54 protein-coding genes and 1 tRNA gene (1 of these 55 cut by a window edge) are annotated in these 57,671 nt (G+C 40.5%); 48 read left to right on the forward strand and 7 right to left on the reverse strand.

Annotation, left to right across the window (positions count from 1 at the left end):
• Positions 1-109: 109 nt before the first annotated feature.
• Positions 110-182: transfer RNA gene (locus IV67_RS02785), tRNA-Lys, on the reverse strand.
• 242 nt (positions 183-424) lie between these two features.
• Between IV67_RS02785 and yycF the strand changes: the two genes are divergently transcribed.
• The 6 genes from yycF (at position 425) to IV67_RS02815 (ending at position 7,310) form a co-directional block, all read left to right on the forward strand.
• Complete coding sequence (gene yycF, locus IV67_RS02790; RefSeq protein ID WP_057786893.1) at positions 425-1,135, forward strand: response regulator YycF; 711 nt, start codon at positions 425-427, stop codon at positions 1,133-1,135.
• Between the two features lie 85 nt (positions 1,136-1,220).
• Complete coding sequence (gene walK / locus IV67_RS02795; RefSeq protein ID WP_057786895.1) at positions 1,221-3,095, forward strand: cell wall metabolism sensor histidine kinase WalK; 1,875 nt, start codon at positions 1,221-1,223, stop codon at positions 3,093-3,095.
• Positions 3,088-4,416: a two-component system activity regulator YycH gene (gene yycH / locus IV67_RS02800; RefSeq protein ID WP_057786896.1), complete on the forward strand. Its 1,329-nt coding sequence runs from the start codon at positions 3,088-3,090 to the stop codon at positions 4,414-4,416. The genes walK and yycH overlap by 8 nt, the downstream gene beginning before the upstream one ends.
• A complete protein-coding gene (gene yycI, locus IV67_RS02805) occupies positions 4,413-5,240 on the forward strand; it encodes a two-component system regulatory protein YycI (RefSeq protein WP_057786898.1) in 828 nt (275 codons plus the stop codon). Before yycH ends, yycI begins: the two co-directional genes overlap by 4 nt.
• A 14-nt stretch (positions 5,241-5,254) precedes the next feature.
• Complete coding sequence (locus IV67_RS02810; protein WP_057786900.1) at positions 5,255-6,055, forward strand: MBL fold metallo-hydrolase; 801 nt, start codon at positions 5,255-5,257, stop codon at positions 6,053-6,055.
• Positions 6,056-6,113: 58 nt separating this feature from the next.
• The gene (locus tag IV67_RS02815; protein ID WP_057786902.1) at positions 6,114-7,310 is read left to right on the forward strand and encodes a S1C family serine protease; all 1,197 of its coding nucleotides are present in this window, start codon (positions 6,114-6,116) and stop codon (positions 7,308-7,310) included.
• Positions 7,311-7,618: 308 nt separating this feature from the next.
• Here the strand turns inward: IV67_RS02815 and IV67_RS02820 are convergent, their stop codons facing one another.
• Positions 7,619-8,074 carry a YwiB family protein gene (locus IV67_RS02820; protein ID WP_057786904.1) on the reverse strand — a complete coding sequence of 152 codons (456 nt, stop codon included), beginning with the start codon at positions 8,072-8,074 and terminating at the stop codon, positions 7,619-7,621.
• 92 nt (positions 8,075-8,166) lie between these two features.
• Between IV67_RS02820 and IV67_RS02825 the strand changes: the two genes are divergently transcribed.
• From IV67_RS02825 to IV67_RS02935, 23 genes are all read left to right on the forward strand, one after another.
• Positions 8,167-9,525, forward strand: a complete 1,359-nt coding sequence (locus IV67_RS02825; RefSeq protein WP_057786909.1) for an HD domain-containing protein — start codon at positions 8,167-8,169, stop codon at positions 9,523-9,525.
• A gap of 40 nt (positions 9,526-9,565) precedes the next feature.
• Positions 9,566-10,387: a Cof-type HAD-IIB family hydrolase gene (locus IV67_RS02830; protein WP_057786911.1), complete on the forward strand. Its 822-nt coding sequence runs from the start codon at positions 9,566-9,568 to the stop codon at positions 10,385-10,387.
• Between the two features lie 89 nt (positions 10,388-10,476).
• On the forward strand, positions 10,477-11,049 hold the full coding sequence (rpoE, locus tag IV67_RS02835; protein ID WP_057787034.1) for a DNA-directed RNA polymerase subunit delta: 573 nt from the start codon (positions 10,477-10,479) through the stop codon (positions 11,047-11,049).
• Between the two features lie 149 nt (positions 11,050-11,198).
• Positions 11,199-12,812 (forward strand): CTP synthase, encoded by a 1,614-nt coding sequence (locus tag IV67_RS02840; protein WP_057786913.1) that lies wholly within the window; start codon positions 11,199-11,201, stop codon positions 12,810-12,812.
• Between the two features lie 326 nt (positions 12,813-13,138).
• Complete coding sequence (locus tag IV67_RS02845; RefSeq protein ID WP_057786915.1) at positions 13,139-14,404, forward strand: UDP-N-acetylglucosamine 1-carboxyvinyltransferase; 1,266 nt, start codon at positions 13,139-13,141, stop codon at positions 14,402-14,404.
• A gap of 233 nt (positions 14,405-14,637) precedes the next feature.
• Positions 14,638-16,209 (forward strand): degradosome RNA helicase CshA, encoded by a 1,572-nt coding sequence (gene cshA / locus IV67_RS02850; RefSeq protein ID WP_057786917.1) that lies wholly within the window; start codon positions 14,638-14,640, stop codon positions 16,207-16,209.
• Between the two features lie 110 nt (positions 16,210-16,319).
• Positions 16,320-17,813: an alanine racemase gene (alr, locus tag IV67_RS02855; protein WP_057786919.1), complete on the forward strand. Its 1,494-nt coding sequence runs from the start codon at positions 16,320-16,322 to the stop codon at positions 17,811-17,813.
• 9 nt (positions 17,814-17,822) lie between these two features.
• Entirely contained in the window at positions 17,823-18,185 is a 363-nt protein-coding gene (locus IV67_RS02860; protein WP_057786921.1) for a type II toxin-antitoxin system PemK/MazF family toxin, read from the forward strand.
• 66 nt (positions 18,186-18,251) lie between these two features.
• Entirely contained in the window at positions 18,252-20,555 is a 2,304-nt protein-coding gene (gene helD / locus IV67_RS02865; RefSeq protein ID WP_057786923.1) for an RNA polymerase recycling motor HelD, read from the forward strand.
• 76 nt (positions 20,556-20,631) lie between these two features.
• Complete coding sequence (gene trpS / locus IV67_RS02870; protein WP_057786925.1) at positions 20,632-21,651, forward strand: tryptophan--tRNA ligase; 1,020 nt, start codon at positions 20,632-20,634, stop codon at positions 21,649-21,651.
• 19 nt (positions 21,652-21,670) lie between these two features.
• On the forward strand, positions 21,671-22,615 hold the full coding sequence (locus IV67_RS02875) for a Ppx/GppA phosphatase family protein (RefSeq protein ID WP_057786927.1): 945 nt from the start codon (positions 21,671-21,673) through the stop codon (positions 22,613-22,615).
• A gap of 116 nt (positions 22,616-22,731) precedes the next feature.
• On the forward strand, positions 22,732-23,580 hold the full coding sequence (locus IV67_RS02880; protein ID WP_057786929.1) for an NAD(P)H-hydrate dehydratase: 849 nt from the start codon (positions 22,732-22,734) through the stop codon (positions 23,578-23,580).
• 108 nt (positions 23,581-23,688) lie between these two features.
• A complete protein-coding gene (gene pepV / locus IV67_RS02885) occupies positions 23,689-25,110 on the forward strand; it encodes a dipeptidase PepV (protein ID WP_057786931.1) in 1,422 nt (473 codons plus the stop codon).
• Between the two features lie 219 nt (positions 25,111-25,329).
• Positions 25,330-26,322, forward strand: a complete 993-nt coding sequence (locus tag IV67_RS02890; RefSeq protein ID WP_057786933.1) for a DUF1002 domain-containing protein — start codon at positions 25,330-25,332, stop codon at positions 26,320-26,322.
• 36 nt (positions 26,323-26,358) lie between these two features.
• Positions 26,359-27,132 carry a biotin--[acetyl-CoA-carboxylase] ligase gene (locus IV67_RS02895; RefSeq protein WP_057786935.1) on the forward strand — a complete coding sequence of 258 codons (774 nt, stop codon included), beginning with the start codon at positions 26,359-26,361 and terminating at the stop codon, positions 27,130-27,132.
• 10 nt (positions 27,133-27,142) lie between these two features.
• Positions 27,143-27,670: a biotin transporter BioY gene (locus tag IV67_RS02900; protein ID WP_236698239.1), complete on the forward strand. Its 528-nt coding sequence runs from the start codon at positions 27,143-27,145 to the stop codon at positions 27,668-27,670.
• A 26-nt stretch (positions 27,671-27,696) separates the two neighbouring features.
• A complete protein-coding gene (locus tag IV67_RS02905; RefSeq protein ID WP_236698242.1) occupies positions 27,697-28,272 on the forward strand; it encodes a guanylate kinase in 576 nt (191 codons plus the stop codon).
• A gap of 17 nt (positions 28,273-28,289) precedes the next feature.
• Positions 28,290-28,727, forward strand: a complete 438-nt coding sequence (locus IV67_RS02910) for a hypothetical protein (protein ID WP_057786940.1) — start codon at positions 28,290-28,292, stop codon at positions 28,725-28,727.
• A 2-nt stretch (positions 28,728-28,729) separates the two neighbouring features.
• Positions 28,730-29,530 carry a DUF6681 family protein gene (locus IV67_RS02915; RefSeq protein WP_057786941.1) on the forward strand — a complete coding sequence of 267 codons (801 nt, stop codon included), beginning with the start codon at positions 28,730-28,732 and terminating at the stop codon, positions 29,528-29,530.
• Between the two features lie 220 nt (positions 29,531-29,750).
• On the forward strand, positions 29,751-30,485 hold the full coding sequence (locus tag IV67_RS02920) for an amino acid ABC transporter ATP-binding protein (protein WP_057786942.1): 735 nt from the start codon (positions 29,751-29,753) through the stop codon (positions 30,483-30,485).
• A gap of 19 nt (positions 30,486-30,504) precedes the next feature.
• Positions 30,505-31,341 (forward strand): transporter substrate-binding domain-containing protein, encoded by an 837-nt coding sequence (locus tag IV67_RS02925; RefSeq protein WP_057787040.1) that lies wholly within the window; start codon positions 30,505-30,507, stop codon positions 31,339-31,341.
• On the forward strand, positions 31,341-31,979 hold the full coding sequence (locus tag IV67_RS02930; RefSeq protein WP_057786943.1) for an amino acid ABC transporter permease: 639 nt from the start codon (positions 31,341-31,343) through the stop codon (positions 31,977-31,979). The genes IV67_RS02925 and IV67_RS02930 overlap by 1 nt, the downstream gene beginning before the upstream one ends.
• Positions 31,980-31,993: 14 nt before the next feature.
• Positions 31,994-32,650, forward strand: coding sequence for an amino acid ABC transporter permease (locus tag IV67_RS02935; RefSeq protein WP_057786945.1), 657 nt, complete (start codon positions 31,994-31,996; stop codon positions 32,648-32,650).
• Between the two features lie 85 nt (positions 32,651-32,735).
• On the opposite strand, the gene IV67_RS02940 is transcribed toward IV67_RS02935, so the two are convergent.
• Positions 32,736-33,764 (reverse strand): lactonase family protein, encoded by a 1,029-nt coding sequence (locus IV67_RS02940; protein WP_057786947.1) that lies wholly within the window; start codon positions 33,762-33,764, stop codon positions 32,736-32,738.
• A gap of 107 nt (positions 33,765-33,871) precedes the next feature.
• Positions 33,872-34,492 carry a YczE/YyaS/YitT family protein gene (locus IV67_RS02945; RefSeq protein ID WP_057786949.1) on the reverse strand — a complete coding sequence of 207 codons (621 nt, stop codon included), beginning with the start codon at positions 34,490-34,492 and terminating at the stop codon, positions 33,872-33,874.
• A gap of 331 nt (positions 34,493-34,823) precedes the next feature.
• Between IV67_RS02945 and IV67_RS02950 the strand changes: the two genes are divergently transcribed.
• The 13 genes from IV67_RS02950 (at position 34,824) to IV67_RS03010 (ending at position 49,829) form a co-directional block, all read left to right on the forward strand.
• Positions 34,824-36,464 carry a peptide ABC transporter substrate-binding protein gene (locus IV67_RS02950; protein WP_057786953.1) on the forward strand — a complete coding sequence of 547 codons (1,641 nt, stop codon included), beginning with the start codon at positions 34,824-34,826 and terminating at the stop codon, positions 36,462-36,464.
• 46 nt (positions 36,465-36,510) lie between these two features.
• Positions 36,511-37,440: an ABC transporter permease gene (locus IV67_RS02955; RefSeq protein WP_057786955.1), complete on the forward strand. Its 930-nt coding sequence runs from the start codon at positions 36,511-36,513 to the stop codon at positions 37,438-37,440.
• 14 nt (positions 37,441-37,454) lie between these two features.
• Positions 37,455-38,477 carry an ABC transporter permease gene (locus IV67_RS02960; protein WP_057786957.1) on the forward strand — a complete coding sequence of 341 codons (1,023 nt, stop codon included), beginning with the start codon at positions 37,455-37,457 and terminating at the stop codon, positions 38,475-38,477.
• Positions 38,478-38,493: 16 nt separating this feature from the next.
• The gene (locus IV67_RS02965) at positions 38,494-39,585 is read left to right on the forward strand and encodes an ABC transporter ATP-binding protein (protein WP_057786959.1); all 1,092 of its coding nucleotides are present in this window, start codon (positions 38,494-38,496) and stop codon (positions 39,583-39,585) included.
• A gap of 12 nt (positions 39,586-39,597) precedes the next feature.
• Positions 39,598-40,548, forward strand: a complete 951-nt coding sequence (locus IV67_RS02970) for an ABC transporter ATP-binding protein (RefSeq protein ID WP_057786961.1) — start codon at positions 39,598-39,600, stop codon at positions 40,546-40,548.
• Between the two features lie 156 nt (positions 40,549-40,704).
• Positions 40,705-41,214: a transcription repressor NadR gene (locus IV67_RS02975; protein ID WP_057786963.1), complete on the forward strand. Its 510-nt coding sequence runs from the start codon at positions 40,705-40,707 to the stop codon at positions 41,212-41,214.
• Between the two features lie 98 nt (positions 41,215-41,312).
• Entirely contained in the window at positions 41,313-42,509 is a 1,197-nt protein-coding gene (locus tag IV67_RS02980) for an MFS transporter (protein ID WP_057786965.1), read from the forward strand.
• Between the two features lie 238 nt (positions 42,510-42,747).
• Positions 42,748-44,766, forward strand: coding sequence for a DHH family phosphoesterase (locus IV67_RS02985; protein WP_057787042.1), 2,019 nt, complete (start codon positions 42,748-42,750; stop codon positions 44,764-44,766).
• Positions 44,767-44,779: 13 nt separating this feature from the next.
• Entirely contained in the window at positions 44,780-45,232 is a 453-nt protein-coding gene (gene rplI, locus IV67_RS02990; protein WP_057786967.1) for a 50S ribosomal protein L9, read from the forward strand.
• A gap of 222 nt (positions 45,233-45,454) precedes the next feature.
• Positions 45,455-46,864, forward strand: coding sequence for a replicative DNA helicase (gene dnaB, locus IV67_RS02995; RefSeq protein WP_057786969.1), 1,410 nt, complete (start codon positions 45,455-45,457; stop codon positions 46,862-46,864).
• A 67-nt stretch (positions 46,865-46,931) separates the two neighbouring features.
• On the forward strand, positions 46,932-48,131 hold the full coding sequence (locus tag IV67_RS03000; RefSeq protein ID WP_057786971.1) for an MDR family MFS transporter: 1,200 nt from the start codon (positions 46,932-46,934) through the stop codon (positions 48,129-48,131).
• A gap of 5 nt (positions 48,132-48,136) precedes the next feature.
• Positions 48,137-48,694: an FUSC family protein gene (locus IV67_RS03005; RefSeq protein ID WP_057786973.1), complete on the forward strand. Its 558-nt coding sequence runs from the start codon at positions 48,137-48,139 to the stop codon at positions 48,692-48,694.
• A gap of 175 nt (positions 48,695-48,869) precedes the next feature.
• Positions 48,870-49,829, forward strand: a complete 960-nt coding sequence (locus IV67_RS03010; protein WP_057786975.1) for a quinone oxidoreductase family protein — start codon at positions 48,870-48,872, stop codon at positions 49,827-49,829.
• Between the two features lie 39 nt (positions 49,830-49,868).
• Here the strand turns inward: IV67_RS03010 and IV67_RS03015 are convergent, their stop codons facing one another.
• Complete coding sequence (locus tag IV67_RS03015; protein ID WP_057786977.1) at positions 49,869-50,309, reverse strand: YbaN family protein; 441 nt, start codon at positions 50,307-50,309, stop codon at positions 49,869-49,871.
• A 141-nt stretch (positions 50,310-50,450) separates the two neighbouring features.
• On the opposite strand from IV67_RS03015, the gene ispE reads away from it, so the two are divergent.
• The 5 genes from ispE to IV67_RS03040 all read left to right on the forward strand — a co-directional run bounded on the left by ispE (position 50,451) and on the right by IV67_RS03040 (position 54,826).
• Positions 50,451-51,308, forward strand: a complete 858-nt coding sequence (gene ispE, locus IV67_RS03020; RefSeq protein WP_057786979.1) for a 4-(cytidine 5'-diphospho)-2-C-methyl-D-erythritol kinase — start codon at positions 50,451-50,453, stop codon at positions 51,306-51,308.
• Between the two features lie 32 nt (positions 51,309-51,340).
• Positions 51,341-52,120, forward strand: coding sequence for an SseB family protein (locus IV67_RS03025; protein ID WP_057786981.1), 780 nt, complete (start codon positions 51,341-51,343; stop codon positions 52,118-52,120).
• Positions 52,121-52,170: 50 nt separating this feature from the next.
• A complete protein-coding gene (locus tag IV67_RS03030) occupies positions 52,171-53,178 on the forward strand; it encodes an NAD(P)/FAD-dependent oxidoreductase (protein ID WP_057786983.1) in 1,008 nt (335 codons plus the stop codon).
• An 85-nt stretch (positions 53,179-53,263) separates the two neighbouring features.
• Positions 53,264-53,977, forward strand: coding sequence for a 2,3-diphosphoglycerate-dependent phosphoglycerate mutase (gene gpmA / locus IV67_RS03035; RefSeq protein WP_057786985.1), 714 nt, complete (start codon positions 53,264-53,266; stop codon positions 53,975-53,977).
• A 216-nt stretch (positions 53,978-54,193) separates the two neighbouring features.
• Positions 54,194-54,826 carry a DedA family protein gene (locus IV67_RS03040; RefSeq protein ID WP_057786987.1) on the forward strand — a complete coding sequence of 211 codons (633 nt, stop codon included), beginning with the start codon at positions 54,194-54,196 and terminating at the stop codon, positions 54,824-54,826.
• 36 nt (positions 54,827-54,862) lie between these two features.
• Here the strand turns inward: IV67_RS03040 and IV67_RS03045 are convergent, their stop codons facing one another.
• Together IV67_RS03045 and IV67_RS03050 are read right to left on the reverse strand one after the other, a co-directional pair.
• Complete coding sequence (locus tag IV67_RS03045; RefSeq protein ID WP_057786989.1) at positions 54,863-55,465, reverse strand: HdeD family acid-resistance protein; 603 nt, start codon at positions 55,463-55,465, stop codon at positions 54,863-54,865.
• A 115-nt stretch (positions 55,466-55,580) separates the two neighbouring features.
• Positions 55,581-56,948, reverse strand: a complete 1,368-nt coding sequence (locus IV67_RS03050) for a UDP-N-acetylmuramoyl-tripeptide--D-alanyl-D-alanine ligase (RefSeq protein ID WP_057786991.1) — start codon at positions 56,946-56,948, stop codon at positions 55,581-55,583.
• Between the two features lie 149 nt (positions 56,949-57,097).
• On the opposite strand from IV67_RS03050, the gene mreB reads away from it, so the two are divergent.
• Positions 57,098-57,671 carry the 5' portion of a rod shape-determining protein gene (gene mreB / locus IV67_RS03055; protein ID WP_057786993.1) on the forward strand. 410 nt of this gene lie beyond the right edge of the window, so only the first 574 of its 984 coding nucleotides appear in the window; it begins with the start codon at positions 57,098-57,100; the stop codon falls past the right edge of the window.

Here is a 57,671-nt window from a genome sequence, read left to right on the forward strand (position 1 = left end):
TTAACTCAACAACAGATATAAATATACCATCTATTTTGAATGTGTGCAAGCTTTTTTTTGAAAAAAGTATACAAAAAAACCTGACTCGTAAAAGTCAGGTTATAAGAAGTGGACAGACAGGGGCTCGAACCCTGGACCCACGGATTAAGAGTCCGTTGCTCTACCAACTGAGCTATCTGTCCATTAGGTTTGTTGCTATCTCAACAACAGATATAAATATACCACCATTATAAAAACAGTGCAAGCTTTTTTTTCAAAAAAATGGATACTTGAAAATGAGGCTGTTCTGATGGGTTATATTACGAGGTTTATACGACAATATAGTCAAAAGGCGTTGGGTTTGGTAGAATGAAAACAAGAAACCACTCGGTGTTCGGCGTGTTATAATATTAAAGAATGAAAAACCCATAAAGGGGGAAGTAAAATGACTAAAGTATTAGTAGTAGATGATGAAAAGCCAATTTCAGATATTATCAAATTTAATTTGACGAAAGAAGGCTATGATGTTGTGACGGCCATGGATGGGCAAGAAGCAATTGATTTGTTTGATGAAGAGAATCCAGATTTAGTGTTGCTAGATCAAATGTTGCCTGAAATTGAAGGGACAGAAGTTCTCCGCCAAATTCGTACTAAGTCACAAACACCAGTGATCATGGTGACGGCTAAAGATTCAGAAATTGATAAAGTGTTAGGATTAGAGATGGGTGCGGACGACTATGTGACAAAGCCATTTTCAAATCGAGAATTATTAGCGCGCGTGAAGGCTAATTTGCGTCGCCAAACACCAACGACACCAAATGTCGCTGAAGATGAAAGTGGTGACATTAAAATCGGACCATTAGTGATTCATCCGGATGCTTATATGGTTTCCAAAGATGGTAATGATATTGAATTAACACATCGTGAATTTGAATTATTACATCATTTGGCAAAACATATTGGACAAGTGATGACTCGTGATGATTTATTACAAACAGTATGGGGTTATGATTATTTTGGTGATGTGCGTACGGTTGACGTTACGGTTCGTCGTATTCGTGAAAAAATCGAAGAAACGCCAAGTCATCCACAAATTTTGATGACGCGTCGCGGCGTGGGGTATTATTTAAAACCAGCTGATGAAGCACAATCATAATGATTAGATAATGAGTAGCGAGTGCTTTGTATGATAGACAAGGTGCTCGCTTATTTTATGCCAAAAAAGGAAGAAGTACGGATGAATGAGACATAAAAGGAAGTACAATTGGCGTAGTTTTTTCTCATCAATTCATTTTAAAGTGGCGCTAGTTTTCACACTGACTTTGTTAGTTACTTTGGAAGTTGTTGGGGCTTTTTTTGTGAAGCAGTTAGAACGGCAAAGTTTGGATACGGTTAAGTCACAAATTGCTTTGAAACCATACGCAACTGATACACTGACTGCAGAATTGGTGAAGTCTGATGATTATGACAAAATCAATGAAGAGATTTATAAAACATTAAATTCAATTAATAATCCGACAATTAGTGAGATATCGGTGGTTGATGCAAATGGTGTGATTCGTGGAACGAGTGATGTAAATGCTCAGGAAACGATTAATCGTAAAACGACTGATTCAAATATTAAAGCTGCGCTATCGGGAAATAAATATAATAAGAGCCCAATTGAAGAATCAAATGACAAACGTTATCAAGTGGTGGTAAAACCATTGGTCAATGCACAATCAACGGATAACCGGATTGTTGGTGTGGTGGTTGTGCGTGCGAATTTAGAACCGACCTATAAGAGTTTAAATAATATTGCACTTATTTTCTTCTCTGCTGCATTTTTGGCAGTGTTGTTGGGTGTGATTATGTCCATTATTATTTCTCAAAGTTTGGCGCAACCGATTACGGAAATTAATGATCGAACTTTGCGTATTGCACAAGGGGATTATACTGGAGAAATTCAGGTTCGTTCGAATGATGAAATTGGCCAATTAGCTGAAAACGTTAATATACTGGCGTTACGAATTGAAGAAACGACTAATTCAATTGACTTTGAACGTCGACGGTTGGATTCAGTGCTTGAATATATGACAGATGGTGTCATTGCGACTGATCGTCGTGGAAATATTAATATGATTAACACTACAGCTGTCCATGACTTGAACTTGAAAGATGGTAATAGTGCAATTGGTGAGTCTATTTTGGATGTCTTGCATATTGAAGAAAATCAAACTTTGCGTGATCTATTGGAAGGCTCACAAGAATTATTCTTAGATTTCAGTACGAATGGGCGTGATATGTATTTGCAAGCCTACTTTAGTTTGATTCAACGTTCATCAGGCTTTGTGTCTGGAATTGTTATTGTTTTGCATGACGTAACAGAACAATACCGTGTCGATGAAGAACGTCGACAATTCGTTTCAAACGTCTCGCATGAATTACGAACACCATTAACTTCTGTTAATTCGTATGTGGATGCTTTGCAAGATGGTGCTATTGATGATCCAGAATTGGCTCGTAATTTCTTGGGCGTGCTTCAAGATGAAACATCACGTATGATTCGGATGATTAATGACTTGCTTGAATTATCACGTATGGACTCGGGAACAATGGCTGTCGATAATGAATTTGTGAACATATCTGAATTGTTCAATTATATTTTGAATCGTTTTGATATGATTATTGCGAATGATGACGCACCCGAAAAAACATACAGTATCCATCGTGAAATTCCGAAAAGTGGCATTTGGGTTGAATTAGATCCATCAAAGTTTACGCAAGTTATTGATAACTTGATGAATAACGCGATTAAGTATTCACCGGATGGCGGTGTCATTACAACGCGTTTGGTTGATAAACAAAAAGAGGTTATTTTGAGTATTACCGACCAAGGTCTAGGAATACCGGCCAAGGATGTGGATCATGTGTTTGATCGATTCTTCCGAGTTGATAAGGCGCGTTCACGTGCCCAGGGTGGAACTGGACTTGGTTTGGCCATTTCAAAGGAAATTGTGGAACGTTTTGGTGGCCGTATTTGGGTTGAATCTATCGAAGGCAAAGGCTCAACCTTCTATATTGCCTTACCATATGAACCTTATGAATTAGAAGATGAGGATGACTGGAATGATTAGAAAGCAATGGTTTAAATGCAAACTTTTCGTTAGTCGGTATGGATTAGGTTTAGTTGTAACTTTATTGATTGTCATTAGTATCGCCCTATCTTTTAGTCTCTGGTATAGTGTCAGCAATCCGGGTAACCTAACCGAACGTCGTAATAAACAAGAAGCAGCCAAAAAAATTGTTGCCAGCAAGCCGATTCAAGCGGTATATGATACTGACCGCATCATTATCAATCAAAATAATGAACAGAAAGTGGCGGTTGATTATCATGGGTCTACGAATGAAGTGACTGAAAAAATTTATGATTGGCCTTTATATAAAGCACGTCGTAAGCGTTACTCGAAGTCAGACTACCTTGAGCAATTGAAACGGAATGATTATGCTGTTTTGTTTTACCCAGACACGGTCACGGGTGATATTGTGAGTCATGATTTTAAAAGTGATATTGGGCTAAAAAGTTCAAATCACATTGATCGGATTATGGTGCCCTTAAATGGAAAAGGTAGTGTCTTCTTTGGTGATGATAAAAATCATCAATTCTATGAAGCAACGTTATCGGATGGGGCCAAGCCTTTAAATGTTGACTGGGGCCAACATCGTGTTAAAGCAAAGGTCTTCTGGAAAAATGATCAAGTGCAATTGGAGTTGGAAGAAAGCATCACACTACCGGAACGAAACTATTTGCTAGATGAAAATAAAGTGACTGACATTTCTAAAAATGTCTTTACGCAAACCGGAGATGCACCTAAAGCGGTGACACGCGGGGATGAGACGATTTATAGCGATACGTCGTCCCGGCAGTTGATTGCAAATAATAAAACTGGTCGTATGACATTGGAAGCTTATGATGATAATCGAAATGACGATACATTGTCGGATCGATTTAATGCTGGGTATCATTGGCTGTCATCACGTACGAATTTACCTGAAAACTTGTATTACTTTGAACAAAGTAAGAATGGTAATCAAGTGCAATATCGATACTATTCAGATGGATTACCAATCTTTAATGTTGATCAATCGGGACTGGTGCAAATCAATTTTAAGGCCGATGATCAAGTTAAAATTGATTTTTCAAAATATGTGTTACAGGTGCCGTTACCAAAGCATAAAGATAGTGAAGTTACATTACCTGATGAAAAAACAGTCCGACAAAATATAGCGAGTCAAGACTTAGGTGATGTCCAAGATTTGCGGGTTGGTTATGAATGGGTTGATTCGGGTGATTCTGAGTTTATAACCTTAGTGCCAAAGTGGTTTGCTAAAATTAAGGATGAGTGGCACCCAGTGAATGATGATTTTACGGTTAGTCAGGCAGGTGATATAGAATGAATTTAAAGAGAATTTTATGGGCCTTTCTATATACGTTTTTGATTTTAGATGCGGTGTTGATTTATCAATGGGTAAATGTGAACCAACCGTTAAGTGATCCTGGGTCAACTCAGAGTGTTAAAAAAGAAATGCAAATGGACGGTATTAATTACGGCCAATTGAAGAATCAACCGATTTCAGGTGCCTATGTGGCTGGTGACCAAGACAGTCAGTTAAAGGACAAACGGAAACAATTATCCAATGATTGGCGGACAACTGAGTCAGAAAACTCTATCGTTGCGACGCCTAAGCAGCAAATGCATCTGGGAAATAATCAAAAAGAAGCGGTAGAGAACCTTGAAAAAATGATTAAGGATTCGTCACAAGTGATTGATGGTAGAGAATATCGATATGATGATTTCTTGACCAATTTTGGCCAAGAGGCTGTTACCAAAAATGCTGATGGTTATACGATTATTTTCAGTCAAATTGCTGAATCTGCAAATAACCAGCGTGTTTTTACATCGCAACGTGGCCGAATTCAGTTTAATTTGGATGAAGGCTTCAATTTGAAGAATTATACGCAAAATCATATTTCAAATGTAGAAAGTTTGCGAAGTATTTCGGCATTAATTACGGAAGAGGATGCTTTAATCAACGCCTATCAATATAATGAAATTCCAAACAATAGTATTGTGCAAGCAAGTCGGTTAAGCTATTCAACATTGACGGTTGTTCGAGGTGACGTGATTTTCATTCCAATTTGGTCTTTTGTGGTGAAAGATAGCGCCAATGATGTGACAATTGTCCGGATTAATGCCTTAAATGGAACATTGGCAAGATAGAGAAAAGAGATAACATGGCAAGTGATTTTAAAGTTTCGATGCTCGCGTCAAGTAGTTCGGGAAATGTGACTTATTTAGAAACGCCAGAACACAAAATTCTCGTAGATGCAGGTTTATCAGGAAAGAAGATAGCAGATCGAATGGCGCAAATTGATCGATCGTTAAATGATGTTGATGCTATTTTTGTAACACATGAACATGCAGATCATATTGCGGGTGTGGGTGTATTAGCTCGTAAATATGGATTAGATGTCTATGCGAATGAGCAAACATGGGTCGCGATGGCACCAAAAATCGGTAAGGTGAATCCTGAGCAAGTTCATGTCTTTGAACCGAATCAAACGAAGCTAATGGGCGATTTGGATGTGGAAAGCTTTAGCGTATCGCACGATGCAGCGGACCCGCAATTTTATGCATTTCATCATGATAATAAAACATTTGCAATGTTAACGGATACGGGTTACATGAATGACCGCAGTCGCAGCATGTTAAAAAACGCGAATACCATTTTGATGGAAGCAAATCATGATTATGAAATGTTGCGAATGGGAAGTTATGCCTGGCCCCTTAAACAACGTATTCTAGGAGACAAAGGGCATTTGTCTAATGAGGATGGTGCTTTGGCACTTGCAGATGTGTTGGGAAATCAAACAAAACAAGTGTTTCTGGGCCATTTAAGTCCTGAGAACAATGAGAAAACATTGGCACATTTAACAGTGAGTGATGTTTTGACGCGTAAAGATTTAGGGGTTGACCATGACTTTTTCTTGCATGATACGAGTGCAAGTGAACCAACCCGTTTGCAAGGAATTTAAGTTTTTTATAGGATGATTTGCTATGCTGTCAATATGAAAAATATAAAGGAGAATCGCGATGTCTCAGAAACGAAGTTCAAACAATGGTAAAAAAGTACTGATGGTTGGATTAGTCGCTGGATTAGTTGGTGGTGGAATTTCAGCTGGTACGGTGACTTACTTGGCGAATAATCAACCAACAATCCAATCATCGTCTAAACGTGGTGATGTTAAAGTTGAAGATTCTAAAGTGAAGGGTGAAGCAACGGCCACACAAGCTTTTAATAAAGTTTCAGGTGCTGTTGTTTCTGTGATTAATATTCAAGACACAAATACCTTATCAAATAGCCGTTTGTTTAGTGATTCTGATGATGATTCTGATTCGAAATCAGCAACTGCATCTGAAGGTTCAGGGGTTATCTACAAAAAATCAGGTAATGATGCCTATATCGTGACAAATAATCACGTGGTTTCTGACGCTAAGGAACTACAAATTTTAATGAGTGATGGCACTAAAGTAAAAGCTTCACTCGTTGGTACTGATGAAATGACTGATTTGGCTGTGCTAAAGATTGATGCAAAACATGTAAAAGATGTTGCCAGTTTTGCTGATTCATCTAAGCTGCAACCGGGTGAAAGTGCCTTAGCAATCGGCTCTCCTTTGGGTTCTGAATATGCAACTTCAGTTACGGAAGGAATTATTTCTGCACCGCAGCGAGAGATTGATGCACAAAATGAAAAGGGACAATCACTTGGTAAAGCGACGGTTATCCAAACTGATGCGGCCATTAACCCTGGAAATTCTGGTGGACCACTAGTTAACCTGGCTGGTCAAGTTGTTGGAATCAATTCAATGAAGTTGGCGGGTTCAAGTGATGGTACTGCTGTTGAAGGAATGGGCTTTGCCATTCCTGCTAATACCGTGACTAAGATTATTTCTGAGCTAGAATCAAAGGGTCATGTTAAGCGTCCAAGTCTTGGTGTAAGTTTGGTGGATTTGAGCGCGATTTCATCAAGTGATCAACAAGATAAGTTGAAATTGCCAAATAACGCCAGTGGTGTTGTCGTGATGAAGGTTGCGAATGGTTCAGCCGCTAAAGCAGCCGGTATTAAGCAATATGATGTGATTACCAAGTTAGGTAAAACAGATGTGAAAGATACCAGCTCTTTGCGTGAAGCGCTCTATCAACAACAGGTTGGTGATAAGGTTGACGTCACTTATTATCGTGATGGAAAAGAAGCAACAACCACCGTTCATTTAACTGAAGGTGAGTAAAACGATTTAAATGCATTGATTTTACAAATTTATGGGAACATCTATAAAATGTAATTTTTTTGTAATGATATTACTGAAAGTTCAAGGTATACTTGTTTTACCTGCTGTTCGCAGTGGGTCTCATTACTCCCCATAGTAATAAGGGGTATCATACAGCCCCCCATTGTATGATACCGATATAGATGAAAGTTATTTCATAACTGACGTCGCCACTACTGTATTTCCCCCTCTTACAGTAGTGGTTTTTTTATGAAAAAAAGCGTGTTCGCAAGATGATTAATCTTGTGAGCACGCTTTTCTTTTTGCATTTAAGCTTTTTGATAATTAACGGCAATTTGATAGTGACCAAGTTCGCTATCATTTTCAATTAAGTCATAACCAATTAAGACATCGCCGACCGTTTTATCAGTATTTTGCTGAATTTTCAAAGTGGTTGTTTTAACCGTTAAAACAATATTACCCGCGGGTGTGCGGTAGTTGGTTGTTGTTTCGTGGCCAAGGTCAAAATGTAATTGGGTATTTAAAATCCCAGTACGTCGCATTTTGACTGTACCATCAGCTTGGAGTTTAAGCATGACTTTGGCTTTTGCATCAGGCATTTGCGCGTTTTCCGGTGCGTGTTCGATGTACCGAATATAATCGCCATTATCTGTGATGGTCAGGGTGGCTGGTTCATTTAAATCGTAGCTTTCAAATTCATCAAGGCATTTGATTTCACTACGAAGCGTCAAATTAATGTCAATATTTTCGAGATTGTTAGGCATGAGACAATTTTTGCTCCAATTTTTAGGTTTACACCTATTATACAAGTTTTCTGGGGTATAATAAGGGGAAACTGCAATTTTGGAGTGTTGATATGATTAAAGAAAAAATTTTGCGAGACCCGGTGTTAAATGAAATCCATGTCTATGATCAAGTTATTTTGGATTTAATTGGCACTCCGGAGTTTCAGCGGTTACGACGCATTAAACAACTAGGCGTGACGAGTGAGGTTTTTCATGGTGCAGAACATTCACGTTTTGCACATTCGTTGGGCGTGTATGAAATTGCGCGTCGGATTGAAATGCATTTATCACTCTTTTATCCAAGTCAAACAGCTGGTGACGGTTTGTGGGATAAAGAAGAACGGCTTGTATTGTTGGCAGCAGCCCTTTTACATGATTTAGGGCATGGTGCTTATTCACATACTTTCGAACATATTTTTAAGACCGACCATGAGTCCTACACGCAAAAAATTATTCTATCACCAGATACACAAATTCATGCGGTATTGGAGCAGGTGGCACCTGATTTTCCAGAAAAGGTCGCGCAAGTCATCGCGAAAACTTATCCTAATCCGCAAGTTGTCCAATTAATTTCCAGTCAAATCGATGCAGATCGGATGGATTATTTACTGCGGGATGCCTATTTTACAGGTGCTTCATACGGTCATTTTGATTTAGCACGTATTATTCAAATGATCCATCCATATGAAGGTGGCATTGCTTTTGATGATAAAGGGATGTATGCAATCGAAGATTATGTGGTGTCACGTTACCAAATGTATGTTCAGGTTTATTTTCACCCCGTTTCACGTGCGATGGAAGTGTTATTACAGCATTTGCTGGAACGTGTGATGTATTTGTATCAGCAAAATAAGGAAAACGGTTTGCAAAATAATTTTGTTTCACCGCTCTTACAGCCGCTATTTAGAGGTGAGGTAAATCTGCAGGAGTACTTAATGGTCGATGATGCCGTTTTGCTAGCTAATATTAGTGAATGGCGGCTGAATGAGGACAGTGTGTTGGCTGATTTAGCACATCGCTTCTTGGATCGCGTGCCACTAAAGTCGATGACCATTTCAAAACAAACCCGAGGGTTGTTACCAGAAATGCGCGCGTTAGTTGAGGCTGTGGGCTATGATCCGAACTATTACACAGCTGAAAATGATAGTTTTGATTTGCCTTATGATGATTTTGATCCAGAAGCCTTTAAGCAACGGACACAAATTGAATTACGTCAGCAAAATGGTGATTTAGTCGAATTATCACAGCGTAGTACTTTGGTTGAAGCGTTGATGGGGCGAGAATTTGGGGATGCGCGCTTATTCTTCCCACGTGAAATGTTGCAAGAACATCCAGTTGAAGATGTGATGGCACCAATCTATGCTGATTTTCAACGTTATATTGAAAATGGGCAATTGATTGAACCCAAACCAACTGATAGTGTAAAATAGCTATAGAAACAAGCCAAAAGAAATGGCGCAAGGAGGCAATATGATTAAGCTCGTCGCAATTGATATTGATGATACTTTAGTAAATACCAGCAAGGAAATTACCGACCAAGTGAAAGACTCACTGCACAAAGCTACTGAAGCTGGTGTAAAAATTGTGCTAACAACTGGTCGACCTGTCAAAGGAGTTCAAGCTTATTTGAAGACCCTGGGCTTAGCTGATTTAGACGACCAATATGTCATTACGTATAACGGAAGCGTTGTTGAGACGACATCTGGTCAAGTCATTGCATCACAGGAAGTTGGCTACCCAGCTTATGAAAGCATGACTCATTTTGGTCAAGAAAACTGGGGCGAAGAAGTCTTGGTACAAGCCGAAATGTTGGAAGATATTTACACAACCAATCGTGTCATCAATCCGATGGCTAGTCGTGAAAGCTACTTTATGAGTATGCCTATTCATGTGCTTGATCTTGCCGACATGCCGGCCGAAGGTAACTATGTGAAGGTTATGTTGATTGCTGAAGTTGCTAAAATTGATGAAATTCAACAAAAATTACCAAAAGAAATTGTTGATAATTATACAATTGTTCGCTCAGACCAGTATTTCTTGGAAATTTTGAACAAGGAAGCTAGTAAGGGGAATGGTTTGCGTGCGCTAGCGGATCATCTTGGCATTGATATGTCAGAGACGATGGCAATTGGGGACCAACAAAATGATATGTCGATGTTAGAAGCGGCTGGGTTCGGGGTTGCGATGGGTAATGCAATTCCTGAATTGAAAGAAATTGCCGATGCTGTGACAACCACACAAGATGAACACGGTGTTGGGGTTGCAATCGACAAGTATGTGTTAGATAATTAATTAGTTAGACTAGTTTATAGATGGTATACATTCGCTTTGAACTATTGTATGATTAAAAACGAATAAAAATGCGAAAGGACGTGCGTGATTTGGCAATAACACAATTTGACGGTCAAAACCGTGCTGAGCTCTCAATGATTGAAGTTGCTCGTGCGATTTTGTCTGACCGTCATGAGACCATGGCGTTTTCTGATTTATTGAATGAGGTTCAAACGTTTACTGGCAAGGCGGACGAAGAAATTCGTGCCCGTTTGGCTCAGTTCTATGCGGATTTGAACATTGACGGTTCATTTATTTCTTTGGGTGATAACATGTGGGGACTCCGTTCATGGTATCCAATTGACTCAATTGACGAAGCCGTTCATTTGGATCTAGAAGAAGAAAAAGAGAATAAACCTAAGAAGAAGAAGCGTAAGAAGATTAACGCCTTCTTGGCTGATGTAGATGATGACGATGACGTTATTGACTACAATGATGATGATCCTGAAGATGATGACTTTGGTAACGCGGAAACAGAAGATGCTGACGCCGAAGATGATGATTCTGAAGATACAGATGATGAAGAAGCAAAGGATCTTAATGAAGTATCAAGTGGAATCGGTGATGAAATTGGTGGGATTAAGCCCGTTGATGATGATTACGGTTCAGGAGATACTGAATAATTAAGATTGACACTTTTGGTTTAATTCTGTATTATTAAGTTCCGGGCTCTTGTATTTCAAATACAAGACTGAATGAACGACTATTGACAGCTCCCAAGGCTATTTAGCATTGGGAGTTTTTTATTTTTTACGACCTGGAGGATAGTATTATGGCAACGAAATATATTTTTGTTACTGGTGGTGTGGTTTCATCATTAGGTAAGGGAATTGTCGCAGCTTCATTGGGGCGCTTATTGAAGAATCGTGGATTTAAGATTGCGGTTCAAAAGTTTGATCCTTATATCAATATTGATCCGGGAACAATGTCACCTTACCAACACGGTGAAACATTTGTGACCGATGATGGACTTGAAACTGATTTGGACTTGGGTCATTATGAACGTTTTATTGACATCAATCTCAACAAATATTCAAACATTACATCAGGTCGTATCTATTCAGAAGTGTTGGCTAAAGAACGTCGTGGAGACTACGATGGTGCCACAGTTCAAGTCATTCCACATATCACAAATATGTTGAAAGAAAAGATGATGCGTGCTGGTGAAACTACTGATGCAGACATCGTGATCACTGAAGTTGGTGGAACGGTTGGTGATATTGAATCATTGCCATTCATTGAAGCTTTGCGTCAAATGAAGGCGCAAGTAGGGGCTGAAAATGTCTTTTACATTCACACATCATTGATTCCATTCTTGCGTGCTGCTGGAGAAATGAAGACCAAGCCAACGCAACATTCAGTTTCTGAATTGCGTTCATTGGGTATTCAACCAGATATGTTAGTTGTTCGTACAGAACAACCAATTACGGATGATATGCGTGATAAGTTGGCGCTCTTTACTGATGTGCCATCAACAGCTGTGATTGAATCACTTGACGTTGATGTGTTATATGAAGTTGCATTGAACATGCAAGCGCAAGGTATGGATGACGTTGTCTTGGAAAAACTAGGATTAGAAGCACCTAAGGCTGATATGACTGGTTGGATTGACATGATTGAAGGCATTAAGCACTTATCAAAGCAAGTAAAAATTGCTTTGGTGGGTAAGTATGCTGATTTGCAAGATGCTTATATTTCGGTTAATGAAGCTTTGCGTGCTGGTGGTTATGCAGTGGATGCTGAAGTTGAGATTACACCAATTAATTCAGAAACAATCACAGATGAAAATGTTGAAGAACTTTTGGGTTATGCCGATGGTGTCATGGTACCAGGTGGCTTTGGTCAACGTGGAACTGAAGGTAAGATTGCTGCGATTAAATATGCCCGTGAGAACAATGTACCGTTCTTAGGTGTATGTTTGGGAATGCAAATGGCCAGTGTTGAATTTGCACGGAATGTCCTAGGGCATGCTGATGCTAACTCAATTGAATTAGACCCAGAAACAAGCACACCTGTGATTGCCTTGATGGATGATCAACAAGAAGTGACTGAAGTTGGTGGTACATTACGTTTGGGCTTGTATACAAATGAGCTTAAGCCTGGAACTAAGGCGCACGAATTGTATGGTCAAGATGAAATTGAACAACGTCATCGTCATCGTTATGAATTTAACACGACGTACCGTCAAGAATTCGAAGATGCTGGAATGGTCTTTTCTGGTGTATCACCTGATGGCAGCTTAATGGAAATTATTGAATTGCCTGAAAATGATTTCTTTATGGCTGATCAAGCACATCCAGAATTCCAATCACGACCTAATCATGCGGAACCACTTTACCAAGGATTTATCAGTGCAGCTTTGAAGCGCCACGAAGCAAACAACTAAAATTGACATAGTTTTGAAACAATTGTTATAATAAAGAAATGATAAAAAGTCGACCTCTTTTAATCAGGCCGACTTTTTACTATACATAGTTTAGAAATCCGTGATTGTTTACGAGAAGTTTAAGCATTTTAAAATGACTGTAAATTATGCGGTCATATGCGGTAAACTATAATAAGTAAAATTTAGTTATGAAGTGTAACTAATTAAACGCATGTGTATCGACCCTAATACAGGTGTGAACGTGCTTTGGCGTTAGTCAAAGCCAGGGGAATAATGATAATAAACTTTAGTAGAGGTCTGAGATACTCTAGTCAAGGAGAAATATTATGAAGAAATTAGTCATTCATGGTGGACGTCGCCTTAGCGGTGAGGTCACAATTGGTGGTGCCAAAAATTCGACAGTGGCGTTGATTCCAGCTGCCATTTTATCTGAAGATCCAGTCCACTTTGATGGAATGCCTGACATTTTAGATGTGTATAACTTGCAATTAATTTTGGAATCGATGAATGTTTCATCAACTTTCCAAGATGGTCAGTTAATGATTGACCCAACGCAAATCGTTGAAGCAGAATTACCATCAACAGCCATTAAGAGTTTACGTGCTTCGTATTACTTCATGGGTTCATTGTTAGGACGTTTTGGACGTGCAACAGTGACTTTCCCAGGTGGTGATAACATTGGACCGCGCCCAATCGATCAACACATTAAAGGTTTTGAAGCATTAGGTGCAACTGTGACGGAAGCTAATGATACAATTCATATCGTTGCTGAAAATGGGCTAAAGGGTGCGCATATCTTCTTAGATATGGTATCAGTTGGTGCAACAATGAACATTATTTTAGCGGCCGTTCATGCTGAAGGTGTGACTGTGATTGAAAATGCAGCCAAAGAGCCTGAAATTATTGATTTGGCAACTTTCTTGAACAATATGGGTGCTAAAATCCGTGGCGTTGGAACGGATACAATCCGTATTACAGGTGTTGAACACTTAGGTTCTGAAACAACCCATACTACGATTCCAGACCGTATTGAAGCTGGAACTTATTTGTCTTTGGCAGCAGCTCAAGGTGATGGCGTTTTGGTGAAGAATGTTATTCCAGAACACTTAGAAGCATTTATTTCAAAGATGATTGAAATGGGTGTTGAGTTAGATGTGCGTGAAGACAGTATTTATGTACCAAAATCAGATAAGTTGAAGCCAATCACAATTAAGACGGCACCTTATCCTAGTTTTGCGACTGATTTGCAACAACCAATCACGCCGCTTTTGGGAACAATTCCTGGAACAAGTGCTATTCATGAAACGATTTATCCTGAGCGTACACGTCATGTGCCTGAGCTTAATAAGCTTGGAATGGATATTTCGACTGAGGAAGAAGGCATTATCGAAATCAACCCTAGTCATGAATTGCATGGAACTGAAGTTGCCGCGGAAGAAATTCGAGCAGGTGCTTCACTTGTGATTGCTGGATTGATGGCTGATGGTGTGACTGAAGTGACCAATGCTGAACACGTTTTGCGTGGTTATGATCGACTAATTCATAAATTGACGATGTTGAATGCTGATATTCAAATTGAAGACGACTTCTAAATTTATACAAAATAACCGATAAACCGTTTGGTTTACCGGTTATTTTTAATTTAAAAGCGAATTCCCTTGATAAATTAGCGGTAACAAGATAGAATAGACAAGTTACATTTAGAACAGTTAACTGCCAAGGGTCGGCGCAGTACGGACACCGGATTGTGTTTAGCATGATACTTGATCAGTTAGCTACGAGACAAAAAGATGATGATAGAGACTATCATCCTGGAGGATATATTTTGAAGTTTGCAGAATTAGGTCTATCAGAAGACCTCTTAACAGCCATTACAAAGCAAGGCTACGAAGAAGCTACACCAATCCAAGAAAAGACAATTCCATTGATTTTAGATGGAAAAGACGTGATTGGACAAGCTCAAACAGGAACTGGTAAAACCGCAGCATTTGGTTTGCCAATTTTACAAATGCTTGATGAGAATATCTCAAAGCCTCAAGCACTTGTTGTTTCACCAACTCGTGAGTTGGCGATTCAAACCCAAGACGAAATTTTCAAATTAGGACGCGACAAGCATGTACGTGTGCAAGCTGTCTTTGGTGGTGCTGATATTCGCCGTCAAATCAACGGTTTGAAGCATGGTGCACAAGTTGTTGTTGGAACACCAGGACGTCTACTTGACCACATCAACCGTGGAACAGTAGATTTGTCACATGTCCAAACACTTGTTTTGGATGAAGCTGACGAAATGTTGAACATGGGATTCTTGGATGATATTGAATCAATCCTAAAGGCAGTGCCAGACAAGCGTCAAACATTGCTATTCTCAGCAACAATGCCAGCTGCGATTAAGCGTATTGGGGTCCAATTCATGAAGGATCCAGTTCACGTACAAATTGAAGCTAAGGAATTGACAACTGATTTAGTTGACCAATACTACGTAAAGGTTCGTGAAAACGAAAAGTTTGATACCCTTACACGTATTTTGGACGTACAAAACCCACAATTGGCCATCATGTTTGGACGTACAAAGCGTCGTGTTGATGAATTAACGCGTGGACTTGAGTTGCGTGGTTACAATGCTGCCGGAATTCACGGTGACTTAACCCAACAAAAGCGTTCACAAGTTTTGAAGCAATTCAAGAATGGTGAAATTAACATTTTGGTTGCAACTGATGTTGCGGCCCGTGGTTTGGACGTTTCAGGTGTTGATTACGTTTATAACTTTGATATTCCACAAGATTCAGAATCATATGTTCACCGTATCGGCCGTACTGGTCGTGCCGGACACAATGGTACTTCAGTAACCTTTGTGACAAATGCAGAGATGGACTACTTGAAGGACATTGAAAAGTTAACTAAGAAGCGTATGCAAACTTTGAAGCCTGCTACTAAGGAAGAAGCTGTTGCTGGTCGTCTTTCACAAGCTGGTGATAAGGTTGAAAAGTTAATCAAGCAAGCTGATCCAGATTTGGCTGAAGATGAAGTAAATGCTTTGGTTGAAAAGTATGATGCGCAAACATTGGCAGCTGCATTGCTAGGATCTGTCGCTGATATTAACGAAATGGATACACCATTCTCACTATCACGCGAACGTCCACTTCCACGTAAGCGTTACGGAAATGGTGGTAACGGTGGTGGAAACCGTCGTCGCAATGGTAACGGTGGTGGATATCGTGGTGGAAACCGTAATGGTGGTGGATACCGCGGTGGAAATCGTAATGGTGGTAACGGTGGCGGACGCCGCTCAAACGATCGTGATGGACGTCGTTCATCAAACAACGGTGATCGTCGTAATGGTAACGGTGGTGGACAATCACGCCGTTCACGTGATTTCGTGATCAAAAACAAAGATTAATTGAAAAGGCATAACCAAATTTATTTTTGGTTATGCTTTTTTTAAACCCAAAATTTATTGCAAGATTTAATTCTAAATAGCGTATAATAGATAAAAATAAGGAGGCGTTTATGATTATTGGTATTGGTACAGATGTACAAACCATTAGTGCCATGGCACAAACTGCTAGTCGAACGCCACGGACCATTGATGCGATTCTAACTGAAAAAGAACGCCAAATTTTTGATCAACGTAAAGGTAAACATCAAATTGAATTTTTGGCAGGTCGTTTTTCCATTAAAGAAGCATTTAGCAAGGCTTTGGGAACAGGCATTAGTCGTGGTGTTGGCTTTTTAGATATCGAAGTATTAGTAGGGGCAAATGGTGAGCCCATTTTAACAAAGGCGCCGTTGAACGAGGGGGTTCAGGCACACCTTTCAATTTCACATACAGGGGATTTAGTACATAGTTTAGTTGTATTGGAGCAAGACATGACAAGTAATCACATGAATCAGCCGATTGCAAAACATCGGCCAGCATGGATTGAGGTTTCAGCTGAAGCACTCAAGCATAATATTGCGTATATTAAAGCGTTAACGCAAACAAAAAAGGTTTGCGCTGTTGTTAAAGCCAATGCTTATGGGCATGGGTTAGAAGTGGTTGTACCTGTGTTACAGGCGCAAGGCGTGGATGCATTTGCTGTTGCAACCATGGATGAAGGGATTTGGTTGCGCGACTTTGGTGTGACCCAACCCATTTTAATTTTAGGAGTAACACCAGCACATTATATTGATACGGTGGCAGAATATGACCTAACACCAGTGGTGCCAAGTTTAGAGTGGTTAGAAAGTGCACTAAATGTATTACCACATGGTGATACATTAAAGCTGTCAGTTGCGGTTGATTCTGGTATGGGACGCATTGGTATTCGCGATCACGCAGAATTAGCAGCGGTGGTGGCATTGATTGCAAGTCGTTCAGATTTGACTTTCGAATCAATTTGGACCCATTTTGCAACAGCGGATACAACAAATGTCGATTATTTTGAACAGCAGCTTCAAAATTGGCATGATTTGGTTGATGATCAGGCGATTCCAGAAAGTACATGGCGCCATTTAGCTAATTCAGGAACGTCATTGTGGCATGAATTACCTAGTCATGATATGATTCGTTTGGGTGCAGGTATGTATGGATTTGATCCATCACAAGGTGACTTGCCAAATCGTGATTTAATGCCTGTGATGTCGGTGAAAGCTGAACTCGTACATGTTAAAGAAGTACCAGCTGGTAGTTCGATTTCATATGGGGCAACCTATACCACGACAGAAAAGGAATGGATTGGGACTTTGCCGATTGGGTATGCAGATGGTTATCCACGCGCAATGCAAGGTATGACTGGATTGTTACCAGATGGACGCCGGGTTGAAGTTATTGGTCGGATTGCGATGGATCAGTGCATGGTGCGTTTGCCAGAAGCGTTACCAGTTGGGACGGTTGTCACATTGCTGGGACAAGTTCAAGATGAAAAAATTACATTAAATGATATGGCGACACAAGCTGGCACAATTCCATATGAAATGGCAACCAGTATGGCGCAACGTTTACCACGCCAATTAGTTGATTAGGAGTTTTAGATGGGAAAACATGTCGAGATAAAACGTGGTGATATTTTCTTTGCAGAATTATCACCTTTTGTCGGATCTGAGCAAGGGGGACAACGACCTGTCGTGATTGTGCAAAATGATGTTGGAAATCATCATGCACCAACCGTAATCGTGGTACCCATTACTGCTCAAATTGACAAACCAAAGTTACCAACACATGTCGGATTGCCTGCGACGATTGAAAATACAGGTATTAATAAGGATTCTGTTTTGTTGGGGGAACAGGTTCGTACGATTGATAAACGCCGTTTACAAGATAAAATCGGTGAAATTCCGCAAGCAATCATGACGGATGTTAATCAAGCATTAGTGATTAGTTTAGGTTTAGCATAAATAAAAAGGCATTGGGGCGGTTAACCAATGCCTTTTCATATTTTAAAGTAAGAAAAGGAGTAACCAATGGTTGAAACGAATGAATGGCAACAAGAACAAGCGCGTTTAAATCAAGTTTCTGATGAAATTGAAGCGCAGTTGGTTACGGCAAACAAAGATTTTGAACAAGCCCATGCTGAAACCTATGCGGTTGAAACAAATTATGGGGCCAACACATCAATCAATACATTTGAAGAAGATGATGCGATGGAGACCAACGCCGAAATTCAGCAACAACGAAATATTGTGGCACGTGTAACTGAAACTGAACAAATTATGGCCAAGATGGTCACAACCTTGCACAGTTTACAAGCAAGTCCCTATTTTGGACGTGTCGATATTCTTGAAGACGGCGATCCAGATACACTGTACATTGGTTTAGCATCATTGCAGGATGATCAGGGCGATTTTTTGATTAACGATTGGCGGGCGCCAATTAGCGGAATTTATTATAATGGGGCGCTAGGACCAGTCAGTTATCCGACACCAATGGGTGACCAAAAGGCTGATTTAAAAAAGAAACGTCAATATACGATTGAAGGACGGCATATCATTAATATGTTCGATACTGATGTCACAATTGGTGACGAAATGTTGCAATATGCTTTAGGGCAGCAAAATGATGCCACCATGCATAATATTGTTGCGACGATTCAGCAAGAACAAAATCAAATTATTCGTGATACAACCAGTGATTTAATGGTGGTCCAAGGGGTAGCCGGTTCTGGAAAGACATCAGCGATTCTCCAACGCATTGCCTTTTTACTGTTTCATGCGCGTGAAAATTTGAATTCAGATCAAATTGTCTTGTTCTCACCCAATCGTTTATTCTCAAGTTATATCGCAGATGTTTTGCCATCGCTTGGTGAGCGAAACATGCGACAAGTGACGATGAGTGAGTTTTTGAGTGCGCGTTTGCAAGGATTAACGGTGCAAACGTTGTTTAATCAATATGAACAAGATCAAGAACGGCCGCAAGCAATTCGACAACAACTACAACAAGCACTTGAATCTGCTGATTTAGCAGATGCGTTAGCAAATTATTTAACACAATTAGCAGCACCAGAGATTGCCTTTGTGGATGTGTATTTCCAAGGTGAAGTTTGGTTTAGTAAAGATGATTTTGTAACGTATTTTAAAACATTGCCAACGGCTTATGCCATGATGGATCGTATTATTCAAACGAAACAGCATTTCTTAGAAGTTTTACAAACACAAATATTAGATTTACGTCAAGCTGATTGGGTCCTTGATGCATTAAATCAACTCGATGATGCAGAATATCATCGTTTGTTGGATGAAGATATTGATGCTTTGGTACAAGCGGATGTGAATATGGATGAGACCGTAGACCAGGTTGCGACTGCTTATTTGAAAGAGGTCTTCCAGCCCTTGGATGATGCGATTTATAATTCACAATTTATTGATATTTATCAACAGTTCTCTGACTTTTTGCAGTATTTGGCTCGCACTGAGTATGCTGGTATTGAACAAAAATGGTGGATGACGAAAGAGCAACGTTTTGCACACCAATTAGAACAGCATGCTATTGATTATGAAGATGTCGTGCCAGTTCTCTACCTGCGTGATTTGATGACTGGTAGTGGGACGAATCAGTTTATGCAATATGTCTTCGTGGATGAGATGCAAGATTATGCGATGTTGCAAATGTTGTATTTGAAACACGCCTTTCCATATGCTAAGTTCACGTTACTGGGGGATGCTGAACAAGCCCTATTTAGAGCTGTTCAAACGCCTGAAAGTTTAATGCAGGCCTATCAAGATGCTTTCCAAGTTAAAAAGCATCGCTTAATTAAGCTCAATAAATCTTATCGTTCAACACAACAAATTATGAATTTTGCTAAAGCGTTGTTACCAGATGGTGCTGACATTCAAACTTTCCAACGGCCAGGGACCAAGCCACAAATTCGTCAGGTTGAAGCATCACAGGTTGCAACTACTTTGGCAGACATGGTCCATCAATTACAAACAACGCAAAAGACCATTGCGATTTTGACGAAAACACAGACACAAGCAGAAACAGTCAGTGTTGACTTAACAGACCAAGGCATTGACCATCAGCTCTTAGATGCAGATGATCGTAGTCGCCAAGCCGATATTTTGGTGATGCCAATTTATTTGGCAAAGGGCTTAGAATTTGATGCCGTAATTGGTTATGATGTCTCACAGATGAATTATCCAGATACGGATTCAACCGGTTTGTTATATACATTAGCTTCGCGTGCGATGCATGAGTTAATGATGATTAGTATTGGACCAGTGACGCAATTGATTAATGCCGTTGCGGACACCGTCGACATTATTGATTAGCGGTTGTTATCCTTTATAAAAAACTCTACAATGATAGAGATATAGCATTTATTAATAAAATGAGGAAATATAGATAATGGCAGAAAAAAAAGTACTTCTAACAGGTGATCGACCAACTGGAAAATTGCATATTGGGCACTATGTCGGCTCATTAAAGACCCGTGTGGAAATGCAAAATTCTGGTGATTACGATCCTTATATTATGATTGCGGACAAGCAAGCATTTACTGATAATGCGCGTAATCCAGAAAAAATTAAAAATTCATTGACTGAAGTGGCTTTGGATTATTTAGCAGTTGGACTTGATCCTAAGAAATCAACGATTTTTGTGCAAACAGCTGTGCCACAATTATCAGAATTAACAGAATACTTCATGAATTTGGTTTCAGTGGCGCGTTTGCAACGTAACCCAACGGTGAAGGCTGAAATTCAACAAAAAGGATTTGGAGAAAGTATTCCGGCTGGATTCTTTAACTACCCTGTTTCACAAGCAGCCGATATTGCGATGTTCAAGGGGCAAGTGGTTCCGGTTGGGGATGATCAAGAACCCATGTTGGAGCAAACCCGTGAACTGGTTCGTGCCTTTAACCATTATTATGGCGAAGGTATTTTGGTAGAACCTGAAGGTATTTTCCCACCTAAGGGGCAAGGCCGTTTACCTGGTTTGGATGGTAACGCTAAGATGTCAAAGTCATTGGGCAACTGCATTTATTTGAGTGACAGTGCTGATGAGCTTTGGAATCGTGTCCGTTCAATGTATACGGATCCAGAACACGTCCAAGTGAGCGATCCAGGACACGTTGAAGGTAATATGGTCTTTACTTACTTGGATGTCTTTGATTCTGATAAGGCTCAAGTTGAAACGCTTAAAGATCAGTATCGTGCTGGTGGTTTAGGTGATATGAAGATTAAGAAATATTTGTTTGAAGTTCTAGATGCTGAATTAGCACCAATTCGTGAGCGTCGTGAGACTTTTGCAGAAGATCGTCCTGCCGTTTTGAAGATGTTGGCAGAAGGTTCAGAACAAGCTCGTCAAACAGCAGATGAAACGATGCGCGAAGTGCGAGCAGCAATGGGCATTAATTACTGGGGTTAGGTGATAAAAGAGGTACCGTATGAATTATTTAGCAGTGATTGATTTGGGATCAAATTCAACGCGCATGGTAATTGAAGAACTTGATGAGAGCGGCCAATTTACCGAGATTAAGCATCGTAAAATTGATACGCGAATGGCACAAGGAATGGATCAAAATGGTGGTAATTTAACATCAGATGCGATGAAGCGAGTGCTAGAGGCTTTGGTTATTTTTCAAAAGGAATATGAAGCATATCCTGAAATTGAGATTGAAGGCATTGCCACAGCAGCGGTACGTGAAGCAAATAATCAAGCCGATTTTTTGGCGCAAGTTTATGACACAATTGGTGTTGATATTCGTGTACTGACTGGTGATCAAGAAGCTTATTATGACTATCTGGGTGCCATGTGCGCATTAGATGTTGATAATGCTTGGCTGTTAGATACTGGTGGTGCCAGTGTTGAATTAGTTGGGATTGAAGACCGGATGGCGGCTAATTTTATTAGTTTGCCTTTTGGCGCTGTGAATTTATCGGAAAAGTTTCAATTAAATGAAGACACGATTGATGCTGATAAATTAGAAGCCGCAACGGATTATGTAGAGACGCAATACGAGCGTTTGCCATGGATTAACGAAGCCCAAGAAGCAGAAGCTTTGCCAATTATTTTATTAGGTGGTGCCAATCGTTCATTAGCGCGTTTAGATCGTTTACGCCAAGGCTATGATATGTCACAAGATTTTCACGGATATACCATGTCAGCTGATGCGGTTTTAAAAACTTTTCATGAGATGACCAATGCCTCACGCCAAGAACGTGAAGCTGTCTTGGGCGAAGAAGCTAATCGTGCTGATATTATTGTGAGTGGTTTACTACCATTGATGGCATTGATTCAAGCAACGAATGCAAAAGAAGTTATTTTTTCGGCATCGGGTGTGCGTGAAGGACTATTGCAAGAATATCGCATGTCTTTGGATTCAGAATAAAGAAAAGTACCATCATGTTGATGGTACTTTTTTTCTAATTTGATTAACGCTAGTATTCGATATTAAAATGCTATAATATAAAGGGTATATATTATGAAGATTTTGGAGATGACATCATGGTCAAACAACTAAATGAAGGTATTTTGAAAGAAGTCATTGTTAAGCGACCAGCTGATAGTTACAAGGGTGACTATGGGCATGTATTGCTCATTGGTGGTGACAAGCAATATGGGGGTGCCATTACGATGGCCGCACAAGCCGCTGTTTCATCAGGGGCTGGGTTAGTAACGGTTGCTTCAGATAGTGTTAATCGAAGTGCACTTCACAGTCGCGTCCCAGAGGCAATGTTTGTCGATTGGTCTGACTTGGAAGTCTTAATGGAACAAATTGACCGCAGCGATGTTGTGTTGCTCGGGTCAGGAATGGGTTTGAGTGAATACGCTGTTTCTTTGGTGAAGCGCGTCTTAATGCAAGTGAGTTCAAAACAAGTTTTGGTTGTAGATGGCTCAGCTTTAACGATTGTAGCTCAAGAAAACTTGATGTTTCCACGTGAGACGTTCACGATTGCGACACCGCATCAGGTTGAATGGGAACGTTTGAGTAAGATTCAACTAAATTATCAACATGAAATTCAAATGAATGATGTGCAGCGTCAAATGTTGAATATTGATATTTTGGTCTTAAAGCAGCATCATACAGTTATTTACAGTAGTGATGGTCAGACTGAATTAGAGCAAGGTGGCCCTTACCAAGCTGTGGGTGGCATGGGAGATGTCTTGGCCGGTATTATTGCGGCCTTTGTGGGACAGTTTAAATTTAATATGACGCAAACGGTTGAAGCTGCAGTTTATGCGCATACTGCATTAGCTGATCAGATGGCAGCCTATAATTATATTGTTCGACCATCATTGTTAGCAGATGGAATGGCGAACTTTATGGCGCGTTATCAGAGTAATTTTGATTAATTAAAGGAGCAGTCACGAATAGTGGCTGTTTTTTTTGGAATGCGTTAGGCGAAAAACCGAAAATAGCGTATAATGATTAGCAAATAGACATTGGAGGATCACTGATTTATGGTTAAAGCAACAGAATGGTTGGCTAAGTCACTAACTTATGAAGATGACTTGCTTGCTGATTTAGAAGAAATGATTTCAATTAAGTCTGTCCGTGACGATGCGGCAGCAACTGAAGATGCCCCATTGGGACCTGGACCTAAAGCTGCTTTGGACAAGTTTTTAGAAATTGCAGAACGCGATGGTTTCCGTACTGGTAATTATAAGAATTTGGTCGCCTATGCTGAATTGGGACCAGAAGATGCTGAAGAATCAGTGGCCATTATCGGACATTTAGATGTTATGCCAGCTGGTGACGGTTGGACTAAAGACCCTTGGACACCTGTTATCGAAGATGGTCGTCTTTATGGTCGTGGATCTTCTGACGATAAGGGACCTACATTTGCGGGTTACTATGCAATGAAGATGCTTAAGGATATGGAAGTGCCATTGACCCGTAAGTTGGTCTTCATGGTTGGAATTGATGAAGAATCTGACTGGACTGGTATGGATGATTTCTTGGCTGAATATGGTGAACCAACCATGGGATTCTCACCTGATGCTGAATTCCCAATTATCAATGGTGAAAAGGGAAATAATTCAGTTGTCGCTCGTTTTGCTGGCACAAATGAAGGATCAACCCGTTTGATTTCATTTACTGCTGGTGAACGTCCAAACATGGTTCCTGGAACAGCTAAGGCCGTTGTTGAAACGGAAGATGCTGAAGCCTTGGTTGAGAAAATGAATGCTTATCTAGCTGAAGAATCACGTGTTAAGGGTGAAGCTGAAATTTCAGGTAACCAAATTGACTTTACATTCTTTGGTCGCCAAGTTCACGGTGCCATGCCTGAAACAGGTGAAAATGCTGGAACTTACTTAGCTAACTTCTTGAAGGAAGCTGATTTTGGTGGCAACGCGCAAGGCTTCTTAGACTTCTTGGGTGGTGCTTTGCATGATGACACACAAGCTAATAAGATTGGTGCTGCTAAGCATGATGATTTGATGGGTGATTTGTCAATGAACGTTGGAATCCAACGTTTCACTGATGGTGAAGATGGGTTCATTAACATGAACTTCCGTTACCCACAGAATACAGATGCTGAAACAATTGCTGCGGCAGTTAGTGCAGCGCTTCCTGAAACATTTGATGCGACGGCTGAAAATGAAGGTCATGCAATGGTTCCTCATTATGTGCCAGGGGATGACCCAATTGTTGCCACATTGTTAGATGTTTACCGTGATCACACAGGTATGCCTGCTGGTGAAAACGTCATTGGTGGTGGAACATTTGGTCGTTTGTTGAAGCGTGGTGTTGCCTTTGGTGCCATGTTTGAAGGTGTACCAGATACAATGCATCAAGCTGATGAATTCTTCCCTGTTGTTGATTTGACACGTGCTATGGCTATTTTTGCTCATGCAATGAATGATTTAGCAACTGACTAATTTATGAAAAAGTAAAGACACGCTCATCATGAGCGTGTCTTTTTTTATAGATTTCTTTAGGATTAAAGAGAATTAGGTGATTGTTAATTATTAATGATAGAATAAAGAATACCGTGATGGAGCGAGAAAATTGGATAAGACCAACGTGTTTTATGAGTTTTTTAAGCAACCTCGCGGTAAAATTAAGATAATAAATTTACACAGTAAAGGGGAATTGACATGAAAATGACGCAAAAGCTTGCTGGTTTATTAGTTGTCGCAACCTTATTAGGTGGTGTTGCGCAGGTAACGACCACACAGACCAATGCCTTTGCCTCAGAATCAGTAGAAGGCGTTCAAACGCGAGCACTTTCTAAGCCATATGTTGTGTATGGGGCTGGTACACGTCAAAAGACACAAACTGCACAAACATTAGGGATTAGCAATAATTATCAAAAGCTCACGACGACTGGAGCTGATGCCAAATACATTGGCTTAACTGGCATCAGTAATGAGGCAATGATTAGTTCCGTTTCGCTTGCACCAGCTGAGCCTAAAACCGGAACTTTAGTGAATATTGAACCGTTTGAAGGAAAAAATAACATCACTAAAGTGACGGCACAGCAATATGCGATGGCAGCCACAATGGCGGGCGTCGACGATGTTATTATTACGGTGACTGCCGATAAGCCAGTGTCAGGTGAAGCGGCTTTGGCAGGTGTGTATAAAGCTTTGGATACAGATGGGATTGCATTGAATCAACAAAATACGAATGCAGCCAACAATGTGCTGGAAGCGACAACACAAGTGTTAGACACACAAGGCGAAAAGAGTGATTCGAAATATGCTGGTAAATTAACGGCGGCCGTGACTAATACGGCGAGTGAACTTGCTGACCGCAAACAACAAGGTGATAACATTGACATTAATGTCATTATTAATCAATTAACGGTTAATTTGGAACAAAATGATTTGGGGGACAAAGTGTCTGATGAGCAAGTTAATCAAATTGCCACAGCCCTACAATCAGTGAATGAGGCGCCTATTTCAAATTCGAGTGATTTCGTGAAGAGTTCGGCTAAGTTGTCAGATAAACTTACCAAATCAACTGGGGATGTTATGGCTAAAGCGCATGATTTTGCCAATTCAAAAGATGCGCATAATGCATCGAATTGGTTTGTGACGCATATTTGGGAACCTGTCTTTAACTTCTTTTCATCGCTTTTTAACTAGTTTTTGTACATACCAAAAACTTACAGGAGAGTATTTGTGGCATTCGATACAAAGAGATTACAAAACTGCCTACCTGATGTAAAATTGTATGCATTTGATGAAATTGATTCGACAAGTTTATTTGCGAAACGTTTGCTGAACGAAACGAACCAACCAATGTCAAAAATACCGGCGTTAATTCTAGCGAATCGACAGACCAATGGGTATGGCCGTCGAGATCGGCAATTTTACTCACCAGCAGATGTGGGTGTGTATATGACAATGTTAGTGCCGATGACTGAAAATCAATTACATGAGCCAGGAACCATGACGCTCAACCTAGCAGTTGCAGTTCAGCAAGTTGTGCAAAAACAATTAGGCGTTAATTTAGCAATTAAATGGGTAAATGATTTATATCAAGGACAACGCAAAGTAACAGGTATTTTGGTTGAAATGCTCCAAATGCCAACGCAGCAAATGCAAGGGATTGCAGCGATTGGGATTGGGATGAATTTAAATCCAACGGTTTTTCCAAATGAATTACAAGCAAAAGCTGGTGCAATTACATCAGCACATGTGGATCGTGAAGGATTGGTTGCAGGGCTATTTGAAGCTTGTTTACAAAATCTAACGCTGCCTTTTAGTGCAGTGCGGGATTATTATTTAGATCATAGTTTGGTTTTGAATCAAACGGTTGAATTGGTTAGGGGGAAGCAAACAATTCAAGGTCGGGTTGTTGATATTGATACAGAGGGGCGGCTTATTTTAATATCACAGCAACAACGCTATCAGTTTTCTGCTGGCGAAATTACAAAAGTCAATTTAACATAATGGGGTATGAATGATGAAGTTAAGAACGCTAACATTAGCGGCAATGTTTGCTGCAATTATTAGTATTATTGCGCCGTTTGCCATTCCAATGGGGTTAGTACCATTAAGCTTGCAGACGTTAATTGTGCCATTAGTGGCAAGTCTGACGACGCCACGAATTGCTTTGCTAGCCGTACTCGGTTACTTAGCAGTCGGCTTGGCAGGATTGCCTGTATTTGCAGGCTTTCAAGGTGGCTTGGGCGCATTTGTGGGGCCAACTGGCGGTTATTTGTTAGCCATGTTGGTTTTTCCATTAATTATTAGTCCGTTGATGCAGCGTGTTAATCAACCATGGATGTTAGTGCTCAGCACGGGCATCGCAGCGGTTGTGCAACTGGCATTAGGAACAGTCTGGTTAGCCCTTGCAGCTAATTTATCGCTGGAAGTAGCCATGTCGACTGGATTTATCGCTTTCTTAGCGCCATTATTTATTAAATGGATGTTAGTTGTCTTAATTAACTTAGGAATTAAACGGTCAATTCACTTACCAATTGCGTAAGGATGATGCATTGGCCTAGGAGACTTATTTTGGAACGAAAAGTGTTTGTCGTCACGGGAAATACCGGAACTGGTAAAACGTCAGTGACGAAATATCTAAATGATTTTTTTGAAATGCCCAAGGTGATTACGCATACAACGCGTAAGCCACGTGAAGGCGAAATGGACCAAGTTGATTATTACTTTGAATCAGCTGATTCATTTAAACAAAATCATTTCTTAGAACAAGTAGATTACAATGGCAATCAATATGGTTCATCAAAGGAAGGCTTGGAGCGTGCGTTTGAAAAGAACCCTTTGATTACCATTGTTTTAGATACAAAAGGGGCAGCGACTTACTTGGAAGCTTTGCCTGAAGATGAAGTCGTTGTGATGTATCTAACGGTATCAAAGGAACGGGATCTCTATCAACGTTTGGTAAAACGTGGAGATGACGTTCAATCAATTAACAGTCGCTTAAGTAGTGAGGAATTTGTGCGCGATGCACAACTACCCGCTGCGTTAGCGGCCAAGGCCCATGTTGTCGTGAATGATGATTGGGAAGAAACAAAAAGAAAAGTGGATGCGATTGTTAAGCAAGCCATCCAACCAAAAGTAGATTAAGATAAGGAGGTCCTTTTATGGAGAAACGGACACCCCCATTCATTACGCCAGTTGCGTTAGTATCAATGATTTTAGCGTTGAGTGCTGGAAATGCAGTTGTGAATGTGACCACCAATACCCGAAATGGTGGGCCAACTAGAGCCCAGGTTTCATCTCAAAAAAAGGCAGAATCTGAAAGTGTATCGCGGCGTGAAGCCAGTGAATCTGAATCAAAAGCTTCTGAGTCTTCTAATGTTGATGAAGAAGTTTCAAGTCAAAGTAGTTCGGAACCAGTATCAAGTAGTTCAGAAGCATCTGAAAATTCACAAAGCTCAGAATCAGATCGTTCATCAAGTAGCTCAGATGGTTCATCTGAAGCAAGTTCGTCGAGTGATGATGCACAAAGCAGTAGCCAATCTACGCCAGCTTCAAGTAGTAGTAATGTAGATGGTAATAACCAAGGAGGTGATCGTTAATTATGTTATCAGCACTTGATTTAATTAATCACTACCTCGGTTATTTAAATGTGAATCCTAAATTGAAAGGGCGCATTTATACCGTATTAGCAGCAGTCGGAAGTAGTTATATTCTGTATTTGGCGTATTCATATCTCAGTAATAAGGCGTATGTTCGTGGCAGTCTCATTTTATTAGCGTTCCTTGGGATTCTGTATTTTACAGCGGTAAATTTCTTTTATTATTTCACGGATAAGGCACCAAAATGGGATGTATCGCCAAAGATTGCCAAAGTATTAGGAACACCGCAAGAAGCAGCTGATGAAGCTATACCAGCTGGTGGCGTGCAGTTCGTGCCATCAAATGGCTTGTATGCTAGTAATGAAGTATTGCCGGCGACTTTGAAGCTTGACGCTGGGATGGAAGCAGAGTTAGCAACGATTGCTTCGCAAATCACACAAAGTCATTTGGCAGATGATAATTATGATGGTTTATCAGAGAATCAACAAATGAATCTCTTGTCACAAGGGCAAACGAAGGTCTATGCAACGGGGGACGGGGCACCATTACCTTATTACCGTTTAGAGCAAGATGCCGATGGATTGGCCATTTATGGTGGGATCAATGAAATGTCAGCTAAACGTTTAGGTTTGGTGACTGAAGTTGGACTCCAACCAATAGCGGAAGCTGCCAAAAAATACAACTTGTATGTTGCGACTGCTGTAATTAAGGGTGGTTTAGCGCACGTGAAAGGTCGAGCTGGTCTGACTGAAATTCAAGACCCGTACGAATTACACGTAGAATTAGCATACAAACCTAAATAGTAAAACGTTTTTAACGGATATACTTAAAAAAGTATGAGAAATTGGTCGGGTTTTGATTAATTTTTGTTTGACAAAAAGTAACCTTAGAGATTAAGATAAATTTAGTACAACAATTAGATGTAAGTACGTTTCCCGGTGCGGCTGACTAGCTGTATCGGGTTACTTTGTAATTATTTGGCAAATCTTGGCTAGATAATATTATTTTTAGGAGGATACCCTGATGTCAATGATCGAGTTTAAAGATGTCGAAAAGTATTATGGAGATTTCCATGCTTTACATGATATCAATTTAGAAGTTGAAGCAGGTGAAACTGTGGTGTTACTTGGACCTTCTGGTTCCGGAAAATCGACCTTAATTCGAACAATTAATGGTTTGGAGTCGATTGAAGGCGGACAATTAATTGTTAATAATCAAGATTTGGCCAATCCGAAAACGGATTTGAATCGTTTGCGTAAAGACGTTGGAATGGTGTTCCAACACTTTAATCTTTATGACAATAAAACGATTTTGGAAAATATTATGATTGCTCCCCGCTTGGTACTTAAGCGTGATGAAGCCGAAAATAAAGAAACAGCTATGGGCTTGTTGGAACGTGTTGGTTTGACTGATCAAGCCAATAAGTATCCTTCACAATTGTCAGGTGGACAAAAGCAACGTGTTGCGATTGCACGTTCACTTGCGATGAAGCCAAAGGCGCTTTTGTTTGACGAACCAACTTCAGCCTTGGACCCAGAAATGGTTAATGGTGTTTTGAAGATTATGCGTGAAATTGCGCAAGATTCATCAATGACAATGCTTGTTGTGACCCACGAAATGGGATTCGCCAAGCAAGTTGCAGACCGTGTTATCTTTATGGCTGATGGTAAGATCTTAGAAGATGCACCAACAGCTAAGTTCTTTGAACATCCAGAAGAAGAACGTGCACGTCAATTCTTGTCACAAATTGTGCATTAAGGAGGGCTTGGCAATGCAGATGAAGCAAGTAGCAGGAGCAGCGTTTAGCTTTTTTGCCGCGGGCTTGCTTATGAGTGGGGTTACACAAACAACCGTTCATGCTGCAAGTTCTGACAAAAATGAAACATACGAACGTATCCAAAAGACACACAAGATGAACTGGGGTGTTAAAGGGGATACTAAGTTGATGGGCTTGATGAATATCGAATCTGGTAAGCTAGAAGGATTTGATATTGATATGGCCAAAGAAATTACGAAGCGTGTTGATCCAAAGGCGAAGGTTGAATTAACGCAAATCACCTCTGGAACACGTGTACCAATGCTATTGAATGGTAATATTGATTCAATTATTGCCACAATGACTATTACACCTGAACGTGAAAAGGTTGTTGATTTCTCAGAACCATACTTCAATGCGGGTCAATCATTATTGGTTAAAAATAGTAGTGATGTTAAAAACATTAAGGATTTGGACCGTAAAGGCGCTCGTATTTTAGGGGTGCAAGGTTCAAATTCAATTGAAAATGTTAAAAAATTCGCACCAAAAGCACGGATTGTTGCTTTGCCTGATTATGCAACGGCTTTGACGGCTTTGCAGTCAGGACAAGGTGATGCGTTGACAACTGACAATGGTATTCTTTATGGAATGGCCGTTGATAACAAGGGTGTTAAGGTTGTTGGTGGTACCTTTACAACTGAACCATATGGAATTGCCGTTGATAAAGACAATCCTAAGTTGGTGAAGGCCATTAACGATGCCGTGGATGATATGAAGTCAGATGGAACATACGATAAGCTTGCTAAGAAGTGGTTTAATGATGTTCCTGGTATGGATTGGAAGGAGGTCGCTAAGTAATGTGGTCATTATTTACGAGTCACGCTAGCGAATTCCTAACTGGTTTTGGTTGGACGATTCTATCAAGTGTGATTGCTTTGATTGGTTCAACAATCCTAGGGTTAGGGTTTGCGCTCCTTCAAATCGTGCCAAATCGTTGGGCGAACTTAGTTGGAAAGATTTATATTGAAATTGTTCGTAATATTCCACTTTTGGTTATTACAATGTTCTTTTACGTCGTTGTGGCGAACATCTTCAAGTTGAATGGATTTATTTCAGGAACAATTGGGCTAACGCTCTATACGTCAGCCTTTATTGCCGAGACAATTCGTGCCGGAATTAACGCCGTTGATTCTGGACAATATGAAGGTGGTCGTGCCAATGGAATGTCTTGGTGGGAAACAATGCGTTACATCGTATTGCCACAAGCGATTCATTTGGTGATTCCACCTCTTGGAAATCAATTTGTGAATTTGATTAAGAATTCATCTGTCTTGGCTTTCGTGGCCGGACTTGATTTGATGTACCAAGCCAATATGATTTCACAATTGACTTTTGATACATTTAATCCATATATCATTGTTGCGATTTTCTACTTAATGCTAACGATGCCTTTGAGCTACTACATGCGTTACTTAGAAGAAAAGAATGCACATTAAGGAGGGGTTGAACGATGCAAGACTTTTTACAAGCATATTCATGGGTTAACATGCGTTTCCTCCTTAATGGATTGTGGATAACAATTGTCGTATCTGTGGTTTCAATTGCGTTTAGTTTCGTGATTGGCTCAATTTTGGGAACGATTCGCTACATGAAGATTAAGTATGTCTCAGAAATTGTTGGTTTCATTATCGATTTGATTCGAAACCTACCATTATTGTTGATCATTTTCTTCACGTATTTTGCCTTACCAAAGGTCGGAATTCACTTCAACGTTATGATTTCAACAATTGTCGCGATGACAATTTTCGAATCAGCGATGTTGGCTGAAATCGTCCGTTCTGGAATTAAGGCCGTTCCAACTGGTCAATTAGAAGGGGCCCGTGCGAATGGTTTGAGCTTCTACCAAGCTTTGTGGTACATCTTACTACCACAAGCTTATAAGAAGATGATTCCACCAATCGTGTCACAATTCGTTTCATTGATTAAGGATACGTCTTTGGCAACCATTATTATGTTGCCTGAAGTAACATTCCGTGCACAAACAATTTATGCACAAAAACCTGCACAGATCATTCCAATGTTCTTGATGCTTGCGATTTTGTACTTTATCTTGAACTTTACAATTTCACGAGTTGGAACATATATCGATCGCCGTATGGCTTCTTAATATAAACAAGTAAGACTAGACGTCAGTTTAGTCTTTTTTTGTGCCAAAAAAAAACAGGCCTAGCTAGACCTGTTTTGCTTTTTCATTATTCAAAATAAACACAAACCGTTTCAGGACCGTAGAAAGTATCATCAAGTAACGAAAGTGTGCCATCTTCAGCGTTAATCTCAAAGAGGGATAGTGTGTCTGAGAATTGATGTCCGACGACAATAAATTGACCAGAAGGATCAATATTAAAGTCACGTGGGAAATCCCCTGAAGTACTAATGCGTTGAATTAAGTCTAATGTGCGACCATCGTCAGTGACCTTATAAACTAACAAGGTGTTTGTGCCACGATTTGAAACATACAAGGTATTTGTTTTTTCATTAAAGCGAATCGCCGCACCGCTATTGAACTCAGTCCAATCTTCAGGTGTTGTAAAGTACTTTTCGACAAAGACTAAGTCACCTGAGTCCTTATATTCAAGGACTGAGACGCTACAATCTAATTCGCCAACTAAGTAGACGTATTGACCATTTGGATTGAAAATCAAGTGACGAGGACCTGTTCCCGGTTGGGCCTTGTAGATTGAACGTGTTGAAATTAAACCACTGTCTTCTACATCATAGAGATAAACTTGATCAGTTCCCAAATCACACACAATGAGACGACCGTCAGGGGTTAAGTCTGTGTAATGGATGTGTGGGGCATCTTGGTTTTCATGGGGACCTACTGGGTCACGATGATAGAAAGAAGTTGCTGGACCAACACCATGGTCTTCATTTAAAGCATAGACGTTCAACTCACCCTTGTGGTAGTTGGCACCATAAACTAATTGACGGTCTTCATCGAAGGCCACATAACAGACCGGTGCACCGGTCTCAAGGACCTTGTTAATGACCTGATAGTCACCGTTCTCATCGGCAGCATAAGCAGCAATACCACCCATACGTTCTTGATCATAGACAGCATAAATCGTGCCATCTTGCGCAGTTGTCAGATAAGTTGGATTGCTTTCTTTAGCTAACAATTGTAGATTTTGAAGTTGCTTCTTTTCAGTATCTAACTCAACGCGATAAATACCTTCACTATTCTTCTTCGTATATGTTCCAAGTAAAAATGTCTCAATCATCATTAAGCTCCTTTATATTGAAAGAAAAACCACCTAGCCAAGTTATCTTAGCTGGGTGGTTTTACTAAATGCCAAGATAAATCTGAAATGAATTATGTTGGTTGTGATTAATTGAAGAAACTGTCGTTTTCAAACTTTGGAATGATTTTTGTCCACATGGCAATTAATGAACCACAACCAAAGGCAGCAACAATCGTTCCAATTCCGACATTGGCCATACCTGATAGAACAAATGCCAAGATGACGAAAGCAATGTCTTGCCAACTACGAATCACATTGTATTCACCATGTAGTTGCTTTGTCAAAATAGGGGCAATTGAATCATAAGGCGCAGCACCCATGTTACCGGCCATATAAATAGCAGCTCCCAATGTGAAGAAAACAATTCCAACAACTAGGATAAGCAACTTACCGATGAATCCAGTATTTGCAATGCCCATGTGTTGCAAGATTGGTGTGAAGAATTGAATCAAAGCACCAACCAAAGTCATGTTAAGGATTGTTCCCCAACCAATGCTCGTTTTGTCATTAAGGAAAACGTATGCAAACAAAATTAAGTTTGTACCTAATTGCGTGACCCCCAAAGATAAATTCAATTTACCAGCCAAACCAATATTAAAAGCAGTAAATGGATCAACACCTAGACCACCAACACGTAATGTTGAGGCTCCAATACCGATGATCGCCAAACCAAGCAAAATATATGCAATCTGCACAAACTTTTTCATAAAAGTCCCTCCTATTTAATTACTAATGATTATAAAACAATAGATTTGCATAATCAATAAGACGCATGTGAAATAGATATTTAAAATTGATATAAAGTATCAAGAGGTGGCTTAAGGAAGGGGCTAAAATGGCTTGATATCGCGTAAAATTAGGTGAAATAGTGCACAGCAATTAAGCTTAAAATGAGAGCAGTAAGTATTGAAAACGTGTTTACATAGCCGTTAAGCGCTTCTTATATGAGAAAGTTATCATTGACAATTCACATTGTTAACGATATTATTGTCAAATAGCGAAAAGAACTCTCATAAAAATATGGTTGGGGGAAGGATAATGAAAAAAAGCATAGGAAAGCCGCTTGCCTTAGCAGCAGGATTCATGTTGGCTGGGACCGTATTGGCCCAGGCAACGGCAAGCGCAGATGAAGAAGAAGGTAAGTACAAGCCAATTACGTGGGCTGAAAATGCACCATTGAGCTCAATGGACCCATCTAAGGTTACGGCAGCGATTGACTTTGACGGATTGACAGCTACAAATGATGGTTTGTTCCGTGCCGATAAGAACAACAAGCCACAACCGGCCTTAGCAGAATCATATGAAGTTAGTGATGATGGTTTGCATTATACATTTAAGCTCCGTAAGGGAGCTGAATGGTCAAATGGGACACCAATTACAGCGAATGACTTTGTCTATGGATGGCAACGTACGAATGATCCAAAGACGGCATCACAATATGCATACCTATTCTCAGGAATTAAGAATGCTGATGCGATTCAAAATGGTAAAGAAAAAGACCTTTCAAAGTTAGGGGTTAAAGCTGAAGATGATCATACCTTGAAGGTTGATTTGGAAAAGCCTTTACCACAATTGATTTCAATGCTACCAATGGCACCATTTTTCCCACAAAACGAAGCGTTTGTGAAAGAAGTGGGTGCTAAGTATGGTACGCAGTCAAAGTATATCTTGTCATCTGGTCCATATGTCCAACAAGATTGGAATGGATCAAACGATACCGTCACTTATAAGAAAAATGAAAAGTACTACGATAAGGATGCAGTTAAGACTAAGAAGCTCACAATCAAGACAATTGCAGACCAAAACACAGGTTACAACCTATATAAGTCAGATACACTTGATTTCACAACTTTGTCACCACAACAAGTGACGGCTTCAAAGAATGATAAGGCCTTTACAACTATTCCTTCAGCGACTGCTTCATATATGCAATTAAATGAAAAGCAAGTACCTGAATTTAAGAATACTAATATTCGTCGTGCTATTTCTTATGCGATTGATCGTAAAATCTTAGCTGATAAGATTTTGACAGGAAGTGCAACTCCAGCAACCACATTCTCAGCTACAAAGTTAGTTGAAAATCCAAATGATGGTGAAGACTTCTCTAAGTCAGTTACAGTTGACGGTGCGGTAACACATGATTTGGATAAGGCCCAAGAATTATTTGATAAGGGTCTTAAAGAGACTGGATCAAAGGATTTGGAAATCGAATTGCTAGCTGATGATAGTGATGGAGCCAAGCGTTCGGCTGAATTCTTACAAAGTCAATTACAACAAATTGATGGTTTGAAGGTTAAGATTAAGATGGTACCATTTAAGCAACGTATTAGCCTATCAGCAGACAAGAAGTTTGATATGGTTATCTCATTGTGGGGTGCTGATTATGCTGACCCATCAACATTCTTGGATTTGTATAAGTCAGATTCACCATTTAACGAAGGTTCATGGCATAATGATGAATATGATGCTTTGATTGACCGCGCGAATGGTGAGCACGTGAACGACCCTAAGAAGCGTTTTGCAGACTACAAGGAAGCAGAACAATTGATGAGTAAGGAAATGGGTGTCGTGCCATTGTACTACCGCTCACAAGCAGCTTTTGTCCGTCCAAGCGTGAAGGGCATGGTTTACCAACCGGCTGGAGCACCATATGACTTTAAGTGGGCTTATAAGGAGTAATGCATACGTGCATTAGGAGTTAGTTATAAAGAAAGGTTTGTCAAATATGTCCGGAATGTTTAAGTATATTTTGAAAAGAATCGGCATTATCTTCTTGACGTTGATCATTGTTATCTCTGCAACGTTCTTCTTGATGAAATTGATGCCTGGTTCACCCTTGGCGAACGCGGCGCGTTTGTCAGGTGAGCAACGTCAATTAATTGAATCACAATATGGATTGAATGATCCATTAATGGTTCAATATTGGCATTACTTGGTGAATGCCCTCCAATTTAATTTTGGACATTCATTCCAATTCCAAGATCAACCCGTTTCACGTTTGATTGCGCAACGTATCGGACCTTCAATCCAATTGGGATTGCAGGCTTTGGTCTTTGGTGTTATTTCAGGAATCGGGTTAGGAGCAGCCGCAGCTGTTCGTCGTAACACGAAGACTGATACAACATTGTCAATCTTGGCTGTTTTGGGTGTATCAATTCCCTCATTCGTTTTCGCCGCTTTGGCCCAATACTTCGTTGGACTTAAGTTAGGTTGGTTGCCAATTGCTGGTTGGGAAGGTTTCAAGTTTACAATCTTACCAACAATCGCATTAGGAATGGCACCATTAGCCACAGCTGCTCGTTTCATCCGTACTGAAATGGTGGATGTTATGGGATCAGATTACATTGAATTGGCACGTGCCAAAGGACTTTCACAAAATGAAATCGTCTGGAAGCACACTTTGCGTAATTCATTAATCCCATTGGTTACATTGATTGGACCAATGGCGGTTAACTTGATGACTGGATCAGTTGTTATTGAAAAGATTTTCGCGATTCCTGGAATCGGGGGACAATTCGTTTCATCAATCTTGACGAACGATTACCCTGTGATCATGGGAACAACGATTGTTTACTCAATGATGTTGATGGTTGTCTTGTTAGTAACTGATATTTTGTATGGATTAATCGATCCACGAATTCGTTTGGCAAATTAGGGGAGGAACGAAAAATGGCTGAATTAAATCAAGTGTCAGCAGCTGATTTTGAGTTGCTACCAAATGACCGTAAACGAAACAATGAAACAATTGAAAAGCCATCATTGAGCTTTGCGCAAGATGCTTGGCGTCGTTTGAAGAAAAATAAGGGTGCTTTCATCTCACTATGGGTGATTGTTGTGATTGTTGCAGCAGCCTTTATTTCAATTCCGTATGCAAATACAACGACAACTGCAGAACAAAACGTGATGCAACAAAACTTGCCACCTAAGGCACCCGGTAATCTACCAGGTTTCAATGGAAAGCAAAAAGTTGATGGGGAACGTTTTGATGCTTATAAGCGTGCCGATGTGAAGAAGGGTGAATACCACATCTTTGGAACTGATCAATTCGGACGTGACATCTTTAAGCGTGTGCTTTATGGAACACGTGTGTCATTACAAGTGGCCTTAATTGCCGCCTTGATGGACTTGGTCTTTGGGGTGACATATGGAATGATTTCAGGATGGAAGGGTGGCCGTGTTGATATGGTCATGCAACGTATTGTTGAAATCATCTCATCAGTGCCTAACTTAGTGGTCTTCGTGTTATTGATTTTGATCATGAAGCCAGGTCTATTCTCAATCGCGTTAGGAATCGCTTTGACGTCATGGACGTCGATGTCCCGATTGATACGTGCTGAAGTGCTTTCATTGAAGGAACAGGACTTTATCTCAGCTGCTAAGACTTTGGGAACATCGCCTTGGAAGATTGGACTACGTCACTTAGTACCAAATGTGTCTTCAACAATTATTGTGCAATTGATGTTTACAATTCCATCAGCAATCTTCTTTGAAGCTTTGCTATCATTTATTGGAATTGGTATTCCAGTGCCAATGGCATCACTTGGAACTTTGTTGAATGATGGACAAACAGCATTCCAGTTCTATCCATATCAATTGGTATTCCCAGCCTTAATTTTGTCAGCATTGATGATTGCATTTAACTTGCTAGCTGACGGGTTGCGTGATGCCTTTGACCCACGAACACGTGATTAAGGAGCAGTGAGAGGAAATGACAGAAAAAATCCTTGAAGTAAATGATTTAAAAATCAATTTTAATACCGACAGTGGTACTGTTCAGGCTATCCGTGATGTTTATTTTGATTTAAAGCCAGGTGAAACACTAGCCTTAGTGGGTGAATCTGGATCAGGTAAGTCAGTAACAACACGTGCTTTGATGGGACTACTTGCAAAGAATGCGCGCATTGAGCGTGGATCAGTTCAATTTAAGGGTAAGGAATTGATTGATTTACCTGAAGACGAATATCGTGATATTCGTGGTTCAGAAATTGCCATGATTTTCCAAGATCCAATGACATCATTGGACCCAACGATGAAGATTGGTCAACAAATTGCCGAACCTTTGATTAAACATCAAAAAATGGGTAAGAAAGAAGCCTGGGATAAGGCGTTAGATATGATGAATTTGGTGGGTATTCCAAATGCTGAAGCACATATTAACGATTATCCCCATCAATTCTCTGGTGGGATGCGTCAACGTATCGTGATTGCGATTGCATTGATTGATAACCCTGAAGTGTTGATTGCCGACGAACCAACGACTGCTTTGGACGTTACCATCCAAGCCCAAATTTTGGACTTGATGAAGAAAATCCAAAAGGAATTTGGTACATCAATCATTTTCATTACCCACGACCTTGGTGTGGTGGCTGGAATGGCTGATCGTGTGGCAGTTATGTATGCTGGACAAATTGTTGAAATTGGAACGATTGATGAAATCTATGGTTTCCCACAACATCCATATACATGGGGCTTGTTGAATTCAATGCCAACAACACAAACAGATCGTGGTAGCTTGGAAGCAATTCCTGGAACACCACCTGATTTGTTGAACCCACCCGTTGGAGATGCGTTTGCTGCTCGTAATCAATATGCTTTGGCAATTGATGAAAAGCAACAACCACCATATTTCCAACTATCACCAACTCATTTTGCGGCAACTTGGTTGTTGGATGAACAGGCACCTGAGGTGGTTCCACCTTTGACGGTGCGTCAACGTTGGGCAAAGTATCAACAAGCTCATCCAGATGCAAGTAATAAACATGCCAAGCCAGTTGAGGCTTCCGCAATTTTGGCAAGATAGGAGTTTGATGTAATGGTAGAAAATCGTAAAAAAATGGTCGAAGTTAAACATCTCGACATTACCTTTAATAAAGGCCGTCGTAATCAAACTCTCGCTGTTCAAAATACTTCTTTTGATATCTTTGAAGGAGAAACTTTCGGACTTGTTGGTGAATCAGGTTCAGGTAAGACGACAATTGGGCGTACAATTATGAAATTGTATGAACCAAGTGCTGGTGAAGTCTTGTATGATGGTACGAATGTACATGATATCAAGAAGAAGGCTGACTTGAAGCAATTCCATCAAGATGTTCAAATGATTTTCCAAGACCCACAAGCATCTTTGGATCTTCGTATGAAGGTTAAGGACATTGTGGCGGAAGGGTTAGATGCGAACGGATTGGTAAGTGGTAAGGATGAACGTGACCGCATTGTTGAAGAAATGCTTGAAACGGTTGGTTTGAAGAAAGAACATGCGAACCGTTATCCGCACGAATTCTCAGGTGGACAACGTCAACGTATCGGAATTGCCCGTGCGTTAGCGATGAATCCTAAGTTTATTATTGCCGACGAACCTATTTCAGCCTTGGACGTATCAATCCAAGCACAAGTCGTGAACTTGATGCAAAAGTTACAAGAAGAACGTAACTTAACGTATCTCTTCATTGCCCACGACTTGTCAATGGTGAAGTATATTTCTGATCGTATCGGTGTTTTGCACTGGGGGAAGATGGTCGAGATTGGAACTTCTGATGAAGTGTATAATCATCCTTTGCATGACTATACGCGTTCATTGTTGAGTTCAATTCCTGAACCAGATCCAGAAATTGAAAAAGCGCGTGAGCCAATTATTTATGACCCAACGCGTGAAATGGACGGAAAAGAGCGTCACATGATTGAAGTCGCACCAGAACATTTTGTTTGGGCAACCGAAGAAGAAGTTCCAATGTATCAAGAACGTGCCCGTGAATTTGGTCTCATTTAACGATAAATAAACCTACGGCTTCGAAGTCATTCGATAGCGTAGGTTTTTTATTTGCTCAAAAATGTATTAGGTAATGTCGCCCAAATCCTTTAAACTAAAGGTATAAAGGAGCGGAATGATAATGTTTCGTTACGTGTGAAAAGTGAGGGAAAATAGATGCAAGGAATTGAACGGCAACAAATCATTAAAGAAAAACTCTTAAATGCAGAAACGACCATTAGTGCGAATCAATTTGCAAAGTTATTTGAAGTATCACGTCAAACAATTGTTGGAGATATTGCACTTTTACGTGCGACTGGTGAAAAAATTGATTCAACCCCACAAGGGTATCGTTATCAACAAACGCGTGCGTTAAGTCAAATTGTCGTCGTACAACATACGGCTGACCAGATGGCCCTTGAACTCAATACATTGATTGATGTAGGGGTTTCAATCGAAGATGTGCAAGTTGAACATCCAATTTACGGTTTACTTAAAGGCGCTTTGAGTTTGCATACCAAATCGGATGTACAACATTTCATTGATAAATATCATGAGATACAAAGTGAATTACTATCAAGTTTGACCAATGGTTTACATATGCATCTATTGACGTACGATGAACCAGACCAATTAGAAATGGCCCGCCAAAAACTTGATGAACTGGGGATGCTCTACCACAATTAGGTTGACAAGACACCCCTAAGATTGCTAAGCTTATTTTTGTTGTTTCAGGGTGTAAAGACACCTTGTGTACGAATAAAATAGGGTTGTAGGGAGCAGAGATGTCAAAGGATATTAGGAAGTTACTTTCAGTAACGGGTTGTGCATGGTTATTTGATGCAATGGACGTTGGATTGTTATCATTTATTTTAGTTGCGTTGCAACAAGATTGGAATTTATCACAAGTCCAAGTTGGTTGGATTGGTTCAGTTAATTCAATCGGATTAGCAGTTGGTGCGGTTGCTTTTGGGGCTTTGGCTGATGCAAAAGGGCGTAAGCTCATGTTAATGGTGACACTATTAACTTTTTCAATTGCCACTGGTTTGTCAGCTTTGGCCACGGGTTACGCCATGTTTATGGTATTCCGTTTCTTCGTTGGTTTAGGTTTGGGTGGTGAACTACCTGTTGCGTCAACCTTGGTTGCTGAACGTGTGCCCCAGACAATTCGTGGGCGTGTGATTGTCTTACTTGAAAGTTTTTGGGCAGTTGGTTGGCTGGTATCTAGTTTGTTAGCCTACTTTGTGATTCCCAACTATGGTTGGCGGATTACGCTAATCATTTCATCGTTAACTGCCTTTTACGTGCTCGTTTTGCGACGTCATTTGCCAGATGATGAAGCAAGCGTCCAAACGGTGACACATGCAGATAATGTGACGATTGGACAACGCTTTGCTAAGTTATTTCAAGGTAAGTACACACGTTCAACGATCATGCTTTGGATTGTTTGGTTCATGATTATGTTCTCTTACTATGGTATTTTCTTATGGCTACCAAATGTCTTGATTGGTAAAGGCTTCAGCATGGTTAATAGCTTCGGTTATGTGGTGATTATGACTTTGGCCCAACTACCAGGTTACTTCACAGCCGCATGGTTAGTTGAGAAATGGGGACGTAAGTCAGTCCTAGCTGTTTTCCTAACGGGGACTGCGATTAGTGCCTTTGCTTTTGGTTTTGCGACGACGCTACCAATGGTCTTGATGTCGGGGATGCTATTGTCATTCTTTAACTTGGGGGCTTGGGGTGTGCTTTATGCATACACACCTGAATTATATCCAGCATCAATTCGTGCCACAGCCAACGGTGCTGCGGAAGGATTTGGTCGTCTAGGGGGAATTTTGGGACCACTCGCAATTGGTGTCTTCTTAAGCCATCAAGTGTCATTCGTCGGTATCTTTAGCGTCTTTAGTTTAGCCATTGTGATTGCGGTCATTGCAATTTTGGTGCTTGGAAAAGAAACGCGTGGAATCGAATTAGATTAAAACTGTGAACAAATAAGTTAAACCATCTGCACGGCAGAAGAGATGGTAAAAATTGAAGCGTTTCATTATCTGTGATGGGCAGTTAATGAAACGTTTTTTGTTGTGCTAACCTGTTGTCAAATGTGGATGCAGGTTAAAATATTTTAATTTAAGCTTTAAACATGCTATAATGTCTATTAATATTAAAGATTTTATTAAGGAGAACCAATTAGTGAAACAAGAGCAGAAAAAATTAAGCATGCCAAAGCTGTTTCAAACCCGCGGCATTGGTTGGATTGCAATCCTCGTTTCGCTGATCGCTCTATTGGGAACAATTTTGGCGTTTAATATGAGTTGGTTAATTGGTGTCATCTGGCTAGTTTTGGTCTTCATTGCCTTGATGTTTATTTTCAAAACCTTACGTGAAATGAGTGAGGATACCGCCCATTATTTAACGAATTTATCATATCGCATTAAACGTAGTGGTGAAGAATCAGCCCTACAAATGCCGGTTGCTTTGATTTTGTATAATGAAAATCATGCCATCAATTGGGTCAATCCCTATATGCAGTCATTGTTAGGTGATGAAATTATTATTGGTCAAAATTTAGCCGATGTCTGTGAAGCTATGGAGCAAGCTGTTGAAACAGCGATAGAGTCAGCCGAAACGAATGAAGGTGAAGATGAGGTAACAACGCATAAGACGCGTTTAGCTTTTAAGGATCGCTATTTTGAAGTGACCGTCCAAACTGATATTCAAGTCATTTATTTGTATGATGTTACTGAGAATGAAGCCATTAAGCAGAATTACGAAGATCATCGTTTGTTTATTGGTTTGGTATCAGTCGATAACTATGATGAAGTAACGGAAAGTATGAGCGATGCGAATGCTTCGACTTTGCGTACATTTTTGACGCGTTCATTTACCAATTGGATGGACGCCCATCAAATCTATACACGTCGAACGGCCGTCGATCGTTTCATGATTATTGGTTATGATGAAGGTTTGAAGCAAGCCGAAAGTGATAAATTCAGTATTTTGGATGACATTCGTGAAGCAACTTCAGCCCAAAATATGCCATTGACGCTAAGTATTGGAATTGCTTATCACGAATTATCAATTAATCGTCTCGCTGAAAATGCCCAATCTAATCTGGACTTGGCTTTGGGCCGTGGTGGTGATCAGGTTGTTGTGAAGGCTGAAGATGGGGAAGCCCGTTTCTATGGTGGTAATACTAATCCGATGGTTAAGCGTACGCGTGTGCGTGCCCGTGTGATTTCACAAGCCTTAAGTGATTTGATTTCACAAGCTGATCAAGTCTTTATCATGGGACATTCAAAACCTGATATGGACTCATTTGGAGCCGCACTTGGGGTGCGACGCATTGCCCAAATGCATGACAAGCCATCATGGGTCGTGTATGACACCACGCAACCTGCGCATTCAGATATCAAGAAATTGTTAGTTGAGCTGTCAGGTGAATCCCGTAATGAAAATGCCGTGATTATGCCCGATGAAGTTTTGAATCAAGCGACTGAACATAGTCTATTGATTATGGTTGACCATTCAAAGCCATCAATTACGGAATCAGAGCCAGTCTATCAACGTTTACGTGAACGTGTGATTGTGATTGATCATCACCGTCGTGGTGAAGAATTCCCTGAAGAGCCACAATTGGTGTATGTTGAATCATATGCCTCTTCAAGTTCTGAATTGGTTTCTGAATTATTTGAATATCAACCGAATAATCGTGCCCGTGGTTTGACCCGTGTCGAAGCGACAGCAATGTTGGCTGGAATTCAAGTTGATACTAAGTCATTTACATTGCGGACAGGAACGCGTACCTTTGATGCGGCGAGTTATCTACGTTCAGTGGGTGCCGATGGGACTTTGATTCAAGATTTGATGAAGGAATCTGTGGAAGCGACCCGTGACCGTTCACGCTTGATTGAACAGGTTAAGGTGAATAATGGGGTGGCCATTGTTGTCGGCGAAGATACAATGACTTATGATCCCGTTGTGGCCGCACAAGCAGCCGATAGTTTGTTACAATTAATAGATGTAAAGCGTTCATTTGTCATTACACGTCGTGATGAAGAAACAATTGCGATTTCTGCCCGTTCTGATGGAACGGAAAATGTGCAGATTGTGATGGAACAAATGGGTGGTGGTGGCCATTTGAGTAATGCGGCAACGCAATTGAAGGAAATCACGACTGACCAAGCGCATGCACAACTGCAAGCCATTTTAGATGAGCAAGCGGAGACTGAAGAATAAAGGAGCACACAACATGAAAGTTATTTTTTTGGAAGATGTTAAGGGCCGTGGTAAGAAGGGCGACATTAAGGATGTTCCTGATGGATACGCAAACAACTTTTTGATTAAGAATCATAAAGCAGAGCCTGCAACTAAAAAGAATGTTGCCGTAAGCAATGCCAAGAAGAAGGCTGAAGCGCGTGATGCTGCAGAAGAAAAAGCTGCTGCAGAAGATTTGAAAGCAAAGCTTGAAGATGATGCATCAGTTCTTGAATTAACAGCTAAGGCTGGAAATGATGGTCGTTTGTTTGGTGCCGTATCATCAAAGCAAGTTGTTGAAGCTGCACAATCACAACTTGGTCTTAAGTTGGATAAGCGCAAGATGGATATGAAAGAACCTATCCGTGCCTTGGGTTACACAAACATCAAGATTAAATTACACAAAGACGTTGAAGCAACATTACGCGTTCACGTGGCTGAAAAGTAAATTTAAAAAAGAAAACGCCGTTCTTGTAACGGCGTTTTTTTGTAGTTGAATTGAAAGGTTTCAACTTAAACGTTTATTCTGTATAAAATGGCAATTATGATTTGTCAAATAGCCAATTTTAGCTTAGACTGAAGGATATGTTTAAGGACAATTGGGATACATAAAAAACAATGCCAAGTTTGGGAATGTCCAACTTGAGATAATTTAGAAAGAGGTGAGCCCATGCCAGACAATAATCAGAATGTGGCGATTAGTGCACCACAAGATATTAGTGCTGAACAAGCGGTATTAGGGTCAATCCTATTGTCGACTGATCCAACAGATTTAGTGGCACAAGTGTCAACGGTTTTGGTACCAGAAGATTTCTTTCGGACAGCCCATCAACTAATTTATCGCGCTATTTTAAGCTTAGATGAATCACAACGTGCCATTGACGTTTTGACGATTACTGATGAACTAGAAAAGAATAATCAGGTTGAAAATGTTGGCGGGATGGCTTATTTAACGGAATTGGCAACCAGTGTGCCAGTGGCCGGAAATGCCATGTATTATGCACGGATTGTGAAGGAGAAGTCACTTCGTCGTGAATTGATTGATACTTTACAAGAAGGTACGCAAGGTTCATATACTGGCGCAACTGACATTGAAGAATTGGTTTCAGATATTAGTACGAAATTGGATTCAATCAATGCGGGTGAAAAGACGACTGATTTTAAGGACATTGCTGAAGTCGTGACGCGTTCGTTTGAACAAATCGAAGCCAATTCAGGAACTGATGACCAAGTGACCGGATTAGCAACGGGATATCCGGCCTTAGATAATTTAACGACTGGCTTCCACGGTGGTGAAATGATTATTGTGGCTGCGCGTCCCGCCGTTGGTAAGACTGCTTTCGTTTTGAATATTGCGCAGCGTGTCGCAGTGGCTGACCCAGGGCTCCCAGTTGTTATTTTTTCTTTGGAAATGCCGGACACAGCTTTGGTTAACCGTATGTTAGCAGCGGAAGGAAATATTAATTCCCAACACATGCGTACAGGTAGTTTAGACCCTGAAGAATGGAATAGTTTAGCCGTGGCAATGGGTTCATTGTCAAAGACTAAGATTTTTATTGACGATACACCTGGAATTAAGGTGAATGAAATCCGTTCAAAGTTGCGTCGTTTACAGAAAAAAGAAGGCCAAATTGGGCTAGTGATTATTGACTACTTGCAGTTGATTGAAGGTAGTGGTTCTGAAGGGCGTCAGCAAGAAGTGTCGGCAATTTCACGTTCGATTAAGAAAATGGCGATGGAATTGGATACACCCGTGATTGCGCTATCACAGTTATCACGTAGTGTGGAACAGCGTCAAGACAAGCGTCCGATGTTGTCTGATATTCGTGAATCTGGATCAATTGAGCAAGACGCGGACATTGTGGCGTTCTTATATCGTGATGATTATTATCGTGAAAATGAAGATGATGATAGTCCACAAGATCCACGTGATGAAGAACAACAGGATGTGGGTGAAATTGAAGTCATTATTGAAAAGAACCGTTCCGGTGCACGTGGAACGGCCCGTCTATTATTCGTGAAATCTTATAATAAGTTTTCAAACATTGAATATCGTGATGATGGTAATGGTTTTGGATAAAAAATATAAAGGAATCAGTCAATCGGTGATGGTTGACTGATTCTTTAATTGCAAGGGGGCAATTGGAATGCAGCAACAAAAACAAGGCATGGTCCTTAAGTGGTTATTAATCGCGTCACTGATTAATAATTTTGCGTTTGGTTTGATTTGGCCAATCGTGACAGTTTATGTGAATACAAGTTTACAACAGTCATTGGTTGTTGTCGGATGGGTCATGTTATTAATTGCATCTGGACAGGCATTTGGTTCAATTATTAGTGGGCGTTTATTTGATCGTTTTGAACCATATCGCTTAATCCTGTTTGGGACTGGGGCCATGATTGCGATTCAAGTAATCTTGATTTTCTTTCATGGCTGGCCTAGTTATGTGATTAACCTGATTATTGCGTCGTTGTTAAATGGTTGGATTATGGCGTTAATCAATGGTTATGGGACATTAGTTCGTAGTCGTGATGGCCGTTTTGTGTTTAATATGTTGTACTTTACCAATAATTTTGGAATGGTTTTGGGAACGGCCTTATTGGGGATTATTTATCCCTTTGGAATTGCGTGGCTCTTTGGCTTAGCGGTGGTCTTGTATATTGGGCTATTAGTGATTGTGCGACGTAATTTCAAAATTGATGCCAGTTTTTCAACGTATAAAGATGGGGAACAGACGAGTACATTACCACGCTGGAATCGTCGTTTGGTGTATAGTGTAATTATCGGTTTGGTTGTCTTGTGGATTGCATATGCACAGTGGCAAGGTAACTTATCAGTCTATATGACGCAAGATTTGAAATTACCACTCTGGCAATACTCATTATTGTGGTCAATTAACGGATTGTTGATTGCGGTGATTCAATTGGGGATGAACGCCTTTAAACTAACTGAAAGTTCAAAAGCAATGTGGGTGCAAATTTTTGGTGGTATGGCCATGTTTGGAGTTGCGTTCTTAGTTTTGCCACACGCAACTAGTTTTGCCGGTTTTGCGTTGGCGATGGTCGTAACAACTTTGGGTGAAGTAACTGCCTTTCCAATGATTCCGGCCTTAGTGAATGAATTGACGCCTGATAATTTGAAGGGTCGTTACCAAGGGCTAGTGGCTGCCGCACCTTCAGTTGGTCGTGCCATTGGACCATTGTTAGGTGGGATTGTCATCGAACAGCATGGTTATACGGCGTTGTTTGATAGTGGGGCTGCCCTTGTCTTCTTGACTGTTGTGGCACTGGCCTTATTAATTTATAAAGGTTATCGACAAACTGAAAAATTTAATGAAGGAGCTTAGTGTCTATGCAAACCCCGCAGTTACAATTTAGATTTGGTCTTCGAACCCTGAAAACAGGGATTTCAGTGATGATTTTGGTCATCATTTTTCTACTGTTAGACCGTGGAAATCCAATGATTGCATGTCTTTCAGCTGTGTTTTCTTTACGACAAGATTTTGAAACGACGATTCAATTTGGTAAATCACGTGTGATTGCGAATGCTTTCGGTGGGGCTTTTGCGATGGTTTATTCACTTTCGCTCATGGCAACCAATCATGCTTATTGGGTCCAGATATTGGTCTTGCCGGTCTTATTGATGATGTTAATTGCGACCAATGATGCTATTAATAATAATAGCGGTATTATTGGGGCATCAGCCGCATTTTTGATGATTTGCTTTACCATTCCTGCGGATGGAGACTATCTCTACGCTGTAGCGCGAGTAATTGATACATTTATTGGTATGGCTGTGGCGATTTTAATGAATGTTGGTGTACACCCCATTCACTTTGAAGAGCCATTAAAGGCTGAAGTTGAAGCAATTCACGAGAAAATTGTGGAAGAAATTGAACATAAAGATTAAAGTTAAAAGCAAGCCATCGTGGCTTGCTTTTTTTGTAATATGTGAATTTTTTTATGTATGATAAAATGCATCAGCTTCACAGGGCCTAGAATTTGATTGGATGTCTTGTTTTTTTATTGCAAAGTGTTACATTTTAAGCAGATAAAACATTAAATGATAATAAGGAGTTTATAAAATGCGAGCAATTCAAATTAATGAAGCAGGTGGTCAGCCAGTGTTGACCGATATTCCGGCACCAGCAACGGTAGATGCTGATCAAGTCTTAATCAATGTTAAAGCAGTGGCTTTGTCTAATTTGGCAAAGCGTGTGGCGCAAGGCCAGCATTATTCATCAGATGCACACTATCCCAAGACAGTTGGCTTGGATGGTGTTGGGGAATTAGCAGACGGGACGCCAGTTTATTTTGATCAACCCGTGGATGGTGGAACTTTGGCGGAACAAGTGGTGGTGCCATTAGAGCGCGTGCTTGAATTACCAAATGGTTTAGACTTAAAGCAGGCAGCGGCTTTAGCAAACCCTGGGATGAGTTCAGTTGCAGCTTTGGTTTACCGCGCGCATGTTAAGCCAGGTGAGACTGTGCTAATTAATGGGGCAACTGGTGTTGCGGGGACATTAGCGGTTAACATCGCCCGCTTATTAGGTGCTGGGAAAGTTATTGTGACTGGTCGTCGCGGAGCTGCGCTGGCACAAACAGGCGCAGATGTGATGATTGCTTCAGAAGGTTTAGATTTAGAGCAAACTGAGGACCGCGCCGCTTATGCGCAAAGTATTGGGGCAGTAGCCAGTTCGGTTGACGTGGTTTTGGACTATTTGTATGGCGCTAGTGCTGAAATCTTATTAGACGTTTTAGCAAAAAAGACGGCAGGTAGTCATACTGTCCGCTTTGTTCAAATTGGGTCAATGGCGGGTACAACTATTCAATTGCCTGCAAGTGTCTTACGTGCATCTAAAATTGAGTTGATGGGGTCTGGATTACAGTCAGTCGATGCTGAAGATTTGCAAGATGCCATTGAACACGTTTATCAATTAGCTCAACGATATGATTTAACAGTACCTGTTCAAACTTTTGATGTTGCCCAAATTAATCAGGCTTGGGATGCAGGGAATAATCCGCGTACGGTGATCACTTTTTAAAGCATAAGAAAAGACGCACATTGAGCATGTGCGCCTTTTTTATTCTTGTTCTAAAGCATCTTGTGAGGATTCAAATTCTTCAACTTGAGCAACTGGCTTATGATCTCTAAACCAATTGTTAAAAAGATAACCGCGATAGAAACCTTCCATACTGATGATTTGCGCTGCTGAACAGGCAATCAGTGTTAAACGTAACCATAGCTTTGGAACGGTGAAAAAGGGGATCGCCATAAAAGCAGCTGACATAATGTAAATACCAATGCGTTGCTTTTGACTGAGTTTACGTTGGTAAACGCCTTCTTCAACATAGCGTTGATAATATTTGTTTGCGAGTAACCAAGCGTGCAGGCGTGGTGATGATTTGGCAAAACAAAGGGCCGCAAAGAAGTAAAAACCAGTCGTTGGTAAGCCCGGAATCCAAATGGCAACGGTGCCAATTGAAAATAAAATTAATCCTAATAACATGTATAAATAGCGCATGTAGTCAATATCCTTTATGAATTTTTGGCTGATAACTAGGCATATTATAGCAAGAATATGCGACGGCGCCTATGGATTCCCCTATTTTGTCGTAGATTTGTTATAATATTTTTAATACTAAAAGCGAATGGGGGATGTTTGATGGAAATTTTGGAACGCGCATATGCCAAACTAAATCTCAGCTTGGATACCCCGTATTTACATCGCGATGGACAACAGGAATGGGACATGTTTATGGTGCCCATTGATTTAGCTGATTCGGTAACCATTAAAACAACTCATGATCATCAGGACATTCATGTCGAATCAACGAGTGGGGTGTTACCGTTAAATGAAAAAAACCTGGCCTATCAAGCGGCGTTGTTAATGCGACAATACGCGAAGCGGCAAGAAGGAATTGATATTCATATTGATAAAAAAATTCCGGTTGCGGCTGGATTGGGTGGTGGATCATCTGATGCAGCGGCGGTGCTTCGTGGTTTAAATAAAATGTGGCAGTTGAACTTGGCTGAGGCTGAACTGGCGAAAATGGGACTAGCCATTGATGCGGATGTACCATTTTGTGTGTACAGTCGACCTGCGCGAGTGACTGGACGGGGTGAGATTGTTGAGCCGATGGCTGCGAAACTACCATCACTATGGTTGGTTGTTTCCAAGCCGGCGGTCAGTGTATCGACACCTAAAATTTTGAAGCAAGTTGATTATGATGCTTTGAAACATGGCGATATGAACGAATTGATGACGAGTTTGGAACAAGGGAATATGGATCAAGCTTATCAAGAAATGTTTAATGTATTGGAACCTGTCACAGCCGCTCGTTATCCTGAGATTATTAAATTGAAGCAAAAAATGCACAAATTTGGGGCTCAGGTTGCACAAATGTCTGGGACTGGACCGACTGTGTTTGCCGTTGCTAATCGGGAGTCACGCGCACGCCGAATTTATAATGGTGTCCGTGGATTTGTTCAAGAAACATTTATTGTTCATATAGTACAATAGACATAAGCTATACAAATAGGAGAGTGAAGATTTTGGAATTGGATATTAGAAATGATGACTTGATTAAGGCATTGCATACCTTACGCGAGAATCAAAATGAAGATACAGAAGCACAATATACGCAAGCCTTGCTAAACGCACAATTTATTGCGCCAGTTAGCTTTACTCAAGAACCAGAACCACAAGAAGATGGTTCACTATTGGTTCCTGAAGGGACAGAATTGCGCATCGTGACTTTGGAAAACGAAGCCGGTGAAATGGTCTTCCCTGTCTTTACAGATATGGAAAACTATAATGAAGGTGGCGAATGGGAAGCTGAATTACCTGTCTACCCTTACCCAATGACAATTGAAGAGTATTTGCCAATGGTCTTTGACGAATCAGGTGAGAAGCCAATGGGTGGATTGGTTTTGAACCAATTCACTGAAGATGGGATGCCAATCTCACTTGGTAATATGGCTTATTTGGCGAATGTTCTTGAAGCGCTCAAGAATGATGGTGAAATGCAAGTCAGTTCTGCTGAAAGCATTGCCCCTGGTCCATTGCAATATGAAATTGTTAGTTTAGCTGATGATCACAGTGATGTGATTAACCGCCTTTACTTGCTTTGGTTGAGCCAAGGCGAACAAGGTTCATATTTGGTGGTAGTTGATAGTGATAATCGTGAAGCTGCAACGGCTTTGGAATCAGAATTCACTAAGGTGTTTGAAGAAAATGCCGGGGATGAAGGATCTGACTTCAACTTGATTATGCTTGAAGACTTCGATGTTGATATGGACGAATTTACACCAACTTTTGATCGAAATGTCTAAGTTTAAGCCACTCTTTTAATAGAGTGGTTTTTTCATAAGGGGGAATGACGATGTCAGATACACAGGTAGCGATTATTGGGGCTGGACCGGTTGGCTTATATGCCGCATTTTATGCGCGTTTACGGGGCTTGGATGTAACTGTGGTGGATAGTTTGAGTAGTAGTGGGGGCCAAGTGGCACATTTATATCCACAAAAAGAATTGTTGGATATTCCTGGTTTTGTTTCAATTGATGGGCAGCAATTAACGCAACAGTTGTACCAACAAGCCGCCCAATTAGCGCCACATTTTAAATTTAATACAACCGTGACCGATGTACGTTATGATGAGGCCGATGCGCAATTTACTTTGGTGACCGATCAAGGTGAGCTTACGGCGCAAAAAGTTATCTTAGCGATTGGGCGTGGTGCGTTTGAACCAAAGCGGCTACCGAATGATTTAGGGGCAGCGTATGAAGGGGATGGCGTTTATTATGTTGCTGATGATTTACAAAAGTTCGCCGGACGCGATGTGCTTGTTGCGGGTGGCGGTGATTCAGCGGTTGACCAAGCCTTGGCATTGGAACCCATTGCCAACCAGGTATATCTAACGCATCGGCGTGATAATTTCCGTGCGATGGCATATACCTTGGATCAACTTGCGACATCTAATGTACGCATGTTAACGCCATTTAGCATCAGTGAAATTGAACGAGTTGATGAAAAATTAGTGGTGCAGCTGATGGGAGCTGACGCAACGGATTCCGTTGTTGTTGATGATTTAATTGTCAGTTATGGCTTTCGTTCTGACGCACAGTTAGTTGAGGCTTGGACAAGTCACCCAAAGATTGAACGGCAACACTGTGTTGTGGCACGCACGATGGAAACGACGGTGCCTGGTTTATATGCAGTCGGGGATATCGCAGGTTATCCAGGAAAAACAGATTTAATTGCAACTGGTTTTGGTGAAGCGCCATTAGCGATTCATGATATTTTGATGCAATTGGCGCCAGAAAATGCCGGTCCACTACATTCATCAGGCTTTACCATTAAAGATGGTCAAATTGATCAATTAAAATAATTTGAAAGATTTTTTGGCGCACGAATGCGCAATTGTGAAAAATTTGTTATACTATAGGGAAATAAAATAAAAAAGAGGTATTGTCATGTCTAAATTAGTTATGGTTCGTCACGGACAAAGTGAATGGAATGCAAAGAACTTGTTTAATGGTTGGGTTGACACAAAGTTGAGCCCAGTTGGAGTTGAACAAGCACAAGAAGCAGGACAACTATTGGCTGAATCAGGAATTCAATTTGATCAAGCTTATACATCAGTTTTGACACGTGCCATTCAAACATTGCACTTGGTTTTGGAAGAAGATGGACAACTTTGGATTCCAGAAGCAAAGTCATGGCGTTTGAACGAACGTAATTACGGTGCTTTGCAAGGTTTGAACAAGGCCGATGCTGCTGAAAAGTGGGGAGATGACCAAGTTCACCAATGGCGTCGTTCATACGATGTTTTGCCACCATTGTTGGAAGGTCATGACGAAACAGTGACTGTTGAAGGTGAAACTTACGCTTCATTCGACCGTCGTTATGCTGATGTTCCTGAAGGTGAACTACCATTGGGTGAAAACTTGAAGGTTACTTTGGAACGTGTCTTGCCATACTGGAACGAGACAATTTCAAAGGACTTGGCTGCTGGTAAGAACGTGATTATTGCTGCCCACGGTAACTCATTGCGTGCCCTTGCTAAGCACATTGAAAAGATTTCTGATGAAGACATCATGGGTCTTGAAATTGCTAACGGACAACCAATCGTTTATGATTTGGACGAAAACTTGGACGTTATCTCAAAGGACATTTTGACAAAATAAGCATCATTCATCTATATTAAAAAACTGTTTGCCGGCATTAGCTGCAAACAGTTTTTTTGTTTTATATTTCACAAACGCTGTATTTTTTGAAAAAGTTTGCTTTAAGTTTGACTAAGGTTTGATATGGTCAAATAAATACTTAGAAAATAATGAATGTTGCATCGCATATGAACGAGTAGGGTGTAACGACGTGATACGCGTAGAAATGAGGGACTGATGGAACAGTTTATTGAAACTGCGATAAATCAATTTGGATATCTAGCCATTGCGCTGTTGATTGCGATTGAAAATATATTTCCGCCAATACCATCTGAGTTAATTTTAACTTTTGCTGGATTTTTGACGACTAGCTCACAATTGACGATTGTTGGTGCAATTATTGCTGCAACAGTGGGGGCCGGAATTGGAGCAGCTGTCTTATATTGGGTTGGAACGTTTTTGGACATGGACCGTCTTGAACAACTAGTGAATAGTCGTCTGGGACGGATGTTACATTTGCGTTTAAAAGATTTTGAAAAAGCAGAATATCACTTTACGAAGCATGGGCGTTTAGCAGTCTTTCTGGGGCGCTTTGTACCGGTTGTCCGTAGCTTGATTTCAGTACCAGCTGGAATGACAAAAATGCCATTTGGTACCTTTATGTTATATAGTTTGGCGGGAGCTGGAATCTGGAACACAGTCTTAATTGTTTTGGGACACTACGCTGGACAGGCTTGGAAGCAAGTGATTGTTTGGGCTGATGATTTCAAGATTGTCGTTGTGATTATTGTGGCCTTGGTGGCAGTTGCTTGGTTAGCATATTATTTGTATAACAAAAAGCGCACCCCAGCAAAATCAGTTGAAGATTAAAAAAACACGCAATTCATTGAATTGCGTGTTTTTGTTTTAATTTTTATGACGTGGACTAAAGAGGGCAATGAAGAGGAAGAAGATTCCTAAGATATCTGAAAAGATACCGATTAAAGTCGTCATTGTACTTGCTGGAATGTCTGAAACCAATGTTAGGTAAAGCCCCATTCCCAGACCAACCGCACCAAGGGCAAGTGTAATTAGACGTTGCCAATTACGTAATAACTCAGGTGACCAACTTTGTGCGAGCATACTTGTTGCATTGAAGAGAATCCAAAAACCGAAGATAAGGCTTGAAAAGTCCTTCGTAACATCTTGACGGAATAAAAAGATGAGACCTAAAACGGTACTAAGGAGTGCACTCATCAAGAATGCACCGCGCAAGTAAGTGCTTTTAGAAAAAAGCATTAAATCAATAACGGCAATGAAAATTGAAAAAATTGCGAATAAGGGCGTCATTGAGGTTAATGTGTTTTCTGGAAAAATAAAAGCTAAAATTCCAAGAACAATGGATACAATTCCGGCACCAACTAAGAAACGACGTGTTAGTTCAGTGACGATTACCTTTTGTTCAGGCTTGCTTTCGGGGCGGACGGTAACATCAGGTTCCGTCTCAGGATTGACTTCTTGTTTTGACATGTGACGATATACTCCTTACCTAATTAATATAGCTAAGTCTAGCAACTTGTAAACCAAGCGTCAAATGGCAATACGGCCAAATAAAAACAGCCATTAAAATATGGCTGTTTAGTATTTAATCAATAAGTTTTTCAACAACGTTTTCTAAATGAATCCCATGTGATCCCTTTAGGAGCAAGATGTCATCGGCTGTCAATTGGGCTTGAAGCGCTGATGTTAAGTCATCTAAAGCATTTGATGGATAGAGATGGACTTGATCAGCTGGATATTTTGTTGCTAAGGCATCAGCTAAGGCTTCCATGAGTTCACCGACCAAATAAACCTGTTGAATCTTTTCGGGATCTAAGTCTGGTGCTAAACTAGCGTGTAGTTCAGGTGCAGCTGTTCCTAGTTGAAGCATATCACCCAAAACGGCAATGCGCTTACCATCAGTTGGGACAGTGCTGAAAGATTGCAGAACTTCTTTAGCTGCGGTTGGATTTGAGTTATAAACATCAGATAGAATCTGACCACCAAAACGACCATTCAACCATTGGGTACGGTTAGCAGTAATTGGTGCATTGATTAAGGCATCAGCCATTTTGGCGTCATCAATGCCTAATAGATGCCCAACACTAATTGCTGACAAAGCATTGGCAACGTTATAGCATCCGGTTAATGGGATAGTAAAGCTTTGATTGCTAGTATTAGTTGTGAAAGTTGCCTTGGTTGGCGTCATTTCAATGTCAGATGCGAACAAATCATTTTCTGAATTAAGGCCAAAACGGACACTGTGCAAATTGTCTTTGGCACCAACACGTTCGATTAATAAAGGTTCGTCCCCGTTATAAACCAAGGTGCTATCTGACTTGAAGCCGTCTGTAATTTGCATTTTACCATCAGCGATGCGACCACGGGTCTTAAAGAATTCGATGTGGGCCTCACCAATCATTGTCAGTACAGCAATATCAGGTTGGACCATCGTTGATAGTTTGTTTAAATCACCCGGATGATCCATCCCTAGTTCTAAGACCAAGAGTTCTGTATCATCATCCATGGCTAAAATCGTTGTTGGCACGCCAATTTCATTGTTGAAGTTTTCAGGTGTCTTTAAAGTTTTAAACTTTGTGGCACCAATTGCGGCAATTAAATCTTTTGTGGTTGTTTTACCATTTGAACCTGAAATTGCGACAACTTTAGGTGCAACTTTATGGAGATAGAATTCAGCAACCGCTTGGAACGCAGTCAGTGTATCATCGACTAAAATCAACGGAATTTCAGTTGGATAGGGGGTGTGGTCTTTTTGCCAAAGGGCAGCAGTGGCACCATTTTGAACGGCGCTATCGATATAGGCGTGTCCATCATTGTCAGCAACAAGCGGTACAAATAAACTGTCAGGCTTAGCTTGACGTGAATCAAAACTGGTGGTCGTGACCGTGACGTTTTGTTCGTTTTGAATCGGTGCATGCAAAGCATCGGCAATTTGTTGAATTGAAAGTTTCATATAAATTATCCTCTGTGAATTGTATTTTCTCTAAATCAATTTTACACTGGAACAGAAACAACAAGCAAATTAAATCAAATTTGTTGTATACTAATATGATAGAATATTAAAATTAAAAACAGATAGTCTGTTTATGAAGAGGTGAAAACATGGCTAAAACAATTGGAATTGATTTAGGTACGGCAAACGTCCTGATCTATGTTGAAGGCGAAGGGATTGTACTTAATGAACCATCCGTTGTGGCAATTGATACCCAAAAGGAAAAGGTCTTAGCAGTCGGAACCGATGCGTACAAGATGGTTGGACGTACGCCTGGAAATATCCGCGCTGTACGTCCTTTGAAGGATGGTGTGATTTCAGATTTTGATATGACTGAAGCAATGTTGTCATATTTCATGTCAAAATTAAATGCCAAAGGGGTTATGAGTCGTCCGAATGTGATGGTTTGTGCACCTACTAATATTACTGAAATTGAACGTAAAGCGATTATTGAAGCCGCTGAAAAATCAGGTGGTGGCACTGTTTATCTTGAATATGAACCAAAGGTTGCCGCTGTTGGGGCTGGTTTGAATATTTTCTCACCAATCGCCTCAATGGTGATTGACATGGGTGGTGGAACATCAGATATTGCGGTGCTTTCACTTGGTGATATTGTGCGTAGTGAATCAATTCGCTTTGCTGGTGATCGCTTGAATGCAGATATTGCTAACTACATTAAGCGCG

Source organism: Weissella minor (assembly GCF_001437425.1).
In the GTDB taxonomy this organism is placed as follows: Bacteria; Bacillota; Bacilli; order Lactobacillales; family Lactobacillaceae; genus Weissella; species Weissella minor.

Coding starts and splice junctions, on each gene's coding strand:
- yycF (WP_057786893.1), top strand. CDS start 425: ATGACTAAAGTATTAGTAGTAGATGATGAAAAGCCAATTTCAGATATT.
- walK (WP_057786895.1), top strand. CDS start 1,221: ATGAGACATAAAAGGAAGTACAATTGGCGTAGTTTTTTCTCATCAATT.
- yycH (WP_057786896.1), top strand. CDS start 3,088: ATGATTAGAAAGCAATGGTTTAAATGCAAACTTTTCGTTAGTCGGTAT.
- yycI (WP_057786898.1), top strand. CDS start 4,413: ATGAATTTAAAGAGAATTTTATGGGCCTTTCTATATACGTTTTTGATT.
- IV67_RS02810 (WP_057786900.1), top strand. CDS start 5,255: ATGGCAAGTGATTTTAAAGTTTCGATGCTCGCGTCAAGTAGTTCGGGA.
- IV67_RS02815 (WP_057786902.1), top strand. CDS start 6,114: ATGTCTCAGAAACGAAGTTCAAACAATGGTAAAAAAGTACTGATGGTT.
- IV67_RS02820 (WP_057786904.1), bottom strand. CDS start 8,074: ATGCCTAACAATCTCGAAAATATTGACATTAATTTGACGCTTCGTAGT.
- IV67_RS02825 (WP_057786909.1), top strand. CDS start 8,167: ATGATTAAAGAAAAAATTTTGCGAGACCCGGTGTTAAATGAAATCCAT.
- IV67_RS02830 (WP_057786911.1), top strand. CDS start 9,566: ATGATTAAGCTCGTCGCAATTGATATTGATGATACTTTAGTAAATACC.
- IV67_RS02840 (WP_057786913.1), top strand. CDS start 11,199: ATGGCAACGAAATATATTTTTGTTACTGGTGGTGTGGTTTCATCATTA.
- IV67_RS02845 (WP_057786915.1), top strand. CDS start 13,139: ATGAAGAAATTAGTCATTCATGGTGGACGTCGCCTTAGCGGTGAGGTC.
- alr (WP_057786919.1), top strand. CDS start 16,320: ATGATTATTGGTATTGGTACAGATGTACAAACCATTAGTGCCATGGCA.
- IV67_RS02860 (WP_057786921.1), top strand. CDS start 17,823: ATGGGAAAACATGTCGAGATAAAACGTGGTGATATTTTCTTTGCAGAA.
- helD (WP_057786923.1), top strand. CDS start 18,252: ATGGTTGAAACGAATGAATGGCAACAAGAACAAGCGCGTTTAAATCAA.
- trpS (WP_057786925.1), top strand. CDS start 20,632: ATGGCAGAAAAAAAAGTACTTCTAACAGGTGATCGACCAACTGGAAAA.
- IV67_RS02875 (WP_057786927.1), top strand. CDS start 21,671: ATGAATTATTTAGCAGTGATTGATTTGGGATCAAATTCAACGCGCATG.
- IV67_RS02880 (WP_057786929.1), top strand. CDS start 22,732: ATGGTCAAACAACTAAATGAAGGTATTTTGAAAGAAGTCATTGTTAAG.
- pepV (WP_057786931.1), top strand. CDS start 23,689: ATGGTTAAAGCAACAGAATGGTTGGCTAAGTCACTAACTTATGAAGAT.
- IV67_RS02890 (WP_057786933.1), top strand. CDS start 25,330: ATGAAAATGACGCAAAAGCTTGCTGGTTTATTAGTTGTCGCAACCTTA.
- IV67_RS02900 (WP_236698239.1), top strand. CDS start 27,143: ATGATGAAGTTAAGAACGCTAACATTAGCGGCAATGTTTGCTGCAATT.
- IV67_RS02910 (WP_057786940.1), top strand. CDS start 28,290: ATGGAGAAACGGACACCCCCATTCATTACGCCAGTTGCGTTAGTATCA.
- IV67_RS02915 (WP_057786941.1), top strand. CDS start 28,730: ATGTTATCAGCACTTGATTTAATTAATCACTACCTCGGTTATTTAAAT.
- IV67_RS02920 (WP_057786942.1), top strand. CDS start 29,751: ATGTCAATGATCGAGTTTAAAGATGTCGAAAAGTATTATGGAGATTTC.
- IV67_RS02925 (WP_057787040.1), top strand. CDS start 30,505: ATGAAGCAAGTAGCAGGAGCAGCGTTTAGCTTTTTTGCCGCGGGCTTG.
- IV67_RS02930 (WP_057786943.1), top strand. CDS start 31,341: ATGTGGTCATTATTTACGAGTCACGCTAGCGAATTCCTAACTGGTTTT.
- IV67_RS02935 (WP_057786945.1), top strand. CDS start 31,994: ATGCAAGACTTTTTACAAGCATATTCATGGGTTAACATGCGTTTCCTC.
- IV67_RS02940 (WP_057786947.1), bottom strand. CDS start 33,764: ATGATTGAGACATTTTTACTTGGAACATATACGAAGAAGAATAGTGAA.
- IV67_RS02945 (WP_057786949.1), bottom strand. CDS start 34,492: ATGAAAAAGTTTGTGCAGATTGCATATATTTTGCTTGGTTTGGCGATC.
- IV67_RS02950 (WP_057786953.1), top strand. CDS start 34,824: ATGAAAAAAAGCATAGGAAAGCCGCTTGCCTTAGCAGCAGGATTCATG.
- IV67_RS02955 (WP_057786955.1), top strand. CDS start 36,511: ATGTCCGGAATGTTTAAGTATATTTTGAAAAGAATCGGCATTATCTTC.
- IV67_RS02960 (WP_057786957.1), top strand. CDS start 37,455: ATGGCTGAATTAAATCAAGTGTCAGCAGCTGATTTTGAGTTGCTACCA.
- IV67_RS02965 (WP_057786959.1), top strand. CDS start 38,494: ATGACAGAAAAAATCCTTGAAGTAAATGATTTAAAAATCAATTTTAAT.
- IV67_RS02970 (WP_057786961.1), top strand. CDS start 39,598: ATGGTAGAAAATCGTAAAAAAATGGTCGAAGTTAAACATCTCGACATT.
- IV67_RS02975 (WP_057786963.1), top strand. CDS start 40,705: ATGCAAGGAATTGAACGGCAACAAATCATTAAAGAAAAACTCTTAAAT.
- IV67_RS02980 (WP_057786965.1), top strand. CDS start 41,313: ATGTCAAAGGATATTAGGAAGTTACTTTCAGTAACGGGTTGTGCATGG.
- IV67_RS02985 (WP_057787042.1), top strand. CDS start 42,748: ATGCCAAAGCTGTTTCAAACCCGCGGCATTGGTTGGATTGCAATCCTC.
- rplI (WP_057786967.1), top strand. CDS start 44,780: ATGAAAGTTATTTTTTTGGAAGATGTTAAGGGCCGTGGTAAGAAGGGC.
- dnaB (WP_057786969.1), top strand. CDS start 45,455: ATGCCAGACAATAATCAGAATGTGGCGATTAGTGCACCACAAGATATT.
- IV67_RS03000 (WP_057786971.1), top strand. CDS start 46,932: ATGCAGCAACAAAAACAAGGCATGGTCCTTAAGTGGTTATTAATCGCG.
- IV67_RS03005 (WP_057786973.1), top strand. CDS start 48,137: ATGCAAACCCCGCAGTTACAATTTAGATTTGGTCTTCGAACCCTGAAA.
- IV67_RS03010 (WP_057786975.1), top strand. CDS start 48,870: ATGCGAGCAATTCAAATTAATGAAGCAGGTGGTCAGCCAGTGTTGACC.
- IV67_RS03015 (WP_057786977.1), bottom strand. CDS start 50,309: ATGCGCTATTTATACATGTTATTAGGATTAATTTTATTTTCAATTGGC.
- ispE (WP_057786979.1), top strand. CDS start 50,451: ATGGAAATTTTGGAACGCGCATATGCCAAACTAAATCTCAGCTTGGAT.
- IV67_RS03030 (WP_057786983.1), top strand. CDS start 52,171: ATGTCAGATACACAGGTAGCGATTATTGGGGCTGGACCGGTTGGCTTA.
- gpmA (WP_057786985.1), top strand. CDS start 53,264: ATGTCTAAATTAGTTATGGTTCGTCACGGACAAAGTGAATGGAATGCA.
- IV67_RS03040 (WP_057786987.1), top strand. CDS start 54,194: ATGGAACAGTTTATTGAAACTGCGATAAATCAATTTGGATATCTAGCC.
- IV67_RS03045 (WP_057786989.1), bottom strand. CDS start 55,465: ATGTCAAAACAAGAAGTCAATCCTGAGACGGAACCTGATGTTACCGTC.
- IV67_RS03050 (WP_057786991.1), bottom strand. CDS start 56,948: ATGAAACTTTCAATTCAACAAATTGCCGATGCTTTGCATGCACCGATT.